This is a genomic window from Aquabacter spiritensis, assembly GCF_004346185.1.
GTDB classification, from domain to species: Bacteria; Pseudomonadota; Alphaproteobacteria; order Rhizobiales; family Xanthobacteraceae; genus Aquabacter; species Aquabacter spiritensis.
In genome coordinates this window covers 57672-115342 of sequence record NZ_SMAI01000006.1, presented here as the reverse complement: position 1 = coordinate 115342, position 57671 = coordinate 57672, and the positions used below count along the sequence as shown (strand labels likewise).

At 67.0% G+C, this 57671-nt stretch carries 48 protein-coding genes and 3 tRNA genes (2 of these 51 cut by a window edge); 34 read left to right on the top strand and 17 right to left on the bottom strand.

Annotated elements, in window-relative coordinates; genetic code table 11:
• The 4 genes from carB to EDC64_RS11395 form a co-directional block, all read left to right on the top strand.
• On the top strand, positions 1-3231 hold the 3' portion of the coding sequence (carB, locus tag EDC64_RS11410; RefSeq protein ID WP_132031427.1) for a carbamoyl-phosphate synthase large subunit. Its footprint begins 117 nt before the window's first position; 3231 of the gene's 3348 nt are visible here — the last part of the coding sequence; the start codon falls outside the window, past its left edge; the stop codon is at positions 3229-3231.
• 196 nt (positions 3232-3427) lie between these two features.
• Positions 3428-3901, top strand: a complete 474-nt coding sequence (gene greA, locus EDC64_RS11405; protein WP_132031426.1) for a transcription elongation factor GreA — start codon at positions 3428-3430, stop codon at positions 3899-3901.
• Positions 3902-4134: 233 nt separating this feature from the next.
• Positions 4135-5049, top strand: a complete 915-nt coding sequence (locus EDC64_RS11400) for an AAA family ATPase (RefSeq protein WP_132031425.1) — start codon at positions 4135-4137, stop codon at positions 5047-5049.
• A 3-nt stretch (positions 5050-5052) separates the two neighbouring features.
• Positions 5053-6270: a vWA domain-containing protein gene (locus tag EDC64_RS11395; protein ID WP_245504659.1), complete on the top strand. Its 1218-nt coding sequence runs from the start codon at positions 5053-5055 to the stop codon at positions 6268-6270.
• On the opposite strand, the gene EDC64_RS11390 is transcribed toward EDC64_RS11395, so the two are convergent.
• On the bottom strand, positions 6212-7243 hold the full coding sequence (locus EDC64_RS11390; protein ID WP_132031424.1) for a lysine-2,3-aminomutase-like protein: 1032 nt from the start codon (positions 7241-7243) through the stop codon (positions 6212-6214). The two genes, EDC64_RS11395 and EDC64_RS11390, sit on opposite strands and share 59 nt — an antisense overlap.
• A 112-nt stretch (positions 7244-7355) precedes the next feature.
• On the opposite strand from EDC64_RS11390, the gene EDC64_RS11385 reads away from it, so the two are divergent.
• The 3 genes from EDC64_RS11385 to EDC64_RS11375 are packed head-to-tail and all read left to right on the top strand — an operon-like array spanning position 7356 to position 10016.
• Positions 7356-7679 (top strand): XdhC family protein, encoded by a 324-nt coding sequence (locus EDC64_RS11385; RefSeq protein ID WP_132031423.1) that lies wholly within the window; start codon positions 7356-7358, stop codon positions 7677-7679.
• Between the two features lie 4 nt (positions 7680-7683).
• Positions 7684-8394, top strand: coding sequence for an XdhC family protein (locus EDC64_RS11380; protein WP_132031422.1), 711 nt, complete (start codon positions 7684-7686; stop codon positions 8392-8394).
• Positions 8391-10016 (top strand): NTP transferase domain-containing protein, encoded by a 1626-nt coding sequence (locus tag EDC64_RS11375; RefSeq protein ID WP_132031421.1) that lies wholly within the window; start codon positions 8391-8393, stop codon positions 10014-10016. The genes EDC64_RS11380 and EDC64_RS11375 overlap by 4 nt, the downstream gene beginning before the upstream one ends.
• Positions 10017-10050: 34 nt before the next feature.
• On the opposite strand, the gene EDC64_RS11370 is transcribed toward EDC64_RS11375, so the two are convergent.
• The 4 genes from EDC64_RS11370 to EDC64_RS11355 form a co-directional block, all read right to left on the bottom strand.
• Positions 10051-10515: a DUF488 domain-containing protein gene (locus tag EDC64_RS11370; RefSeq protein ID WP_132031420.1), complete on the bottom strand. Its 465-nt coding sequence runs from the start codon at positions 10513-10515 to the stop codon at positions 10051-10053.
• A 5-nt stretch (positions 10516-10520) separates the two neighbouring features.
• Positions 10521-11846 carry a TRAP transporter large permease gene (locus EDC64_RS11365; protein ID WP_132031419.1) on the bottom strand — a complete coding sequence of 442 codons (1326 nt, stop codon included), beginning with the start codon at positions 11844-11846 and terminating at the stop codon, positions 10521-10523.
• Positions 11846-12445, bottom strand: a complete 600-nt coding sequence (locus EDC64_RS11360) for a TRAP transporter small permease subunit (protein ID WP_132031418.1) — start codon at positions 12443-12445, stop codon at positions 11846-11848. Before EDC64_RS11360 ends, EDC64_RS11365 begins: the two co-directional genes overlap by 1 nt.
• Before the next feature lie 359 nt (positions 12446-12804).
• A complete protein-coding gene (locus EDC64_RS11355) occupies positions 12805-13923 on the bottom strand; it encodes a TRAP transporter substrate-binding protein (RefSeq protein WP_132031417.1) in 1119 nt (372 codons plus the stop codon).
• Between the two features lie 321 nt (positions 13924-14244).
• Here EDC64_RS11355 and EDC64_RS11350 point away from each other — a divergent pair, with 321 nt between their 5' ends.
• The 6 genes from EDC64_RS11350 to EDC64_RS11325 all read left to right on the top strand — a co-directional run bounded on the left by EDC64_RS11350 (position 14245) and on the right by EDC64_RS11325 (position 22101).
• Positions 14245-14955 carry a glutathione S-transferase N-terminal domain-containing protein gene (locus tag EDC64_RS11350; RefSeq protein ID WP_132031607.1) on the top strand — a complete coding sequence of 237 codons (711 nt, stop codon included), beginning with the start codon at positions 14245-14247 and terminating at the stop codon, positions 14953-14955.
• 32 nt (positions 14956-14987) lie between these two features.
• Positions 14988-17027 (top strand): tetratricopeptide repeat protein, encoded by a 2040-nt coding sequence (locus tag EDC64_RS11345; protein WP_132031416.1) that lies wholly within the window; start codon positions 14988-14990, stop codon positions 17025-17027.
• Positions 17024-17419, top strand: a complete 396-nt coding sequence (locus EDC64_RS11340; RefSeq protein ID WP_245504658.1) for a DUF6165 family protein — start codon at positions 17024-17026, stop codon at positions 17417-17419. Before EDC64_RS11345 ends, EDC64_RS11340 begins: the two co-directional genes overlap by 4 nt.
• 54 nt (positions 17420-17473) lie before the next feature.
• Positions 17474-17565 (top strand) — tRNA-Ser (locus EDC64_RS11335).
• Between the two features lie 128 nt (positions 17566-17693).
• A complete protein-coding gene (locus EDC64_RS11330) occupies positions 17694-19628 on the top strand; it encodes a DEAD/DEAH box helicase family protein (protein ID WP_132031415.1) in 1935 nt (644 codons plus the stop codon).
• Between the two features lie 235 nt (positions 19629-19863).
• Complete coding sequence (locus EDC64_RS11325; protein WP_132031414.1) at positions 19864-22101, top strand: NACHT domain-containing protein; 2238 nt, start codon at positions 19864-19866, stop codon at positions 22099-22101.
• Between the two features lie 201 nt (positions 22102-22302).
• Here EDC64_RS11325 and EDC64_RS11320 read toward each other — a convergent pair whose 3' ends face one another.
• From EDC64_RS11320 to EDC64_RS11300, 5 genes are read right to left on the bottom strand one after another with little or no spacing between them, the layout of a single operon-like run.
• The gene (locus EDC64_RS11320; protein ID WP_132031413.1) at positions 22303-23307 is read right to left on the bottom strand and encodes a Bug family tripartite tricarboxylate transporter substrate binding protein; all 1005 of its coding nucleotides are present in this window, start codon (positions 23305-23307) and stop codon (positions 22303-22305) included.
• A 25-nt stretch (positions 23308-23332) separates the two neighbouring features.
• Complete coding sequence (locus EDC64_RS11315) at positions 23333-24478, bottom strand: iron-containing alcohol dehydrogenase (RefSeq protein WP_132031412.1); 1146 nt, start codon at positions 24476-24478, stop codon at positions 23333-23335.
• Positions 24475-25356 (bottom strand): isocitrate lyase/PEP mutase family protein, encoded by an 882-nt coding sequence (locus EDC64_RS11310; RefSeq protein ID WP_132031411.1) that lies wholly within the window; start codon positions 25354-25356, stop codon positions 24475-24477. Before EDC64_RS11310 ends, EDC64_RS11315 begins: the two co-directional genes overlap by 4 nt.
• A gap of 25 nt (positions 25357-25381) precedes the next feature.
• On the bottom strand, positions 25382-25876 hold the full coding sequence (locus tag EDC64_RS11305) for a LeuD/DmdB family oxidoreductase small subunit (protein ID WP_132031410.1): 495 nt from the start codon (positions 25874-25876) through the stop codon (positions 25382-25384).
• Positions 25873-27168 carry an aconitase/3-isopropylmalate dehydratase large subunit family protein gene (locus tag EDC64_RS11300; protein WP_132031409.1) on the bottom strand — a complete coding sequence of 432 codons (1296 nt, stop codon included), beginning with the start codon at positions 27166-27168 and terminating at the stop codon, positions 25873-25875. The genes EDC64_RS11305 and EDC64_RS11300 overlap by 4 nt, the downstream gene beginning before the upstream one ends.
• 184 nt (positions 27169-27352) lie before the next feature.
• Here EDC64_RS11300 and EDC64_RS11295 point away from each other — a divergent pair, with 184 nt between their 5' ends.
• The 4 genes from EDC64_RS11295 to EDC64_RS11280 all read left to right on the top strand — a co-directional run bounded on the left by EDC64_RS11295 (position 27353) and on the right by EDC64_RS11280 (position 31067).
• Entirely contained in the window at positions 27353-28402 is a 1050-nt protein-coding gene (locus EDC64_RS11295; protein WP_132031408.1) for a LacI family DNA-binding transcriptional regulator, read from the top strand.
• A 171-nt stretch (positions 28403-28573) separates the two neighbouring features.
• Complete coding sequence (locus EDC64_RS11290) at positions 28574-28828, top strand: FitA-like ribbon-helix-helix domain-containing protein (RefSeq protein WP_132031407.1); 255 nt, start codon at positions 28574-28576, stop codon at positions 28826-28828.
• A complete protein-coding gene (locus EDC64_RS11285) occupies positions 28825-29247 on the top strand; it encodes a type II toxin-antitoxin system VapC family toxin (protein WP_132031406.1) in 423 nt (140 codons plus the stop codon). The genes EDC64_RS11290 and EDC64_RS11285 overlap by 4 nt, the downstream gene beginning before the upstream one ends.
• A gap of 263 nt (positions 29248-29510) precedes the next feature.
• Positions 29511-31067 (top strand): acetate--CoA ligase, encoded by a 1557-nt coding sequence (locus EDC64_RS11280; protein ID WP_132031405.1) that lies wholly within the window; start codon positions 29511-29513, stop codon positions 31065-31067.
• 82 nt (positions 31068-31149) lie between these two features.
• Here EDC64_RS11280 and EDC64_RS11275 read toward each other — a convergent pair whose 3' ends face one another.
• The gene (locus EDC64_RS11275) at positions 31150-31542 is read right to left on the bottom strand and encodes a RidA family protein (RefSeq protein ID WP_420808954.1); all 393 of its coding nucleotides are present in this window, start codon (positions 31540-31542) and stop codon (positions 31150-31152) included.
• A 182-nt stretch (positions 31543-31724) separates the two neighbouring features.
• Complete coding sequence (locus EDC64_RS11270; protein ID WP_132031404.1) at positions 31725-32447, bottom strand: GntR family transcriptional regulator; 723 nt, start codon at positions 32445-32447, stop codon at positions 31725-31727.
• Positions 32448-32701: 254 nt separating this feature from the next.
• Between EDC64_RS11270 and EDC64_RS11265 the strand changes: the two genes are divergently transcribed.
• From EDC64_RS11265 to EDC64_RS11220, 10 genes are all read left to right on the top strand, one after another.
• On the top strand, positions 32702-33517 hold the full coding sequence (locus tag EDC64_RS11265; protein ID WP_245504657.1) for an ABC transporter ATP-binding protein: 816 nt from the start codon (positions 32702-32704) through the stop codon (positions 33515-33517).
• Positions 33518-33525: 8 nt separating this feature from the next.
• On the top strand, positions 33526-34395 hold the full coding sequence (locus tag EDC64_RS11260) for an ABC transporter permease (RefSeq protein WP_165933727.1): 870 nt from the start codon (positions 33526-33528) through the stop codon (positions 34393-34395).
• On the top strand, positions 34392-35732 hold the full coding sequence (locus tag EDC64_RS11255; protein ID WP_132031402.1) for a heterodisulfide reductase-related iron-sulfur binding cluster: 1341 nt from the start codon (positions 34392-34394) through the stop codon (positions 35730-35732). Before EDC64_RS11260 ends, EDC64_RS11255 begins: the two co-directional genes overlap by 4 nt.
• Before the next feature lie 28 nt (positions 35733-35760).
• Positions 35761-36801, top strand: coding sequence for an ABC transporter substrate-binding protein (locus tag EDC64_RS11250; RefSeq protein ID WP_132031401.1), 1041 nt, complete (start codon positions 35761-35763; stop codon positions 36799-36801).
• A 668-nt stretch (positions 36802-37469) separates the two neighbouring features.
• Positions 37470-38951 (top strand): porin, encoded by a 1482-nt coding sequence (locus EDC64_RS11245; RefSeq protein WP_245504669.1) that lies wholly within the window; start codon positions 37470-37472, stop codon positions 38949-38951.
• Between the two features lie 332 nt (positions 38952-39283).
• A complete protein-coding gene (locus EDC64_RS11240; RefSeq protein ID WP_132031399.1) occupies positions 39284-40561 on the top strand; it encodes a porin in 1278 nt (425 codons plus the stop codon).
• Positions 40562-40994: 433 nt separating this feature from the next.
• Entirely contained in the window at positions 40995-43088 is a 2094-nt protein-coding gene (locus tag EDC64_RS11235; RefSeq protein WP_165933726.1) for a BON domain-containing protein, read from the top strand.
• Positions 43089-43384: 296 nt separating this feature from the next.
• Entirely contained in the window at positions 43385-44017 is a 633-nt protein-coding gene (locus EDC64_RS11230) for a hypothetical protein (protein ID WP_132031397.1), read from the top strand.
• 119 nt (positions 44018-44136) lie between these two features.
• On the top strand, positions 44137-45483 hold the full coding sequence (locus EDC64_RS11225; protein WP_132031396.1) for an NAD(P)/FAD-dependent oxidoreductase: 1347 nt from the start codon (positions 44137-44139) through the stop codon (positions 45481-45483).
• Between the two features lie 10 nt (positions 45484-45493).
• Positions 45494-45850, top strand: a complete 357-nt coding sequence (locus EDC64_RS11220; protein ID WP_132031395.1) for a DUF5368 domain-containing protein — start codon at positions 45494-45496, stop codon at positions 45848-45850.
• 49 nt (positions 45851-45899) lie between these two features.
• Here EDC64_RS11220 and EDC64_RS11215 read toward each other — a convergent pair.
• The 4 genes from EDC64_RS11215 to EDC64_RS11200 form a co-directional block, all read right to left on the bottom strand.
• Positions 45900-45976: transfer RNA gene (locus EDC64_RS11215), tRNA-Pro, on the bottom strand.
• A gap of 99 nt (positions 45977-46075) precedes the next feature.
• A complete protein-coding gene (locus tag EDC64_RS11210; RefSeq protein ID WP_132031394.1) occupies positions 46076-46579 on the bottom strand; it encodes a DUF192 domain-containing protein in 504 nt (167 codons plus the stop codon).
• 8 nt (positions 46580-46587) lie between these two features.
• Entirely contained in the window at positions 46588-47169 is a 582-nt protein-coding gene (locus EDC64_RS11205) for a cold-shock protein (RefSeq protein ID WP_132031393.1), read from the bottom strand.
• A 161-nt stretch (positions 47170-47330) separates the two neighbouring features.
• Positions 47331-48113 carry an SIR2 family NAD-dependent protein deacylase gene (locus EDC64_RS11200; protein ID WP_132031392.1) on the bottom strand — a complete coding sequence of 261 codons (783 nt, stop codon included), beginning with the start codon at positions 48111-48113 and terminating at the stop codon, positions 47331-47333.
• 51 nt (positions 48114-48164) lie between these two features.
• On the opposite strand from EDC64_RS11200, the gene EDC64_RS11195 reads away from it, so the two are divergent.
• Together EDC64_RS11195 and EDC64_RS11190 are read left to right on the top strand one after the other, a co-directional pair.
• The gene (locus tag EDC64_RS11195; protein WP_132031391.1) at positions 48165-48587 is read left to right on the top strand and encodes a VOC family protein; all 423 of its coding nucleotides are present in this window, start codon (positions 48165-48167) and stop codon (positions 48585-48587) included.
• A 90-nt stretch (positions 48588-48677) separates the two neighbouring features.
• Positions 48678-48752: transfer RNA gene (locus tag EDC64_RS11190), tRNA-Glu, on the top strand.
• 249 nt (positions 48753-49001) lie between these two features.
• Here EDC64_RS11190 and EDC64_RS11185 read toward each other — a convergent pair.
• Positions 49002-50180 (bottom strand): MFS transporter, encoded by a 1179-nt coding sequence (locus EDC64_RS11185; RefSeq protein ID WP_132031390.1) that lies wholly within the window; start codon positions 50178-50180, stop codon positions 49002-49004.
• Between the two features lie 159 nt (positions 50181-50339).
• Here EDC64_RS11185 and EDC64_RS11180 point away from each other — a divergent pair, with 159 nt between their 5' ends.
• The 5 genes from EDC64_RS11180 to EDC64_RS11160 form a co-directional block, all read left to right on the top strand.
• On the top strand, positions 50340-51236 hold the full coding sequence (locus tag EDC64_RS11180; protein ID WP_132031389.1) for a LysR family transcriptional regulator: 897 nt from the start codon (positions 50340-50342) through the stop codon (positions 51234-51236).
• 642 nt (positions 51237-51878) lie between these two features.
• On the top strand, positions 51879-52925 hold the full coding sequence (locus tag EDC64_RS11175; RefSeq protein ID WP_165933725.1) for a linear amide C-N hydrolase: 1047 nt from the start codon (positions 51879-51881) through the stop codon (positions 52923-52925).
• Positions 52926-52989: 64 nt separating this feature from the next.
• Positions 52990-55542: an AsmA family protein gene (locus tag EDC64_RS11170; protein ID WP_132031387.1), complete on the top strand. Its 2553-nt coding sequence runs from the start codon at positions 52990-52992 to the stop codon at positions 55540-55542.
• A 216-nt stretch (positions 55543-55758) separates the two neighbouring features.
• On the top strand, positions 55759-56913 hold the full coding sequence (locus EDC64_RS11165; protein WP_132031386.1) for an efflux RND transporter periplasmic adaptor subunit: 1155 nt from the start codon (positions 55759-55761) through the stop codon (positions 56911-56913).
• A gap of 4 nt (positions 56914-56917) precedes the next feature.
• A protein-coding gene (locus EDC64_RS11160) for an efflux RND transporter permease subunit (RefSeq protein WP_132031385.1) crosses the window boundary here: on the top strand, positions 56918-57671 show its start. The gene runs 2363 nt beyond the window's last position; the window shows 754 of its 3117 coding nt (coding positions 1-754); the start codon lies at positions 56918-56920; the stop codon falls past the right edge of the window.

Below are 57671 nucleotides of genomic sequence, written 5' to 3'. Positions count from 1 at the left end.
GAGGGCTACCGGGTCGTCCTGGTAAACTCCAACCCGGCGACCATCATGACCGATCCGGACATGGCGGACGCGACCTATATCGAACCGATCACACCGGAGATCGTCGCCAAAATCATCGAGGCCGAGCGCGGTGATCGCGCCAGGGGCTTTGCATTGCTGCCGACCATGGGCGGGCAGACCGCGCTGAATTGTGCGCTCTCGCTGAAGCATATGGGTGTGCTCGACGCGTTCGACGTCGAGATGATCGGCGCCACTGCGGAAGCCATCGACAAGGCCGAGGACCGCGAGCTGTTCCGCGAGGCGATGACCAAGATCGGCCTCTCGACCCCCACCTCGCGGCAGATCAAGACGCTGCCCCAAGCCCTCGAGGCATTGGATATCGTCGGGCTGCCGGCCATTATCCGCCCGTCCTTCACCATGGGCGGAACGGGGGGCGGCATCGCCTTCAACAAGGCCGAGTTCATCGAGATCGTCGAGCGCGGCATCGACGCCTCGCCCACCAACGAGGTGCTGATCGAGGAGAGCGTTCTCGGCTGGAAGGAGTATGAGATGGAGGTGGTCCGCGACAAGGCGGACAACTGCATCATCATCTGCTCGATCGAGAATCTGGACCCGATGGGGGTGCATACCGGCGATTCGATCACCGTCGCGCCGGCTTTGACCCTGACCGACAAAGAATACCAGATCATGCGCGACGCCTCGCTGGCGGTGCTGCGCGAGATCGGGGTGGAAACCGGCGGCTCCAACGTCCAGTTCGCGATCAACCCGGAAGACGGGCGGATGATCGTCATCGAGATGAATCCGCGCGTGTCGCGCTCGTCCGCCCTCGCCTCCAAGGCGACGGGCTTCCCGATCGCCAAGGTCGCGGCGCGGCTCGCCGTCGGCTACACGCTGGACGAGATCGAGAACGACATTACGGGCGGTGCGACCCCGGCCTCCTTCGAACCCACCATCGATTATGTGGTGACGAAGATCCCGCGCTTCGCATTCGAGAAATTCCCCGGCGCGGACCATACCCTCACCACGTCCATGAAGTCGGTGGGCGAGGCGATGGCGATCGGCCGCACCTTCCAGGAAAGCCTGCAGAAGGCGCTGCGCTCGTTGGAGACCGGCCTCACCGGGCTCGACGACATCGAGATCGGCGGGCTCGGCACCGGCGACGACAAGAATGCGGTGCGCGCAGCCCTCGGCACGCCGACCCCGGAGCGCCTGCTTTATGTCGCGCAGGCGATGCGGCTCGGCATGACCGACGAACTGATCCACGCCGCCTGCCAAATCGATCCCTGGTTCCTCTCCCAGATTCGCGGCATCGTCGAGACCGAGGACAAGGTCCGCCGGCTCGGCCTGCCGCCAACCGCGGGGGCGTTTCGCGGCTTGAAGGCGATGGGCTTTTCCGATGCCCGGCTCGCGGCGCTCGCGGGGGTCGAGGAAGGCGCGGTGCGTGCGCAGCGCCACGCTCTGGGCGTGCGCCCGGTCTATAAGCGCATCGATACCTGCGCGGCGGAGTTCGCTTCCCCCACCGCTTACATGTATTCGACCTATGAGGCGCCGTTCGCCGGCAGTCCGGCCGATGAGGCGCAGCCCTCTGACCGCCGCAAGGTGGTGATTCTCGGCGGCGGTCCGAATCGGATCGGGCAGGGCATCGAGTTCGACTATTGCTGCTGCCACGCGGCGTTCGCCCTGAAAGAGGCGGGCTACGAGGCGATCATGGTCAACTGTAATCCCGAGACCGTCTCGACCGACTACGACACCTCGGACCGGCTCTATTTCGAGCCGCTCACGGCCGAGGATGTTCTGGAACTGATCGATCGCGAGCGCAGCGCCGGCACCCTGCTCGGCGTCATCGTGCAGTTCGGCGGCCAAACGCCGCTGAAGCTCGCGCGGGCGCTCGAGGCGGCCAACGTGCCGATCCTCGGCACCTCGCCGGACGCCATCGACCTCGCCGAGGACCGCGACCGCTTCAAGACCCTGCTGGACAAGCTCGAACTTCGCCAGCCGGCGAACGGCATCGCCTATTCGGTGGATCAGGCGCGCGTCGTCGCCGATGGCCTCGGCTTTCCGCTCGTCGTTCGGCCGTCTTATGTGCTGGGCGGGCGGGCGATGCAGATCATCCGCGAAGACCACCAGCTCGGAGATTATCTCCTCGATACGTTGCCGGGCCTGGTGCCGCACGATGTCCGCGCGCGCTTCCCGAACGACAAGACGCGCCAGATCGATGCCGTGCTCGGCACCAATCCGCTGCTGTTCGACCGCTATCTCTCCGACGCCATCGAAGTCGACGTCGACGCGCTGTGCGACGGCACCGAGGTTCGGGTCGCCGGCATCATGGAGCATATCGAGGAAGCCGGAATTCATTCCGGCGACAGCGCCTGCACGCTGCCGCCGCATTCGCTCTCCGAGGACATGCTGCGGCGGCTCGGCGAAGAGACCGCCGCCTTGGCCCTGGCGCTCGGCGTGGTCGGTTTGATGAACGTGCAGTTCGCGCTGAAGGACGACGACATCTACATCCTCGAGGTCAATCCCCGCGCCTCGCGCACCGTGCCCTTCGTCGCCAAGGTGATCGGCGTGCCCATCGCCAAGATCGCGGCGCGGGTGATGGCGGGCGAGAAGCTCGCGGCCTTCGACTTCAAGTCGGGTCATTTCGACCATATCGCGGTGAAGGAAGCGGTGTTCCCGTTTGCCCGGTTCCCCGGCGTCGACACCGTGCTGGGGCCGGAGATGCGCTCGACCGGCGAGGTGATGGGGCTCGACACCGATTTCGGTGTCGCCTTCGCCAAGAGCCAGCTCGGCGGCGGAACCAAAGTTCCGAAGTCCGGAACGGTCTTCGTATCGGTCAAGGACAGCGACAAGGCCCGCATCCTGCCGTCGGTGCGGTTGCTGGAGGAGGTCGGCTTCAAGGTGGTCGCGACATCCGGCACCCAGCGCTTCCTGGAAGAGAACGGCGTTTCCGCCGGCAAGATCAACAAGGTGCTGGAAGGGCGGCCGCACGTGGTCGACGCGATCAAGAATGGCGACGTCCAATTGGTGTTCAACACCACAGAGGGCGCGCAGGCGCTTTCCGACAGCCGCTCGCTACGTCGCGCCGCCCTCTTGCACAAAGTGCCGTATTACACCACGCTATCGGGAGCGATTGCAGCGACGCAGGGGATCAAGGCCTATGTAGGCGGCGATCTCAAGGTGCGCGCGTTGCAAAGCTATTTTGAAGCCGACGCAACTTCGGCGACGGGCTGAGCGTTCGTCGCCTGATCCGTGTGTCGTGAGGTTTCGCGCACGCGGGTCCCGCGTGGCGCTTATTGGTGTGCCGCTGCGGTGCGCGCCGTATTCCGAGACGGATATCGTCCCGCGTGTGCGGTTGTCAGTTTTACCTCGGCTCGACCCTCTGCCGATGAGGGCGGGGCGAGGTTTCAGGAGGTCTCGAGACGGACCCATGGAAAAGATTCCCATGACGGGGAGCGGCTACACCGCCCTCGAGAACGAGTTGCGCCATCGCCAGCAGGTGGAGCGCCCGAGGATCATCACCGCTATCGCCGAAGCGCGCGCCCATGGCGATCTCTCCGAGAATGCGGAATATCACGCGGCCAAGGAGCTGCAGTCCCTGAACGAGGGGCGCATCGCCGAGCTCGAGGACAAATTGTCCCGCGCCGAGGTGATCGACGTCGCGAAGCTTTCAGGCGATGTCGTGAAATTCGGAGCCACCGTGACCCTCGTCGACGAGGATACGGAAGAGGAGCGTGTCTGGCAGATCGTCGGTGACAATGAGGCGGACGCCAAAGAAGGCCGCATCTCGATCTCCTCGCCCGTGGCGCGCGCCCTGATCGGCAAGCAGAAGGGCGCTTCGGTCGAAGTCGTCACGCCAAAGGGCGCCCGCTCGTTTGAAATCGTCCAGGTCCGCTGGAGCTGACCTTCCGGGGGGCGGGGCGCGAGCATCCGTTCGCCTCCCGGCCTCCTTGTCTCCCATCGATCGCCCACGCCGGCCCCATCCCCGCACCGAGCGGACCGGCGCTCAGGAGAGCGGCCTGCGGGGCGACGAGCTGCGCGCTCTGATCGACCGGAAGAATGGCTTCCCGCTCTCAGGGGCGTCTGATCCTTCAAATGTCGATGCCATCCGGGCCGAACGTGCTCTAGACTTGCTGCATGACGTCCGCCGCGCCGCCCTCCATCAATGCGACCACCGCCCTTCTGGAGGGGGCGGGCTATGTCCCCGACCGTGCGCTCGCCACGGTGGTCCATCTCGCCTTGCGCATGGGCCGGCCGCTGCTGCTGGAAGGTGAGGCCGGTGTCGGCAAGACCGAGGTGGCCCGCACCCTCGCCGCCGCTCTGGGACGCCGGCTGATTCGTCTGCAATGTTATGAAGGGCTCGACCTTTCGGCGGCCGCCTATGAATGGAACTATGCCGCCCAGATGATCGCGATCCGCCTCGCCGAGGCGGCGGGGGAGAGCGACAAGGGGACGATCGCGTCCGACGTGTTTTCTGAGCGCTATCTTCTTCGCCGACCGCTTCTCGAGGCGCTTGCCCCGGATGCTGCAGGTCCGCCGGTCCTGCTGGTGGACGAATTAGACCGCACCGACGAGGCCTTCGAGGCCTTCCTGCTCGAACTTCTCGCCGACTTCCAGATCACCATTCCCGAGCTCGGCACGATCAAGGCGGCGCAGCCGCCCATCATCATCCTCACCTCGAACCGCACCCGCGAGATTCACGACGCCCTGAAGCGCCGCTGCCTCTATCATTGGGTGGATTATCCCTCGGCGGAACGGGAACTCGCCATTCTGCGCGCGCGCCTGCCGGGCGTTCCCGAGCGGCTCTCCGCCCAGATCGTGGGCTTCGTCCAGGCGCTGCGGGCGGAGGACCTGTTCAAGGTGCCGGGCGTGGCCGAAACTCTGGACTGGGCCTCGGCCCTTGTGGAACTCGATGCCGTCGCGCTCGATCCGGCGCTCGTCGGCGACACGCTCGGGGTCCTGCTGAAATACCAGGACGACATCGCCCGGACCGACGCCCCGCGGATCGAGCGGCTGATCGAGGTCGCGCGCCGCTCGGTGCCGGCGGAATAGGCCGTGACCGCCGCCGATGCCGCCACGGCGACCGGGCGGCCACCGGGCCGGCTCGCCGACAATATCGTCTATTTCGGCCGTGGTCTGCGCGCCGCGGGTCTCGGCGTCGGTCCGGGAGACATGCTCGATGCGGTGACCGCGCTGGAAACGGCGGGGGTGGGAACGAAGGAGGATGTTTATTGGGTCCTCCATGCCGTGTTTGTGCGGCGGCGCGAGGACCATGAGGTCTTCGATCAGGCGTTTCGCCTGTTCTTCCGCCGCCGAGCGCCGATGGAAGCCCTGATCGCCATGCTCTCGCCCGCAGCCCCGGCACGTGGGGAGGGCAAAGACGAGACGGCGCTCCGGCGGGTTCAGGAGGCTCTGTTCTCCCGTGTCGGGACGCCGAGCGCTGCGCCGGCGTCGACGCTCGAGTTCGATGCGCGCCTCACCGCGTCATTGGCCGAAACGCTGCGCACACGGGATTTCGCCCAGATGAGCGCGGCCGAACTTGCGGCGGCGAGGCGGCATATTGCGCAGTTGCGTATGCCGGACGATGCCGCTCCCACGCGCCGCTTCAGGCCCGAACGGCATGGCCCGCGCTTCGATCTGCGCGCGACGATGCGCGCCGCTCTGTCGACCGGCGGGGAAGCCCTCGCTCCGCGCCTGAGGGGGCTGCGCCGCCATCCGCCGCCCGTGGTGGCGCTGCTCGACATTTCCGGCTCGATGGACGGCTATTCGCGCGTGGTGCTGCATTTTTTGCATGCTCTGTCGGAGACGCGTCGGGTCCACAGCTTCCTGTTCGGAACCCGGCTGAGCAATGTGACGCGCCTGATGCGGCGGCGCGATCCCGATTCGGCGCTGAAGGCGGTGGGCGGTGCGGTCACCGACTGGGCCGGCGGCACACGGATCGGCGCCTCGCTGCGGGCCTTCAACAAGGATTGGTCCCGCCGGGTGCTGTCGCAGGGGCCGATCGTGCTGCTGGTCACCGACGGGCTGGAGCGCGATCCCGATGCGGTGTTGGAAGCCGAGATCGCCCGACTGCAACGGTCCTGTCGCCGCCTCGTCTGGCTCAACCCGTTGTTGCGTTATGACGGTTTCGAGCCGCGCGCGCGCGGCGTCAAGGCGATCCTCCCGCATGTCGATGAATTCCGGCCGGTCCACGATCTCGCCAGCCTGGAAGCGCTCATCGAGGCGCTATCGGCTCCGGCGGATAGGCGTGGACGCCGCCGCAATAGTCGATGACATGGCCGTCTTGAACGGAGGACGGGGTCAGCGGCACCTTTCCGTAGCCGCCGGGAATGTCGAGGACATAGGTTGGCAGACACAGCCCGGAGAGGCGGCCACGCAACGCCCGCATCAAGTCCTGACCCTCGGTGATCGAGAGCCGGAAATGGGCCGTGCCGGGCGCGAAATCGGGATGGTGCAGATAATAGGGTTTCACCCGGCATTCCACCAAAGCGCGAAACAGGTCGGCGAGCGTCTCTGGCGTGTCGTTCACGCCGCGCAGCAGCACCGATTGGGAGAGGACCGGAATTCCGGCATCCACGAGCCGGGCGATCGCAATGCGCGCTTCGGGGCCGAGTTCGGCTGCATGATTGGCATGGATGACGACATAGGAGGTCAGGCCCTCCACCTTCAGCGCCTCCACCATGGCTGCATCGACCCGCTCCGGCGCAGCGATCGGGATCCGGGTGTGGAAGCGGGCGATCCGGACGTGGCCGAGTTCGGCGAGGCGCGCCAGCACGTCGCGCATACGGCGCGGCGCGAGCATCAGCGGGTCGCCTCCGGTCAGGATGACTTCCCAGATCTCCGGATGGGCCGCCAGATAGGCGAAGGCGGCCTCCAGCGCGTCCGGTGACAAAGCGGTCTCCCGTCCCGGCCCGACCATTTCTCGGCGGAAGCAGAAACGGCAATAAACGGCGCAGACGCTCACCAGCTTCAGCAAAGCGCGGTCGGGATAGCGGTGGACGATTCCCGGCACGGGCGAATGCGCGACATCGCCGATCGGGTCGGCGCTCTCCTGCGAAGTGGTCTCGAGTTCTGCCGGATCCGGCACGAACTGGCGTGCCAGCGCGTCGCCCGGTGCCATGCGTCCGGCCAGCGTCGGCGTCACGGCGATGGCATAACGCGCAGCCACCCGCGCCGCATCGCTGCGGCTGGCCTCGTCGAGGAGACCGGCGGCGATCAGATCGTCGGCCGTGCGCAGCGTGGACATTGCGGGTTCCCGGGACAAAGATGCGGACCTTCGGCAATTCCCGGCCCGGCGCGCGCTCCTATATAGAGGGTGGGACGCTGGTGCAAAGCAGGCCCCGACCAGGGAGAAGACCATGCTGTCGACCGAAGACGACGTATTGGAGGCGGCGCTGCGCTGGCGCCGCGAGGGACGGGCGGTCGCGCTCGCCACTGTGCTCGAAACCTGGGGTTCCGCGCCCCGCCCGGTCGGTAGCCATCTCGTTATTGATGCGGAGGGCAATTTCCTCGGCTCGGTTTCGGGCGGGTGCGTCGAGGGTGAGGTCGTCAGCGAGGCTGCCGACGTGATCGCGAGCGGCACCCCACGCATCCTGGAGTTCGGTGTCGCGGACGAGACCGCATGGCGTGTGGGGCTGTCATGCGGCGGAGCGATCCGCGTCTATGTGGAGCGGGTGGACTAGCGCCATGCGGCTGGATCTCCTTTCCCGCCTGATGGCGGAGCGCGCGGCCCGTCGGCCGGCCATACTCGTCACCCAGCTCGCCACCGGCGCGCAGCGCCTCGTGACGCCCGAGACCCTGGCCGCCGATCCTTTGTCGGCGGACCTGCGCAAGGCGCTGCGCACCGGAAAAAGTGGCGCGGTGGGCGAAGACGCGGACCGCGCCTTCCTCACCGTCGAGGTGCCGCCGCCCCGGCTTGCGGTGATTGGCGCCGTGCATATCTCGCAAGCTCTGGCGCCGCTGGCGCGGGTGGCCGGGTATGACATGGTCATCATCGATCCCCGCACCGCCTTCGCCACGGCCGAACGCTTTCCCGACGTGCGGGTGATCGCGGAATGGCCGGATCAGGCCTTGCCGGAGGTTGGTCTCGATCCTTTCACCGCCCTCATTGCGCTGACACACGATCCGAAGATCGACGAGCCTGCGCTGGAGGCCGGATTGAATGCAGGCTGCTTCTATGTCGGCGCGCTCGGCTCGCGCCGCACCCATGCCAAGCGGCTGGAGCGGTTGTCCGCGCGCGGGCTCGGATCCGCGGCGCTGGACCGCATCCATGCCCCGATCGGGCTCGATATCGGCGCGGTCAGCCCCGGCGAGATCGCCGTGGCCATCCTCGCCGAGGTGATCGGCGCTCTTCGCAAAGACGGGCCGGCGATGGTGCGCCCCGAGGCCGCGGCGTGAGGTTCGGCCCGGTTCCGCTCGCACAGGCGTGCGGCGCGATCGCCGCGCATTCGGTCAAGACCAACGGCGTCGTGGTCCGCAAGGGAACGCGGCTTGGGGCCGAGGAGCTGGACGCCCTTGCCGCCGCGGGCGCGCAAGACGTCACAGTCGCGCTCTTTGAGCCGGGCGACGTTGACGAGGACGCGGCCGCATTTCGGCTCGCCGCGGCCTGCTCCGGATCCGGCACGCGCGTCGCCGCCCCGTTTACCGGCCGCGCCAATCTCCATGCGACCGCGGCTGGTGTGCTGATGGTCGATGCCGGGGCGGTGGACGCGTTCAATCTGGTGGACGAGGCGATCACGCTTGCGACCCTTCCCGCCTTCAGGCCCGTCGCCGTGGGGGATCTGGTGGCGACGGTCAAGATCATTCCCTATGCGGTGCCCGAGATGCTGCTCGCCCATGCGGCCGCGCGGGCGGCGGGGCTGGTGCGGGTGCAGCCGTTTCGCCGTACGAAGATCGCGGTCGTCTCGACCCGGCTTTCCGGGCTCGCCGAGAAAGTGGTGGAGAAAACCATTCGCGTGACGGGCGAAAGGCTTGCCAGGCTCGGCGGGCACGTCGCTTCCGACGTGCGGATCCCCCATGAGGGCCGGGCGCTTGAGGCGGCGCTCCGGGCCGCGCGAGACGAAGGTGCGGACCTCATTCTCGTGTTCGGTGCATCCGCCATTGCCGACCGTCGCGACGTCATTCCCGCCGCCCTGGAAGCGGTGGGCGGGCGGGTCGAGCGGCTCGGCATGCCGGTGGATCCCGGAAATCTCCTCATGCTGGGATTTTTCGGCGATCTTCCGGTCATCGGCGCCCCCGGCTGCGCCCGCAGCCCGAAGGAAAACGGCTTCGACTTCATCCTGGCACGCCTGCTGGCCGATATTCCCGTGACCTCGGGGGATATCGCCCGGATGGGCTCCGGCGGCCTGATCGGCGAGATCGTCACCCGCCCGCAGCCGCGCGAGGAGGAACCCGCGCCGGCCAAAATCCTGCCCGAGCCGCAGATAGCCGCCGTCGTACTCGCCGCCGGTCGCGGCACGCGCATGGGGGGGCCGAACAAGCTTCTCGCCGAAATCGGGGGCCGCCCGGTGGTGCGGCGGGTCGCGGAGGCCGCTCTTGCGAGCCGCGCCGAGCCGGTCATCGTGGTGACCGGGCACGAGGGGGCCGAGGTCGTGCGTGCGCTCGGGGGGCTCGACGTCATCCCCATTGCCAATCCCAATTATGCTCAGGGGCTTGCAACCTCGCTCGCCGCCGGCATTGCGGCGGTGCCCGAGGGAGCGGCCGGTGCCCTGGTCATGCTCGGCGACATGCCGCTGCTCGAAGCGGAGACGATCGACCGGCTGATCGCCGCCTTCTCTCCGGTGGAGGGGCGCCTGATCGTGGTCCCGGTCGCAGGCGGACGGCGCGGCAATCCCGTGCTCTGGTCGCGCCGCTTCTTCGCTGCCCTGTCGGCGCTCGAAGGGGATATCGGCGCCCGCGCGCTGATCGCGGCCCATGCCGAGGCGGTCTTCGAAGTCGAGGTCGCGGGGGAGGGCACTCACCTCGACGTCGACACCCCCGCAGCGCTCGCGGCCGCACGCGCCGCCTCGGGAGAGGAATGAAGCGCCTTCGAGATGGCTCCGGAACGGCCGCGCGTCAGAACGGCTGCGGTGCCAGATGGTCCGGCGTGATTCCGAGCCGCTCGGACAGGATTTCCGCCAGTCGCAGCCGGTGGCAGCCGGTGACATCGTGCTCGTAGCACATGAGGCAGATGCGCCGACAGCGTGCCAGAGCGGTCAACTCGTCGAGCGCCTCGCGCGCGGCCGGGGTCTCAAGATGGGCGTTGTAGATCCGCATCAGCCCGGCATGGTCGCCCGAGCGCGCCGCGAGGCGCCCCTCCTTTGGTGTCCCGAGCGCCCGCAAATGGACATAAGCGAGGCCGTGTGCGGACACGCTTGCCGATAGGGCGCCCTTCGAGAAGCCCGGCCGGCGCGAGGCGGCAACCGCCCGAACGTCGACGAGAAGGTCGACTTGGGCCCGGCTGAGGTTCTCCTGGAAGACGCCGGGAGTCGTGCCCTCATAGCCGATGGTGAACAGGTCGGTCGTGCCGTGGATCGCCATGCGTCTTATCCATAGAGGGCGTTCGGCAGCCAGAGCGCGATGCCCGGGAAAAGATAGAGCAGAATCATGGACAGAATGACGATGTAGAGGAAGGGCATCACGCCCGAGAAGATCTGTTCGATGGAGACGTTCTTAGGCGCGACGCCCTTCAGGTAGAAGGGTGCCATGGCGACCGGCGGGGACAGGAAGGAGGTCTGTAGATTGAGGCCGACCAGGACCCCGAAGAAGATCGGGTCAACGCCGAAATTGTCCAGCAGCGGCAGGAAGATCGGCAGGAAAATGACGATGATCTCGGTCCATTCCAATGGCCAGCCGAGGACAAAGATGATGGCCTGGGTGAGAATCAGGAACCCGATTGGGCCCAGATTGAGCGAGAGGACGAAATTCTCCACCACCTGCTGGCCGCCGAGCAGGGCGAACACCGCCGAGAACACGGCCGAGCCGACGAACAGCCAGCACACCATGGCAGAGGCCCGCGCGGTGAGAAACACGCTCTCCTTCAATTTGGTGACGGAGAAGCTGCGATAGATCACAGCGAGGAGGATCGCGCCGGCGGCGCCGATCGCTGCCGCCTCCGACGGCGTTGCGAGGCCGAACACGATGGCGCCGAGGACGCTGGAGATCAGGATGGCCAGTGGAAAGAAGGAGGTCGCGAGCGCGAAGATGATCTCGCCGACCGAGGAGGCCCGCTCGGCCGGCGGCAATTTCGGCGCCAGAGCGGGGTTCAGCATCGCCCGCACCACCACGTAAAGGGTGTAGAGGCCCGCGAGCATCAGGCCGGGCACGAAAGCGGCGGCATAGAGCTTCACCACCGACACGCCGGCGGTGGCACCGTACAGGATCAGCATGACGCTCGGCGGAATCAGGATGCCGAGGCAGCCGCCGGCACAGACGACGCCGGCCGCGAGACGCGTGTCATAGCCGGCGCGCAGCATGGCCGGGAAGGCGAGGAGGCCCATCAAGGTCACGACCGCGCCGACGATGCCTGTCGCGGTCGCGAACATCGCGCAGGTGATCAGGGTGGCGACCGCAAGCGAACCCGGCATCCAGCCGGCAGCGAGTTGGATCGCGCGGAACAGGCGGTCGAGAATGTTCGCGCGCTCGACCACATAGCCCATGAAAAGGAAGAGCGGGATCGAGATCAGGACGTCGTTCGCCATCACGCTGTAGGTGCGCTGCACGAACAGCTGAAACACCGTGTCGCCGCGGGTGAAGTAGCCGAAGCCGACACCCAGCGCCATGAGCGTGAAGGCGATGGGAAATCCGAGCATCAGAAACGCAAGGAACATCACCAGCATGAGAATGCCGAGGGCGGGATCCGACAAGAACATCACAGGGCTCCCTTGCCGATGGCTTCGGCATCGGCCTTGTTGGCCGCTTCCTCGAGAATGAGCTTTTCCATCTCTTCGACATCGTGCAGCCGCTCGGGCCAGGTTCCGGTGCGCAGGCAGATCACGCAGCGGATCACCTCCACCACGCCCTGGAGGAACATCAGCACACCCGTCAGCGGGATCAGTCCCTTGAAGGGCCAGATCATCGGTCCATCGGGCGAGAAGGAAGAATGTTCGTTCAGAAGCCAGGACAGCCGGAAATAGCCCCATCCGGCATAAACAAGCGCGATGATGCCGGGGAAGAAGAACAGGAAATAGAGGACGAGATCGACCGCAGCCTGCCGCTTCGGCGGCCAATTGCGATAGAGGAAGTCGCCCCGCACATGGCCGTTGCGCGATAAGGTGTAGGCGCCCGCCATCATGAACAGCGTGCCGTACAGCATGTAGGACACGTCGTAGGCCCAAGACGTCGGTGCGCGCAGCACATAGCGGCAGAAGACTTCGTAGCAGATGGCCAACGTGAGGATCACGATCACCCAGGCAAACAGCTTGCCGATGAACGTATTCAGGCGGTCGATAGCGAGAAGGAATCGTTGCATGCCGGCCCCTCGGAGAGCGTGATCGAACGAGGGGGCGCACGGTCCGTCCGGCGCGCGGTCGGATACGGGTCCAGCGTTTCCCCTTCCGGGCGACGTTTGCCGGGGCCGATGCGTCGGGCCGCTTGGCCAGATCGCCCGAACCCAGGCGTCGCCGCCTCATGCCATTCGAGCCTGATCCGATCAGGTTGAATCGACCTGATCGGATTAGTCCCTAATCATTTGTTAGAGAAGGCGTTTTCCGATCGGCTTGCGATACGAGCTGATCGGCGCGTGCTCTGGGTGTGGTGGCTCTTCGCGCGCATGGCCGGGACAAGCCCGGCCATGCTGAAGGACGCCTGCATACGTGATGCGCCGGGCGCTCACGCCTTCTGGAAGAAGTGGTTGTAGGCGAACGCGCTGTCCGGCTCGTACTGCAGCCGGAACCCGACGACGCGCTTGGCCCAAGCCATCTGGCTGTCGACCACCTTCTTGAAGAAGGGGTCTGCGGACAGATTGGCGATCACCTTGTCCCAGGCAGTGAGTTGGGCCTCCAGAACCGGCTTCGGCGTCGGATAGACCTTTACGCCGCGGGCCTTTATGGCCTCGAGGTCTTTGGAATAGCGGTCTTGCGCCTTCCACATCATGTCCGAGGAGGCCGCGTCCGCCGCACCCTTGATGATCGCCTGCACGTCCTTCGGCAGACCGTCGAACTTCGTCTTGTTGAACAGGATCTCGAAGCATTCGAGGGCCTGATGGTAGCTCTGGATCATGTAGACCTTGGAAACGTCGGGGAAGCCGAGCACAAGGTCCGAGGACGGATTGTTGAACTCCGCCCCCTCCAAAAGGCCGCGATCCATGGCCGGAACGATCTCGCCTCCGGGGACGATGGTCACGGCCACGCCCATTTCCTTGAACACGTCGGCGCCGAGGCCGACCGTCCGGTATTTCATACCCTTCAGTTGGTCGGGGCTCTTGATCTCCGCCTTGAACCAACCAAGCGGCTGGCTCGGCATGGGGCCGGTGAGCATGCCGACCACGTTCAGCTTCAGGATCTGTTGGGTTAGTTCGTCATAGAGTTGCTGGCCGCCGCCATAGCGTACCCAGCCGAGCAGTTCGTCGGCGTCCCAGCCGAAAGCCGGTGCGGTACCGAACAAAGAGAAGGCCTTGTTCTTGCCGTACCAATAAGCGGAGACGCCGTGTCCGCCGTCGATAATCCCCGACGATACGGCGTCGAGCACCTGGAAAGCGGGAACCACCGCGCCCGCGGCGAGAAGTTCGACTTCCACCCGGCCGCCGGCCATGGTGTTCACATAGCGGACGAAGTCCCCGGCGAATTCGTGGAAAATGTCCTTGTTCGGCCAAGTGGACTGGAACTTCAGCTTGACCGGCGCCTGAGCGTGCACCGCGGGTGCGGCGATCGCGGTGGCTCCGGCGGCGACCGCCGCCGTCGTCATGAAGGCGCGCCGGCTCGGGCGCGCACCGTCGTGCGTGTTCGACATGGTTTTCCTCCCTTGTAGGCCGCCCTCCGCTTATCGGGAGTGACGATGGTGTTGGCGCACCAAACCCACATTGCCCGCAAAGAAGACGCTACGGGATGCCGAGAGGGCAATAGACTTTAGTAGAACGTGCGCGAAAATATTCGCAGCTCAGGGTCGCATGCCGGCAATTTGATCCCTGTGGGATGCGGCCAGGCGGCCGCGGGATCGCCGAGAGCCGGCGGGGCGGGCGATTACGCAATGACCGACTTGCCGTTCCGGGGAAGCAGGAATACCTGTATCGCCCTTCGCCGGCGCCGGACCGGCAGGACGGGAGGTGCGGACATGCCCGAAGCCCAACAGCCCATCGAGCTCTATTACTGGCCGACGCCCAACGGCTGGAAAATCAGCATCATGTTGGAGGAATGTGCTCTTCCCTACGAGGTCAAGCTGGTCAATATCGGCAAGGGCGAGCAGTTCAAGCCGGAATTTCTGGCCATTTCGCCGAACAACAAAATGCCGGCGATCGTCGATCCGGATGGGCCCGGCGGAGCCCCGATCTCGGTGTTCGAATCCGGTGCGATCCTGCAATATCTCGGGCGGAAGACCGGGCTCTTCTATCCGTCTGACGAGCGGGCTCGGGTTGCGGTCGACGAATGGCTGTTCTGGCAGATGGGCGGCCTTGGGCCGATGGCGGGGCAGGCGCACCATTTCCGCATCTATGCCCCCGAAAAGATCCCCTATGCCATCGAGCGCTATACCAACGAGGTGCATCGGCTCTACGGCGTCATGAACACCCGCCTTAAGGATCACGAATTCCTTGCCGGCGATTATTCGATCGCCGACATCGCCTGTGTCGGTTGGGCCAAGCTCTGGGAGCGGCAGGGCCAGAAAATTGAGGAATTCCCGCACTTCAAACGCTGGCTCGACACGGTCTTGGCCCGGCCCGCCGTTCAGCGCGGCCTGCAGGTGAATGCCGAAGAACGCCAGAAGCTCGACCTCTCCCAAGATAAAGACGCGCAGAAGGTCCTTTTCGGCCAGCGTGCAAGGAGCTAGACAGGCGGCCCCGATAAAGGAGCCGACTGCCCATGCCGCCCGATCCGCGTGCCCTCCTGGCCGAGGCTGCCGCCCTGCATCGCGCCGGGCAGTCGGAGGCTGCGATCGACGGGCTTCGTCGCGTCACGGCGGCGCATCCCGGTTTTGCGGATGCGCATCGCATGTTGGCGATGGCGCTGCTCCAGATCGGCCGTGGAAAGGACGCGGTACACAGCGCGCGCTCCGCTGCCACCCTCGCGCCGCAGGATCCCCACGCCGTGCTTCTGCTCGGCGTCGTCCTCCAGGCTGCCGGGCAGCCGGAGAAGGCGCTCGCCCAGTTCGACAAGGTGGCGAAGCACGCGCCGGCCTTCGCCGAGGCGCACTTCCAGGCCGGCAACGCGTTGACCGCGCTCGGTCGGTTCAAGGAGGCGGCCGCGCGCTATAGCCGCGCGCTGGACCTCGATCCGCGGTCCGTCGAAGCCCTCGCCAACCGCGCCGTCACGCTGGCGCGGCTGAAGTTGTATTCCGAGGCGCTGGCGGATTTCGACCGGCTGATCGCGCTTCAGCCCTGGATGCCGTGGCATCAGGTGAACAAAGGCAGCCTGCTGCTCGAAATGCGGGACAATGCCGGCGCGGTCGCGGCGGCGCAGAAGGCCCTCGAGGCTGCGCCGCGCGACCCGGACGCCTTGTCCCTTCTCGGCCAGGCGCGGTTTGCCGTGCTCGACCTCCCCGGCGCACGCGAGGCGTTCGCGCAGGCGGTCGATGCGGCGCCGATGCGGCCCGACATCCGTGTGCCCTACGCCCAGGTGCTGCGCCGCCTCGAAGTGTTGCCGGAGGCGATCGCTCAATGCGACGCTGCCCTGGCCCTCGATCCGCGCTTGGTCGGGGCACTCTATGAGCGGGGCGAGGCGAAGCGGGCGGCAGGCGATCCGAACGGCGCGCTGGCCGATATCGACGCCGCACTCGCGCTCGCCCCGCGCCATATCGAGGCGGCGGTGGCGCGATCATACATCCTGGCCGATCTCGGTCGCATGGGTGAGATGCGACCGGTGATCGAGCGGGCGTTGAAGTTCGACCCGATGCACGCCGATGCGGTGTTCCATCGCGGAATGGAGGATCTGGCGACCGGCCATTGGGTGCGCGGCTGGGAAGGCTATGAGGCCCGCGCGCGCATCGTACCGCCGACTTATGTCCCGCTGCCGTTCAAGCGCTGGGACGGCAGCGAGACGCCCGACCATCTCGTCGTGCTCGGAGAGCAGGGGTTCGGCGATGCGATCCAATTCGCGCGCTTGGTGCCGCTTCTGGCCGAGCGCGGCTTTTCCGTGACCTTCCAGGTCAGCGCGCCTCTGGTGCCGCTGATGGGCCGGCTGCATCCCGGTGTTTCGGTCGTTTCGGATCTCGCCGGGCTCGACCTGTCGGCGCCAGGCCTGCGCTGGGTGCCGCTCGGCAGCCTGCCGCATTTGCTCGCCGCCGACCCGGCCCTCTGGCCTTCCACCCCCTATCTCTCGGCGGATCCCGATCGTGTGCGCCAATGGCGCCATGTGCGCGAGGCGGGCGATCTGGTGATCGGCATCACCTGGCAGGGCAGCACGCGCCGCGACCTCGACGTCGGCCGCTCGGCCCCGCTCCAGGCGTTCGCGCCGCTTGCCGCCTTGCCGGGCGTAAAGCTGGTGGCGATCCAGCGCAATGCCGGCGCCGAGCAGGTCGACACTGTGTCGTTCAAAGGCAAGATCCTGCGGCTCGATGCGGATTTCGACGCCGATGGGGCGTTTCTCGACACCGCCGCCCTGCTCCAGCACCTCGACGCGGTGGTCACCACCGATACGTCGATGGCGCATCTCGCCGGCGCGCTGGCGCGGCCCGCCATCGTTGCGCTGAAGGCGGTGCCGGATTGGCGCTGGGGGCGGGAAGGGGAGGCGAGCGTGTTCTATCCTGCGCTCACTCTGGTGCGCCAGGCGAAGCCCGGCATGTGGGACGGCGTGTTCGAAACCATCGCCGAGATGGTCAGGCGCCGCGCCGCGGCGGCCGCCACCCCAGCGGACGGCGGCACCCCGCAGACGGGGACGGCCGATGAGGCGGGAGAGCGGACGTGAGTGCAGGCGGGATGGAAATCCTCGCGCCGATCTCGGCCGGTGAACTGATCGACAAGATCACCATCCTGGAGATCAAGGCCGAGCGCATCAGCGATCCGGCGAAACGCGCGAACGTGGTGCATGAACTCGACGCGCTCGCCGCCTTGCGCGAGGTCCACGGGCTCGGCACCGTCGCCGCGCTGGCCGAGGCGCTGAAGGCGGTCAATGCCGCGCTCTGGGACATCGAGGATGAGATCCGCGTGCTGGAGCGGGAGCAACGATTCGATGCGCGGTTCGTCGCGCTGGCCCGCGCGGTCTATGTCACCAACGACCGGCGTGCCGCTTTGAAGAAGGACATCAACCGTGCGGTCGGATCGGCGATCGTCGAGGAAAAGTCCTATGCCGGCAGCTGACCCTGTCCGCAGAACCTTGCCAAGCCGCCTCCGGTTCGGCATAGGAGAGGCAGTGGAGACGTGGCCGAGAGGCTGAAGGCACTCGTTTGCTAAATGAGCAGACCCCCAAAAGGGTCTCGAGGGTTCGAATCCCTCCGTCTCCGCCACTCCTCGATTGAGGCCGTCTCAAGATACCGTGCTGTCGTTCCCCGCGAAACGGTGTCGTGCACCGGACGCCTATTGCCCTCGTCGCGTGCATCGGAAATAGTTCTTATGAGCCGGGGGATCATAGGACGTGGCGCGCTCGAATTTTGCGTTTTTAGAACGGCATGGCGGGCACTTCGTGCGGCTCGGCGCGCTGGCGGAGCGCTATTTTCGAGACGACCCGGCGACGGCGCTGATCAAGCTCCGGCAGTTTGCCGAGCTGCTCGCCAAGACGGTCGCCGCAAAAAACGCGGCTTACTTGGATGCGCGGGAGCGCTTCGACGAGATGGTCCGCAGGCTCGAGGCCGAGCGGATCCTGCCGCGGGCGGCAGCGGATGTTTTTCATCATATTCGCAGGCTCGGGAATGCGGCGGCACACGAAAATGCCGGTACCCACGCCCAGGCGCTGGCGGCGCTCAAGCTGGCCGCCGAGCTCGGGGCGTGGTTCCATCGGACCTATGGCGGGGCGCCGGAATTCGATCCCGGCGCCTTCGTGCCGCCGCCCCAACCTATTGATCCAACAGAGGGATTGAAGGATGAGCTGGCGGCGCTGGCGCGGCGCCTCCAGGCGAGCGAAGACGCCGCGGCGCGGGCGCAGCGCGAGGCGGAGGCGCAATCGCAGCGGCACGAGACCCTGGCGGCGCGGCTGGCGCGCGAGGCCGAAGAGCGCGCCGTCTGGGAGGCGCTGGCGGCGGAGGCCGAGCGCAAACGCGTCGCGGCGGAGGCCGCTCTGGCGCTGCTCCAGACCGCCGCCGAGCGGCCGCATGTGGCTGCAAACGCGGAGATATATCGAACCGCCGGGGAGCGCGCCGCGACCCGCATCAAGGTCGACGAGGCCGACACCCGGGCGGTGATCGACGCGCAGTTGGCGGGGGCGGGGTGGGAGGCGGATTCGGGGTCGCTGCGCCATGGCCTCGGCGCGCGCCCCGCCGCGGACCGGAACATGGCCATCGCGGAATGGCCCACGGCCAGCGGCCCGGTGGATTATGCCTTGTTCGTCAAAGGCATATGCGTCGGCGTGGTGGAGGCGAAGCGGCAGGCTGCGGACGTGCCGGCGGCGCTCGAACAGGCCAAGCGCTATGCCCGCGACATCCGCCTATCACCGGCCGAGCGGGACCTTGATAGCCCCTATCTCCAGCACTTCTGCACGTATCACGTGCCGTTCGTTTTCGCGACCAACGGCCGGCCCTATGTCCGCCAATTGGCGACCCGCTCGGGGATCTGGTTCTGGGACGCGCGGGCCGGCACAAACATCCCGGCGGCCCTGCCCGAATGGTTCAGCCCGGCGGACCTCGAGGCCAAGCTCGCCCAGTCGCTCGTCGACAGCGTCCAGGAGCTGCGCGAGGAGCCGTTCGCCGCGTCCGGCCTGCGGCCCTACCAGCAGGACGCGATCGCGGCGGTGGAGGCGGCGATCGCCCGCGGCCAGCGGGACACTCTGGTGGCGATGGCGACCGGGACCGGCAAGACGCGCACCTGCATCGCCCTGATGTACCGGCTGCTGAAGGCGAGGCGGTTCCGCCGCATCCTGTTCCTGGTGGACCGCACCGCTTTGGGCGAACAGACCGAGGCGGCGCTGCAGACCACGGAACTCGAAGGCCTACTGACCTTCGCGCAGACCTATAATGTCGCCCCGCTGGGCAAGAAGACGCCCGATCCGGAGGACCGCGTCCAGGTGGCGACCGTGCAGGCGCTGGCGCGGCGGATTCTGGACGGCGAGGACGGGGCAGGGCGGCCCACCCCCGGCCAATACGACCTCATCATCGTCGACGAGGCCCATCGCGGCTACACGCTGGACGCCGAAATGCGCGAGGCGGACACCGCCTTCCGCGACACCGCGGACTATCTGTCCACCTACCGGCGCGTGCTGGATTTTTTCGACGCCCGAGGCGGTCGATCCAGCGGATCCCTCAAGGTGTCGACATGGCGACGTTCATCGGGGCGCCGGCGGCCGGCGTCACGGTCCAGAAGGCGGACGCTCCCCCTGACGGGGTCGGCAAGCACCTCATCCCTCTGCACTCTAGCGTGACGCGCTTGGATCACCTGAAGGCCGCGGTTCTGGTCCTGAGACTTCAGGCGGGCAAAACACCGCCATTGGGCCCTCTTCCAGGTCGCAGGGGGGCTGACCGTTGAAAACGTGTTAAAAAATGTCAAGACAACCCAGGTGATACCGGGCCAGGGACTTCACGGCACCGTCCGAATGGCTATAGGCTTGGGCATACATTTGAATATTTAGGCCCCGGTGGCGTCTGAAAGTGAATCCAATGAGCAAGAAAAAAGATTGGGCTTCGTTCGAGGATCGTGTTCGGGAAATTGCTGGATATATTTGGGGCCGGCCGTGTGTTCCCAAACGAATTGCTGGTGTGAATCTCGACGGCGTCACCGTATTAGACGGAGAGCTTTATTTTTTTGTGGAGATAACGACCGAAAGAAATCTTGCAAAAATTAGAGATGACATAACAAAGCTCGCAGCTGCAAAATCTGCAGCGTTTAACAAGGGTATTCTAGCTCGCTGCTTTTGCATCCTTGAGAACACACCAACACAAGCTATGTTCGAGCTTGCTGAGCAACATAACATAAGAGTCATGTGTTTGGATGATTTCAGGAAGCAATTCTTTGATTTTGAAACTTATTTTTTCACAAGAAGCTTAGCTCCATTTGGCAGTGCTATAAATCCCGTAACAGGCGAAACAGACAAAACTGATTATGTGCCCGTAAGATACCTGGTCGAGGGTAAGCATTCTGATATTTCCTCGAAGGAGATAGCCAATTTCTTGCGGCAAGGAAAGAATGTTATACTTCTAGGTGAATACGGAAGTGGAAAAAGTCGGTGTATCCGTGAAGTTTTTAGAGATTTAGGTCAGTCCGCAATCATGGATTTCTGCCATCCAATTGCTATTGATTTAAGGAAATCATGGGGGCTTCGCGAGCGTGGTGAAATGATTCGTCGACATTTCCATGATCTTGGTCTTGATCAAATGGAGGCCGGCGCAATAAGGGCGTTGCGGGCTAATTCTCTTGTATTTCTACTTGATGGTTTCGACGAAATTGGCTCTCAAGCTTGGAGTAATGACGGAGATAAGCTGCGATTAATTCGATCAAAGTCGCTAGAAGGTGTAAAGGATATCGTTCGACATAACGGTGGTGGAACATTGGTTGCCGGTCGTGAGCATTATTTTTCTGACGTTTCCGAGCTATTTAACGCCTTGGGCATGGACCCTAAAAGCGTTGTAGTCGTTCGTTCTAAGTCGGAATTTAGTGACACAGAGCTTCTTGAGTATTTTCACAAAAGAAACATTAGTGTTGATGTTCCTCCTTGGCTCCCTAGGAGACCTCTCATTTGCCAGACGATCAGTGACCTTGCAGATGATCAAATGGCAGAAATGTTTGGTGAAGAGGGGAATGAAATTTCATTTTGGAATCATTTTATTGATATTCTTTGCAAGAGAGACGCAAATATAAATATTTCATTCGATCCAGAAACAATAATGCGGATTTTTGTGCGCTTGGCCCGGCTTACGCGGATCAAAGGCGCTAACGTTGGTCCTATCTCTTTGGCTGAACTACAATCTGCTTTCGAGTTTGCAACCGGGGCGGCGCCTATCGAGGAAGCGTCGATAATGTTGCAAAGGCTTCCAAGCCTAGGACGGGTTGGAGTTGAATCGAATGATCGCCAGTTTGTCGATCTCTATATCTTAGATGGCTTAAGAGCAAAGGACATTTCACGTATCAATTTGCACAATGATGCTGACGTTATGGCGGCTGGAATATCTAATTGGCTCAATCCATTGGAGGACCTAGGCCAGAGAGTCCTAGCAAACGATATGACGCTTTCAGAGGCGGGTAAATTGTATCTTTCTAAAGAAGCTTTGAAATTTGGAAACACCATTCTCGCAAGCGACCTTGTGGGAGCTCTATTAAGAGAAAATGAAAGAAGTTTCGATTTCGAAGGCATTGAGATCGAAGGTGGGTACTTCTCCCTTCTTCCGCTCGATGAAAGAGGTATTTCAAATTTGAAGATCACGCACTCGATTTTTAACGAAATTGCGCTCCCAGTTAAATCGGCTACTAACATCCAAATCGAAGATAGCTCTGCGGACAGAGTAACCGGCGTATCTGCTGCTACGGCACTACCTCCTTGGATACGTCGAATGAAAGCTGCTAATTACGATTCAGTCGCTAACGTCTCTCGAATTAAAAAAATTGGTCTGAAGCCTTCCCAGGAGATTTTCACTACGATAGTTCGTAAAACCTTTTTCCAAAAGGGAGCCGGTAGAAAAGAGGAGGCTCTCCTCAGAGGTTTGGGCAAAATTGCTGCCAAGAGCTTATCTAATAAGATACTAAATATGATGGAGCGTGAAGGGCTTCTCAGTACTCATGCGGGTGATGAAGGTAAGATTTACAGCCCAGATAGGTCGCAAACCGCCAGGATGCAAAAGGTTCTCGATGAACTTACGTCAAGCGCCGATCCGATTTGGGAGCAGATATCTGATCTTAAATAGGGCGGATCAGGATGAATATGGTAGGCCCTGGACCCGTAAATGACTGGCATTATCGGATCGGCGTGATACTTCCGCATCCTTCCCTTCAGCCTCGCCCCGTTCCGCCTGATCCGTCCGCGCCCCCGCGCGGACGGATCAGGTCGCCGCCGCATCGGGCGCCGGCATCGCCCCCCGCGTGCCGGCGCCTGCGGGGGCTCGGGATCACTCGACGCGGATGCCGCCGCCGCGGATCACCGGGGTCCAGCGGTCATATTCGCGCTTGATGAAGGCGGCGAATTGCTGGCGCGAGCCGCCGACCACGACGCCGCCCTGCACGTCCTCCACCATCTTGCGGATCTCCGGCAGCGCGGCGATCTTGTTGAAGACCGCATTGACGCGGTCCGCCAGCGCGCCGTCCATGCCGGCGGGGGCGGCGACGCCGTACCAGATCGCCACCTCGAAGCCGGGCAGGATGTCGCGCATCAGCGGCACGCCGGGCAGGATCGGCGAGGGGCCGGCCCCCAAGGCCACCGGCCGCACGCCGCCGGTCTTGATCATCGGCAAGGCCGAGGACAAGGTCGGGAAGCAGAATTGCGCCTCGTTGCGCACCACCGCCAGCACCGTCTCGGCGCCGCTGCGATAGGGCACATGGACCATGCGGATGCCCGCGTCGCGCTCCAGCAGCGCCATGAACAGGTGGCTGCCATTGCCGACGCCCGCCGAGGAATAGGTGAAGCCGTTCGGGTCCTTCTTCGCGGTGGCGATGATCTCCTGCACGGTCTTCTGCGCGACGTTCGGATTCTCCACCAGGACCGCATTGAGGTTGGCGAGCTGGATGATCGGCGTGAACGCCGTCATCGGGTCGTAATTGGCCTTGGGATTCAGCTCCTTGCCGATCGCATTGGCGCCGATGTCGGCGGCGAGCAGGGTGTAGCCGTCCGGCGCCTGGCCGGCGACGAACGAGCCCGCGACGAGGCCGCCGGCGCCCGAGCGGTTCTCGATCACCAGCGGCTGGCCGTTGGCGAATTCCGCAAAGCGCTGCCCGAAGGCCCGGCACAACGTGTCCACCGCGCCGCCGGGGCCGAACGGCACCACTAGGCGCACCGGGCGCGTCGGCCAGGCGGTGGCGTCCTCGGCGGCGAACGCCGCTTTGGCCGCGAAGGTGGGGCCGGCGGCGAGGCCGGCGAGAAGCGCACCGAAGGTGCGGCGGTCGATTTTGTGTTCCATGGCGTGTGTCCTCCTCCGTTTTTGATCAATAGGCGTCTTGGTACAGGCGCAGCGCGTCCGCCTCGGTGAGGGGGACGGGATTGTTGATGAGCAGCCGCTGCTGCTGCATCGCGTCCCGCGCCAGCTGCGGCAGGCTCTCGCGGGGGACCTGGAGTTCGTGCAGGCGCTTGGGCATGGCGCAGCCGGCCACCAGCTTTTCGATGGCGGTGAGGAAGGCGCCGGCCTCCGCGCGCGGCGCGCCCACGCAGGGCGCCAGCTCGGCATAAAGCGGCGCCGCGGCGGCGAGGTTGAAGCGCAGGACCGGCAGCAGCATCAGCGCGTTCGAGAGGCCGTGCGGGATGTGGTGGCGCCCGCCCAGCGGATAAGCGAGGGCGTGCACCGCCGCCACCGGCGCATTGGCGAACGCCATGCCCGCGAGGCAGGAGCCGAGCAGCATGTCGCCCCGCGCCGCAACGTTCCCGCCATCGGCCAGCACCTTCGGCAGATTGGCGGACAACAGCGCCAGCGCCTGCTTGGCCAGGACGTCCGACACCGGGTTCTTGAGCCGCGCGCTGGTGAAGGCCTCGATGGCGTGCACCATGGCGTCGATGCCGGTCGCCGCCGTCACCGCCGGCGGCAGGCCGAGGGTCAGCAGCGGGTCGAGGACCGCGACGTCCGGCAGCAGGCGGGCGGAGACCACGCCCTTCTTCTCGTCGCCGGGCGTGGTGACGATGGCGATCGGCGTCACCTCCGATCCCGTGCCGGCGGTGGTCGGCGCGAGGAGGAGCGGCAGGCGCGGACCCTGCGCGCGGCCGATGCCGTACAGCTCCGCCAGCGGGGCGGGGCTGCGCAGGAGATAGGCGACGAGCTTGGCCGTATCCATCGCGCTGCCGCCGCCGAGACCGAGCACCGCATCCACCTCGGCCGCGCGCAGCCGCGCGACCGCTTCCAGGACGACCTGCTCCGGCGGATCGGCGACCACCGCGTCATGCACCGTCACCGCCAGGCCCGCCGCGCGCAGCTGCGCCACGACCGGCGCCACCAGCCCGGCCCGCACCAGGCCGGCATCGGTCACCACGGCCACATGGCGCGCGCCGGCCTGCCGGAACAGATCGGGCAGGGCCTCGGTCGCGCCTTCGCGCAGGATGAGGCGCGGCGTGGTGCTGAAATCGAGGGCGGTCACGGGGCTCATTCCGCCGCGTCGGGGCGCGCCCAGCGCCGGTCGAACTCCCACACCTCCGGAAAGCCCATCAGGGTGTTCATGGCGCCGAAATCGGCGAGCGCGCCGTCGGGCAGCCCCGCGCTGTCGCCATGGGCGCGCAGATGGGCATAGGCCGTCTCCAGCGCGGCGGTCATGGCGAGGAAGCCGAGCGCCGGATAGATGGCGATGGAATAGCCGAACGAAGCGAGCTTTTCGGCCGACAGGATGGGCGTGCGTCCGCCGCCGTCCACATTGTTCGCGAGCAGCGGCGCGTCGATCTCGCCGCCGATGCGCTTCATCTCCTCCTCGCTCTCGGGGCTCTCGATGAAGACGATGTCGGCGCCGGCCTTGCGGTAGAGCTGGCCGCGCGCGATCGCCTCGTCGAGGCCGAGGGCGGTGCGGGCGTCGGTGCGGGCGATGATGAGGAAGTCGTCGCTCTTGCGGGCCTCGGCCGCCACCTCGATCTTCAGCGCCATGTCGCGGGCGGGAATGACGCGCCGGCCCGGCGTGTGGCCGCACTTTTTGGGCACTTCCTGGTCTTCGAGCTGGATGGCGGTGACGCCGCCGGCCTCATAGCCCATCACCGTGTGGCGCACATTGAGCAGGCCGCCATAGCCGGTGTCGGCATCGGCGATCACCGGCGTGGTGCTGCCCTGGGCGAAGCGGCTCATGCGGCCGACCATGTCGCTATAAGTGGCGATGCCGGCGTCCGGGACGCCGAGATGGGAGGCGACGGTGCCGTAGCCGGTGGCATAGAGCGCCTTGAATCCCATGCGGTCGGCGATCCGCGCCGAGATCATGTCGAAAATGCCCGGAGCGACGATGAAGTCTTTCGCCGCGAGGGCGGCCCGGATGCTCGGATTGGCCATGGATGGCTCCTTTCTTGATGATGGGTCAGGCGCCGAGCGCCTGGCGCACGCGCGGCACGAGGCCGCCGGCGGTGAGAATGGCGCGGACCTCCGCGCCGAGCGGCTGGACCGGCCACAGGCGGGCGCCCTGTGAAATCGCCATGCGGTCGAGGTCGATCCGCGCCGGCTCGCCCGCCGCCAGCGCGCGCGCGGCGTCCGGGCAGACGAGGACCGGCAAACCGAGATTGACCGCGTTGCGGAAGAAGATCCGCGCCGCGCTCTCGACCACGATGGCCGCGACGCCCACCGCCTTCAGCGCGATGACCGCATGCTCGCGGGAGGAGCCGCAGCCGAAATTGCGCCCGGCGGCGATGATGTCGCCGGGGGCCACGCGGTCCACGAAGCCGGGATCGAGCCCTTCCAGGCAGTGGCGTCCCAACTCCTCCGGGGTGCGCAGGGTGAGATAGCGGCCGGGCAGGATGACGTCGGTGTTCACCTCGTCGCCGAAGCGATGGATGCGGCCTTCGATGTGCAGGCTCATGCCGCATCCTCCGTCGCGACGCGGGCCGCGATCTCGCCGGGCGGGACGATCTCGCCCGCCACCGCCGCCGCCGCGGCGACCCAGGCATTGGCGAGGAAGACCTGGCTGTCGGGATGCCCCATGCGGCCGCGATAATTGCGGTTGGTGGTGGCGATGGCGGTCTCGCCGGCGGCGAGGATGCCCATATGCCCGCCGAAGCAGGCGCCGCAGGTCGGGGTGGAGATGGCCGCGCCGGCCTCGGCGAGGATGTCCAGCAATCCCTCGGCCAGCGCGGCGCGCCAGATCTTCTGCGTGGCGGGAACCACCAACATGCGCACGCCGGGAGCGACGCGCCGGCCGCGCAGGATGTCGGCCACCTGCCGCAGGTCGGTCAGCGTGCCGTTGGAGCAATTGCCGACATAGACCTGGTCCACCTTCTGGCCGCGCAACTGCTCCACGGGGACGCCGGCGGCGGGGGAGGGCGGACAGGCGACGATCGGGCTCAGCCGGTCGAGATCCACCTCGATGACCGCGCGATAGACGGCGTCCGCGTCCGGCACGACGGCGGCGACCGGCGCCATGCCCCGGCGCACCATGTCGGCGGCGGACAGGTCGTCGCCCGCGAACACGCAGGTATCGGCGCCGGCCTCCACCGCCATGTTGGCGATCGCCATGCGGGCGTCGACCGGCAGGTGCCGCAGCCCCGGCCCGCCGAATTCCAGCGAGGCGTCGGCGGCCCCGTCCGAGCCCATGCGGCGGATGAGGTCGAGGATGATGTCCTTGCCGGTCACATAGGGACCGGGCGTGCCGCTGAGAACGACGCGGATGCTGTCGGGGACCCGCAGCCACAATTGCCCCAGAGCGAGGGCGGCGGCGAGATCGGTGGAGCCGAAGCCGATGCCGAGCGCATTGAAGGCGCCGGCGGTGCAGGTGTGGCTGTCGGCGCCGAACACGATGCCGCCATGGCCGATCATGCCGAGCTCCGCCAGCAGCGTATGCTCGATACCGCCGCGCCCCGGCTCGTAGAAATGGGGAATGGCGTGGCGCTTTGCGAAGTCGCGCGTCAGCGCGATGGCGCCGGCCGCCACGATGTCGGGCGCGGGCGCGAAATGGTCGGCGACCAGCACGATGCGCGCGGGATCGAACGGGCGGGTCGCGCCCATGGCGTCGAACTGGGTGAAGGCGAGCGGTCCCGACACGTCGTTGAGCAGGACCACGTCCGGCCGCGCGGTGACGATGGCACCGGCGCGCACGCCGTCGGGCTCCGCGCAATGGGCGGCGATGATCTTCTCGGTGATGGTGCGGCCCGTCATCCCGGCCGGTCCTCCCATTTTCTCGTCCGGGGCCGGCATCCGAGTGCCGGCGCGACCGTCCGCCATTTGTTGTGCAATCGTTAGCATAAAATTGCGCTAGGTAAAGTCGATCTTGTTTTGCAATGCAGCGTGCCATCGATTGCGCAATCTTGTCGTGGCGGGCGGGGGGCGCTATGGATCTGCCATGAGCCAGCCTCCCCCCAGCGCTCCTCCCAAAAGCGAGCGTTGGACGGTGGCGAGCCTTGCCCGTGCGGCAGGGGTCGCCGCCTCCACCGTCTCCCGAGCCTTGCGCAACGACCCGCGCATCTCGCCCGACGTGCGCGACCGCATCGTCGCCCTGGCGCAGGAGGTCGGATACACGCCAAATATTCTGGCGCGCTCGCTGGTGGGCGGAAGCAGCGGCCTGATCGGGCTGGTGCTGGGCCCGGTGGACAATCCCTTTTACGCCGAACTCATGCAGCGGGCGGTGACGCAGGCGGCGGCGCGCGGCTGGCGGCTGCTGCTGGTTCATGCCGGCCCCGGTCCCATCGAGCAGGCGACCGCGGACGCGCTGCTGCAATATCGCGTGGACGGCTGCCTCATCACCTCGGCCGAACTCTCGTCCCGCGCCGCGCGCATCTGCCGGGACAATCAGGTGCCGCTGGTCATGGTGAACCGGGTGGCGTGGGAGCACGGCAGCGCCGTCTCCTGCGACAATGACGCGGCCGGCGCCCTGCTGGCGGACCTGCTCATCGAGGCGGGTCACCGCCGGCTCGCGGTGGTGAGCGGAAATCCCACCACCTCCACCAGCATCGAGCGGGCGGACGGCTTCATCCGGCGGGTGCGGGCGGCGGGGCTGCCCGAGCCGCTGCGGTTCGGCGGCGTCAATTCCCATGCCAAGGGCTTCGAGGCGGGGCAGGTCATCGCCGCTTTGCCGGCGCCGGACCGGCCGGACGCGGTGCTCGGGGTCAGCGACCTGATCGCCATGGGCATTATGGACGCCCTGCGGGAGGCGGGCATTGCCGTGCCCGGCGAGATTTCCGTGGTGGGCATTGACGGCGTCGCGGCGGCCCGGCGCCCGCCCTATCGCATGACCACGGTGGCCCAGCCGCTGGAGGACATGATGGAGCGCGCGCTGGACCTGCTGAACGCCCGGATGAACGGGGTGCACCGTGCCGACGAGGTGGTGACGCTGCGCGGCGACCTGGTGATCGGCCAATCCGCCCGCCTGCCCGCGCGCCTTACGGCGGGCTGATGTCTCCGGCATTGGGCCGGGCGCATCGCCGACAAGGCCTGCAAAACGGGCATCCCGGTCGATCGGTTCGGAACGGGCGGCGCATAATCGCCACTCGACCCGCCATCTTGAAGATGATGGCAAATTCCCTATTTTGATATCAACGCAATCAGCCTTACTGGAGGTGCCATCATGCCCGCAGTGACGATCCGCAACCTCTCCGAGGCGACGCACCGCGCCTTGAAGGTGCGCGCGGCCCAGCATGGCCGCAGCACCGAAGCGGAGATGCGCGACATCCTGGAGAGCGCCGTCCGCCCCGAAACGCGTCTTCGGCTCGGCACGGCGCTCGCGGAGCGCAGCCGCCGCCTCGGCCTGACGAATGAGGATATCGACGCCCTCAACCCGGCGCGCGACAGGACTCCCGCCGAGCCCATGAGCTTCGAATGATCCTTCTCGACACCAGCGTCATCTCGGAGGCGATGAAGCCCGCGCCTGACGAGGCCGTGCGGGCGTGGCTCGACGAGCAGGCGGCCGAGACGCTCTGTCTCTCGAGCGTCACCATCGCCGAACTGTCGTTCGGAATCGGTGCGCTGCCCGCAGGCAAGCGCAAAGACCGGCTTACCGAGGCCCTGGACGGGGTGATGGACCTGTTCGCCGACCGCGTCCTGCCGTTCGATATCGCTGCCGCACGACGCTATGCCGACCTCGCCGTGAAAGCGCGCGCGGCCGGGAAGGGCTTTCCGACGCCCGACGGCTATATCGCCGCGATCGCAGCCGCCCGGGGCTTCACTGTGGCGACGCGCGACACCAGCGCGTTCGACGCCGCAGGTGTGGCGGTCATCAATCCGTGGAACGTGGGCCGCTGACGACCCGCCACGGGCGGCAGGTGTCGGACCCGGCAATCCTATAGGATCGGTGATCGACACACCCCGACACAGCGGTCGCCCGACCGAACGACGATCCCCGCCGGTCTCGACTCTGTCGCGTGGACGTTCGCGCCCGGGCAGCCTGGACACAGTCCGATCGGCGTCAGTCCGGACGGCGGCCGCCGATTCGAGCGGGCCGTTGCGCATGATCTTTTCGCGCGCCGCGCTATTGTGGCGGCACCGCCGCGCTGCCAGAGACCGCCGTGCCTGCTCCCGACCCTGTCCCGCCCCCGGCCCCCGCAGACCGCTTCAATCTCGCGGCGCATTGCCTCGCCGCGCAGGCCCGCGCGCACGGCGACAAGGTCGCCCTCCTTCTGGTGGGGGAGGGGGATGAGGTCGAGCGCTGGACCTATGGGCAGATGGACGCGGCGGTGCGGCGCCTCGCGGCCGGGCTGCTGACCCTCGGTTTGCCGCCCGGCGCGCGCGTGCTCATCCGCTCCGGCAATGATGCGGGCTTCGTCATCGCCTTTCTGGCGACCATCGCCGCCGGCCTCGTGGCGCAGCCCGCCTCTTCGCAGCTGACGGTGGAGGAGGTGCTGAGCCTGGTGGAGGATTCGGGCGCCGTCGCGGTGATCCTGGGGGCGGATCATCTCCATGAGCGACCGGCGCTGTCCCATCTGACGGTGCTGGCGCCGGACGATGTGCGCCGCCTGTGCGAAACGCCTCCGCTCGCCGCCTATGCCGCCACGGCGCCGGACGATCCCGCCTATCTGGTCTACACGTCGGGCACCACCAGCCGGCCGAAGGGTGTGCTGCACGCGCAGCGCGCGCTGCTCGGACGCCGGCCCATGTATGCGGACTGGCTGGGCCTCGGCGCGGAGGACGTTCTGCTTCATGCCGGCGCGGTGAACTGGACCTACACGCTCGGCGTCGGCCTGCTGGACCCCTGGGCCTGCGGGGCGACCTCCATCCTCTATAACGGCCCGCGCGATCCGGCGGTGTGGCCGCGCTTGATCGCGCGGTGGCGGGCGACGCTTTTCGCCGCGGTCCCTTCCGTCTACCGCCAGATGCTGAAGGCGTGCGACCTGACGACGTTCGACCTCTCCAGCCTGCGCCATGGGGTGGCGGCGGGGGAGGCGCTGCCGTTCCGGCTGGTGGAGGACTGGCACGCGGCCACCGGCACCTGGATCTACGAATCCCTCGGCATGAGCGAAATCTCCACCTTCATCTCCTGCCGGCCGGGGGAACCGATCCGCCCCGGCTCGCCCGGCCGGCCGCAGCGTGGGCGACGCGTGGCGGTGCTGCCGGTGGAGGCCGGCGAAACGCCGTTGCCGGTCGGCGAGACCGGCCTGCTCGCGGTCCACCGCTCCGATCCGGCCCTGATGCTCGGCTATTGGAACCGGCCGGAGGAAGAGGCGGCGGTGATGCGGGGCGACTGGTTCGTGGGCGGCGACCTCGCCGCCTGCGATGCGGACGGCTGGCTCTGGTTTCACGGCCGCAACGACGACGTGATGAATGCGCTGGGCTATCGCGTCTCGCCGTTGGAAGTGGAAAAGGCGCTGGCCGACTGCCCCGGCATCGCCGAGGTGGCGGTGGCGGAAACGCGGGTGCGGGAAGATGTCAGCGTGATCACCGCCTTCGTCGTCCGCGCGCCGGATTCGGACCTCACCGATGATCGGGTGCTCGCCCATTGCAGCGGGCATCTCGCCGCCTACAAGGCGCCGCGCCGCGTGCTGTTCGTGGACCGTGTGGAGCGCACGGCCAATGGCAAAGTGGCCCGCAAAGCCACCGCCCGGCGCAACGCGCCGTTTCCGGCCTGAGAGGTGCCCATCTGCGCGGCGCCCCGCGTCGTCCGCTGCGCCGCGCGATCTTCCGGCGATGCGGCAGCCCGCCGGTCCGGCTTTACCGGCGGGCGATGAAATCGATCTCGACCAGCGCGTCGCGGGCGAGGCCGGTCACGCCGATGCAGGTGCGGGCGGGGCGGCGGTCGGGCGGGAAATAGCCGGCATAGACCGCATTCATCTCGGGATAGTCCGCCTTGAAACGGGTGAGATAGATGCGCGCCTGGACGACGTGGGACAGATCGAGCCCGACCCCGGCCAGAACGATGATGAGATTGTCCATCACCCGCGCGGTCTGCGCCGCGACGCCCTCGGGCAAAGGGCGGGCGTCATCCTCGGGCCAGGTCGGCATCTGGCCTGTGACGAAGATCCATCCGTCGGCCTCGACAAGGTGGGAGAAGGGGGCGACCGGCGTCGGTGCGCCCGGCACCATGAGGAAGGCTGGATTTGACATGAGGGTCCTGTGCGCTGGAAACACGTGGCCGCTGCAAGAAGCCTCGCCGCGGCCGACGGGCTGGTGGGGCCGGCCTCGTCCGGCCGCCTCAAGCAAACGCGGTGCCACGAACCCCGCCGGGCTGATCCGCCCGCCCGGGGCGACGGCGGAAGACCGACCACGGGTCCGGTCGAAAAGGTCCATCAGACGACGGGGTCGCGCGGCTCGACCGCGGCGCCGGGACTGAGCAGATCCGCCTCCACGATGTTGGCGCGCAGCATGGCGGAGGTGTCGGCGATGTGGCGGCGCAGAATGGCCAAAGCGCGCCCGACATCGCGCGCGCACGCCGCCTCGACCAGCTCGGCATGGTCGTCGGCGACCCCGGCCAGGAAGGCACGGCGCGGGATGGCGAGCAGCCGGTAGCGGTCATAGCGGTCGTAGAGGATGCGGCAGAATTCCATCATGACGCTCGGCGCGCTGCCGGCGAGCAAGGCGAAATGGAAGCGGCGATGGTTCGCTTCCCAGGCCCGGTCGAGCGGGCGCGCGTCGCCGACCTTCTGCAGGCTCGGCAGCAGATCGGCGAACGCGTCGCGGACCCGCTCGTCCCATGTGGCATCGGCCTGCGCGAGCGAACGCTCGAGCAAAGCGAGCTCCACGGTGAGGCGGGCGGCGATGACGTCGTCGAGGTCCGCCAGGGACATCGGTCCGACGCGAAACCCCCGCCGGCTCTCGCGCACCACCAGGCCTTCCCCGGCGAGCAGCGACAGGGCCTCGCGCACCGGGCTCTGGCCGGCGCCGTAGCGCGCGACCAGAAGCTCGGCGGACAGTTTCTGGCCCGGTGCGAGGGAAAGGGTGCGGATATCCTCCCGGAGACCCGACAGAACCCGGTCGCCGGTGGAAAGGGGATCGGCCTGTGCGCGCGGCATGCACCAGTATCGCCGCCGGCTGCGGTCAAGATCAAGCGATGCCCGGCTTCTGGCAGGACGCGCCGAAAGACTGGGCAGAAGCGGCAAATTCTCGGGAAAAACCGCGATCTGCCCCAGGGATATGCCTCGGGCCGAAGGGTTGAGCGGGGGGCGGGGCGGGCGCCCGGCGAAATCGAACGATTTCAGTCTGCGTCCGGAATGGCACACGACTTGCGACGGCACAGCATCTGCCACGATTGGATCCAGGCCTCCGGATGCATGCTGCGCTCGCCGAACGACCCGCCCCGCGCCCCGGCGGCACCCCGCCGCTGATGCGGTTCGACGCCATCCGCCACGATTTCGATACCGCCGGGGGCAGCCTTCGGGCGCTGGACCGCATTTCGCTCGACATCGACCGCTCCGAATTCGTCGCCGTCGTCGGTTCGTCGGGCTGCGGAAAGAGCACGCTTCTGCGGATCGCCGCCGGGCTTCTGGCGCCGAGCGAGGGCCGGGCGGTGTTTTCGGGAACGCCGGTCAGTGCGCCGCGCCCCGAGATCGGGATGATTTTCCAGGACGCGGTCATGCTGCCCTGGTTCAGCGTGATCGAGAATGTCGTCCTGCCGGTGCGGATCGCCGGGGGCGACATGGCGGCCGCGCGCCGCGAGGCGGCGGAGCGGCTGGACCTTGTCGGGCTCGCCGGCTTCCACGACGCGGCGCCGGGTGCGCTCTCCGGCGGCATGCGCCAGCGCGCCTCCATCGTGCGGGCGCTGATGATGAAGCCGCGCCTGCTGCTGATGGACGAGCCGTTCGGCGCGCTCGACGCGCTCACCCGCGAGCGGATGAACATCGAACTCGCGCGGATCGCGGAAGAGAGCGGCATCGCCGTCCTGCTCATCACCCATTCGATTTCCGAGGCGGTGTTCCTCGCCGACCGCGTCGTGGTGATGACGCCGCGGCCGGGCCGGATCGCCGAGGAGATCGCCGTGCCGCTGGCGCGTCCGCGCAGCGAGCGCACGCTCCTGGAGCCGGACTTCGCCGCCATCTGCCACCGCGTGCGGCGGCATTTCCAATCCGAAACCGGAATCGAATGAGGTCGGAAATGACCGAAACCCTCGCGTCCCTCCCGGCGCCGGACGGCAAGGCCGCCACGCGCACACCGACCATCACGCCGGCGGCCAAAGCGGCGCGGCGGCGTGCGCGCACGAAATGGTCGGATCGGATGCTGATGGCCGCCATTTTCCTCGCCTTTCTGGGCGCATGGGAAGGGCTGGTGCGGCTGTTCGACGTCTCGCCGCTGATGTTCGCCCCACCCTCCGAAGTCTATTCGGCCTTCGTGCGCGGGGCGACGCGCGGGCTGTATTGGGAGCATCTCGGGGTCACCGTGTTCCAGATGGTCTGCGGGCTGATGATCGGCGCCAGTCTGGGCTTCGGCTTCGGCGTCGCGGTCAGCGAGTTCGGCCGGCTCGGCCGGCTGATCTTTCCCTATCTGGTCGCGATCCAGTCGCTGCCGAAGGTTGCCGTGGCGCCGCTGGTGATCCTCTGGCTCGGCTTCGGGATCGAATCCAAGGTCGTCCTGGTGGCGCTGATCACCTTCTTCCCGGTTCTGGTGAACACGCTGAGCGGTCTTGCGATCGTCGATGCCCAGCGGATGGATCTGATGCGGATCTTCCGCGCCAGCCGCTGGCAGCAATTCCGCTTCGTGCGCCTGCCCTCGGCGGCGCCGGCCATCTTCGCCGGGCTGAACGTGGCGGTGATCCTCGCGCTCACCGGCGCGATCGTCGCCGAATTCGTCGGCGCCCAGCGCGGGCTCGGCGTGCTGTTGCTCCAGGCCCAGACCAATCTCGACACCGCCGGCATGCTGGTCATTCTCGTCATGCTGGCGGTAATCGGCATGTGCGCCAATACGGCGGTGCGGGTCATCGAGCGGCGGGCCACCTATTGGGTGGTGCGGCGCGAGGATACGCCATGAGCGCCGCCGGTTTCGCCGACGCGCTGTCGGCGCGCACCGCGGACATTCTCGACCGCTGCACGCGCTGCGCCCGCTGCTTCGAAATCTGCCCGATGACCGGGCCGGCGGGCCTTGCCGCCGCCGATCCGGAGGCCACCGTCACCGGGGTTCTCGGGCTCATTTCCGGCGGATCCAGCACGCCGGAGGCGGAGCGCTGGGCCACCGCCTGCTCGGGCAGCGGCACCTGCATCCCGGCCTGCAATGACGGCGTCAATCCGCGCTTCATGCTGGCGCTGGGGAAGCTGGCGCTGGCCCGGCGGGCCGAGGATGCGGTGCGCCGCGCCAAAGGGAACGCGTCGTTCCGCACCATGAGCCGGGGCGTGAAGATCCTCTCGCGCATCCAGATGGCGCCCGACACGCTCGCCCGCTTCGAGCGCGAGGAGCCGGCGCCGGAGGCCGTCGAGGTGGTCTTCTATACCGGGTGCAATCTCCTGAAGACGCCGCATATCGCGCTTCTGTGCTTCGACATCCTCGACCGGATCGGCGTCTCCTATGCGGTGATGGGCGGACCGGGCGATTGCTGCGGCGTGCTCCAGTTCCGCACCGGCGACATCGAGGGGTCCGGGCGGATCGCCTATCGCACCACCGACCGGTTCGGCCGCTTCAAGGCCTCGACCGTGCTGTCCTGGTGCCCGACCTGTCAGGTGCAGATCGCCGAGAATGTGCTGCCGGGCCGCTGGACCCAGAGCATCGGCGGGCTCGGCTACGAGCTGGAAGCCTTCGTCGTGTTCCTCGACCGGCATCTCGACCGGCTGCGGCCGCATCTGAGCAAGGTCGTGAACAAGCGCGTCGGGCTGCACGAGCATCCCGGCGTCGCGGGCGTGGCCGCGGCGGCCGAGCGGATCCTGAAGGCGGTGCCGGGGCTCGACTTCGTCGACCTCGCCCAGCCGAGCGTCGGCTGGATGTGCAACACGCTGCAGCCGCTGCCCGCCTACAAACGCAGCCTGCATTCCGATCTGCTGGAGGCGGCGGCGGCGGCCGGCGTGACGACGCTCGCGGGCGTCTACCATGCCTGCCATCGCGAATTGTGCACCCACCAGCGCGACTGGCCGTTCGAGATCGTCAATTTCCTCGAACTGGTCGGCGAGAGCATGGGCATCGCCCACGAAGACCATTTCAAGCGGCTGAAGATGATGCAGGACGTGGAGGCGGTGCTCGCCGACGTCGCCGACCTCGCCGCGCTCCATGGCCTGCGCACCGAGGAGGTGCGGGAGGTGATTCTCGACGCGCTGCTGTCCGAGCAGCCTCTGCCGCTGCGTGCGCCGGCCGGCGATCCCGGCCTGCACCGCCCCGATTGACCCTTATTCCCGTCCCTGGAGGCTCCCGATGAAACGCTTTGCCGCCCTGTCCCTTCTCGCCGGCGCCGTCGCGCTGGCGAGCCTCCCCGCCGCCGCGCAGGGCAAGCTGAAGACCGTCACGCTGCTTCAGCCGGTGCCCCAGATCGACATCCGCAACGCCCCCTGGGCGGTCGCCGAGGAAAAGGGCTGGCTCGCGGAAGAAGGCCTCAAGGTCGAGATCCAGACGGTGAAGGGGGCGACCGTCGTGATCCAGCAGATCCTCAACGGCAGCGCGCAATACGGCATGCCCCCGCCGGAAAATGCGGTGGTCGCCTATCAGAAGGGCGCGCCGCTGAAATTCTTCTTCGCCTTCACCTCCCGCAGCCCGTTCCCGATGGCGGTGATCGCCGACGGGCCGATCAAGAGCATCGCCGACCTGAAGGACAAGACGATCGGCCTGCACTCGCTCACCGCCGTGCAATTCTACACCACGCAGGCAATCATGAATTCGGCCGGGCTGAAGCTCGACCGCGACTTCAAGATGGTCGATGTCGGCGCCGGCCCCGCCGCCCTGAAGGCGCTTCAGAACGGCCAGATCGCGGCCCTGTCGACCAATGTCCTGAACTATGCCGGGTTCGAGAATCGCGGGGCCAAGTTCCGCTACCTCATCTCGCCCCAGGTCGAGCCGATCTTCGGCTGGAGCCTGATGACCAGCGCCGCTTATCTCGAGGCGAATCGCGCCGAGGCGGTGGGGATCGCCCGCGCCTTCAACCGGGCCCAATTGTTCTGCCGGGAAAACGGCGAGGCCTGCGTGAAGGCCTATTACAAGCGCTTCCCCGAGACCCTGCCGCCCGGCGTGTCGGAAGAGCAGGCGGTGAAGGACCAGATGCGGATCCTCCAGGTGTTCCTCGATTATGCGCCGAAGGCGGAGGGCAAGCCTTGGGGCTATTATGATCCGAAGGCGTGGACCGACGTCGTCGATTATATGGTCGCGACCGGCCAGATGGAGAAGCCCGTCGATCCGACCGGCCTCTACACCAACGATCTCCTCACCAGCATCAACGAGACGCCCAAGTCGCGGACGCAGTGAGGCGGACCGCGCCTCACCCGGCCTCGCGCGCGTAGGCGCACACAAGCGCACACAGGCGCGCGGCGCCGCGCGCTTTCCAAATCATCGCTCTCCACCGACGGGCCGCGCCATGCGCGGCCCGTCTTCGTTTTGGCAGAGGCGGGCAGGGGATAGTCGGGGTTTTCCGGAATGGGCTTCGCCCGCGGACCGCATCCGCACGCGATTCGCGACGGCGATTTTTGTTCCCTGCGCCCGGCAGATTGCGATTCGCGGTACCCCGGGACGCCGATGCGGAGAAACCAGCTTCACCTTCGCCATAGGGCAATGGTGCTGACCCGTTCACGAACTTGGGAGCCGGGAAACTGTATCAGCTCTAGGTTTGTGCAATCGCGATGGTAAAAAAGTGGGTGAAATGCGCCGTGTTGTTCCTGCAACACCTACGGGGAATCAAGCGCTGAAAGGGGTTTGGCGGCGTCTTGAGCGTTGATCGGGGCTCGGCCTTTTGTATGGTGACTTTGCGACGAAGGGGGGCAGACCCCGGTCGCCCTTCCGTATTCGGGTGCAGCGCGGTGAGCGGGGCGCAGGAGCGCGGGGGGTAATCGGGGCAAGATCCTCTCGGGGTGCGGTGGCACCCGTCGATGCGGCGCTCGCTCCCTCGGAACGAAAACTTTTTGGAGGTCACGATGAAGATGGTGAAGAGCCTTCTCCTCGGTAGCGCTGCGGGTCTTGTTGCGGTGGCCGGGGCTCAGGCTGCCGACCTTCCGGTCAAGGCGAAGGCTGTGGAATACGTGAAGGTGTGCTCCGCTTACGGCGCGGGCTACTATTACGTCCCCGGTTCGGACACCTGCCTGAAGATCGGCGGCTATGTCCGCTTGGACACCTATATCAACGCGGTCGGCACGTTTAACCCGGCGATCTCGTCGGCGACGGGCAACGCGTTCAACTCTCCTGGCGTCGGTGTGGCGGGCTTCCCCTACCAGACCAATGACCGCGCCGACTATCTGACCCGCGCCCGCGGCGTGTTCGACATGGACGCCCGCACCGCGACCGATTACGGCGTGCTCCGCTCTTATGTCCGCTTCGGCGGCCAGTGGGATTCGCAGGCTTCGGCCGGCAGCCCGACCGGTGGCTCGCTTTATTTCGAGCGCGCCTTCATCCAGTTCGCCGGGTTCACCTTCGGTTACACCCAGTCGTTCTTCGACTTCGGCCGGAACTACATGCTGACGACCCCGTATGCGGGTTCGAGCGCCTGGTCGACCGTGATCGCCTATACCGCCCAGTTCGGCAACGGCTTCTCGGCCACCCTGTCGTTGGAAGACGCCGCCATGCGCACCACCGGCGTGCAGGCCACCTCGACCGGCTATGCCCCGACCGCCTGGAGCGCGACGGGTGGCGGTCTCCCGGCGGGTTCGTCCACGACCGGCTTGTCCTATACCAACTATCAGGAAGGCCAGCAGGTTCCTGACATCGTCGCCAATCTCCGCCTCGACCAGGCCTGGGGTTCGGTGCTGCTCTCGGGTGCGTTGCACCAGGTGGCTGGCGTCACCCCGGTCGCGGCCGGCGCCACCTATCTCGGTGGTTCGGGTTCGGACAGCTGGGGCTGGGCGATCGGCGGCGGCTTGGAGTTCAAGCTCCCGATGCTCGCTCCGGGCGACAGCCTGTTCATCCAGGCCAGCTATGCCGACGGCGCGATCAACTATGCGGGTCTCTCCGGCAGCAGTCAGGCCCGCGCGACGGCTCTCGGCGCGCTCGACATCAGCTCGGGCGGCGTGATCTCGGGTGCCTACTACCCGATCGCGGACGCCGTGTGGAACGGCACCGGCTACAGCAAGGAATCGGCCTGGTCCATCCAGGGTCAGTTCCGCCACTACTGGGTCCCGAACATCCGTTCGGCGGTCTACGGTGGTTACGTCTCGGTCGACGTTCCCCCGAACACCGTGTTCGCCACCAGCGTGAACATGTGGCAGGTCGGTCTGAACACGATCTGGTCGCCGGTGAAGAACCTCGATCTCGGCCTCGAAGTGCTCTACAGCAAGGTGGACGGCGACGCTCCCCTCGCCAACTACACCACTTCGCCGACCGGCGTCTGCTCGGCGGCCACCACCTGCACCACCGTCGGCGGTTCGACGGACGTGTGGTCGGGCGGCTTCCGCGCTCAGCGCAACTTCTGATCGGACTTTCCGATCTGAAAGAGACCCCGGCAGGCAACTGCCGGGGTTTTTCTTTGTCTGAAGTCCAGACAAGACCTGCTTTTGGTGCAGTGCCGAATTTAATTGATCTATTCTGGCCGCTCCCCGCTTTTCATTCCCGCCGCCGAGGGGGCATAATACCTTCTGTTGCTGATCCGCCGGTCTTTCCCTCCACGAAGACACAGCGTCTTTTGCAGAGGCGGCTTTTCTGAAGGATCTGATCCGACCGGGGCGAGGGACGGATCTCCGGATCGGGGCGACGCGCTGATGGGGGCCAATGCGGCTGTGCCGCGTGGAGCAGGCTGGGGGATCAGATGAGATATTCGGGGCTTGTGCCGGCGATCGTGCTGGCCGCATCGTCCGGCGGCGCGTTCGCCGCGGACCTCCCGGTGAAGGCGGCGCAGGCCGCTTACGTGAAGCAGTGCACCGCCATCGGCGCCGGCTTCTATTATGTTCCCGGAACGGATACCTGCCTGCGGATCGGCGGCTATGTCCGGGCCGAGGCCTATTTCAACACCTATACCGACTACCCGATCGAGAACGACAAGACCTATTCGATCGGCCTGTACGGCCTCATCGTGGATGCGCGCACCAATACCGAATATGGCGTGCTGCGCTCCTATATGGATATGCGCTTCCTGTGGCGCACCGCGAACCCCTGGTCCGACGGCCCGAACCGCTCGCAGGTCGTGCCCTGGAACATCTATATCCAGTTCGCCGGTTTCACCTTCGGCTACGCCCAGTCCTTCTTCGATTTCTACGCCAATGCCAATGTGCTCGGCACCGATCCGGGGACCATTGGCGACGACACGCGGCTGCCCTTGCTCGCCTATACCTGGGAGTTCGCCAACGGCTGGGCCGCCACCGTCTCGTTCGAGGACGCCAATATCCGCAATTCCGGCATCTATGCCGCCGATCCGACCCTGCCGGACATTTCCGACGATTATCAATCCGGCGCGCGCCTGCCCGATTTCGTCGCCAATTTCGGCCAGACCGGCGATTGGGGGCAGGCCCAGCTGTCGGGCGCGCTGCATCAGGTCGTGGGCATGACCCCGTTGACGGCGGGCGCCCCCTATATCGGCGCGACGACGACGGACGAATGGGGCTATGCGGTCCAGGCGGGCCTCATGTTCAATCTGCCCTTCATCGCGGAAGGGGATTCGCTCTACCTCCAGAGCGCCTATGTGAACGGCGCGGTCGCCTATCTCGGCCTCATCAATGCGAGCGGCGCCTTCGCCCCGCCGGACGCCTTCATCGGCGCGAACGGCAGCCTCTCGAAGGTGACGGGCTGGAACTTCACCAGCCAGTTCCTGCACAATTGGAACGACAAATGGCAGTCGGCCTTTTTCGGCGGCTATGCCAAATTCGACCTCGACGATCCGATCGCACAGGCCGGCTACGGGGCATCGGCGGGCGTCAATTACAATCTCGGCGGCAACCTGACCTGGACGCCGGTGAACAATCTCGCGATCACGCTGCAGTACGATTACAACATGTACAAGGCGAACAATTACGTCGATACCGGGCTCGGCCTGCCGACGGCGTCGCAGGCGGCACACCAGGTCCTCTTCATGGTCGAACGCGACTTCTGAGGCCGCACGCCGACAGACGGAGACGGTCGGCTCGAACCGCTCCGATTCGCGCCGCATCCTGATGTCTTCTCCCTTTGATGCCGGACCTTCACCGAGGCTCCGGCGTTTTCGGCTCCGTCAAGCGGGGAAGGCGCCGGCTGAGCGCACCGCGGGCGTGTCGGCAGCAGACCGGCGTGCCGACGGGCGCCAAATGTCGTGCGGGTCGGCTTGACCCATTCCTGGAATGTGTCCAATTCTGCCGCCCGAGGGATTGGCGGGGTCCAACGTGGCTTTGACGGTCTGAAGCTGCGCCGGCCCCGCAAGACGGGCGCCGGAGAGGGTGCCGGTCGGGTCCGGCGTGCGCGGCTGCGCGCAGGTCGGCGTTGGGAGGGGCAGGGATGTGAGGGCGGATCCCGGTGAGAAGGCCCCGAGGCCGGCCCGCTGGCGCCGGTCCGTGCTGGCGATCGGTGCGCTCTGCCTGATTGTGATCGCGGCACTGGCGGTCGCCCAGCGCGGGGCCATCGAAGCGGATCTGGGACGGCGCGCCCAGGCGCTGTTGCTCTGGTCCGGCGAAGGCTGGGCCTCCGCATCCTTCGTCGGACGCGATGCGGTGGTGACCGGCGAGGCGCTGGCCGAGGAGGCGCGCGCCAAGGTGCGGGCCGGCCTCGGCAGCATCGACGGCGTGCGGCGCGTCATCGACGCCACGACCCTTCTGCCGGAACGGCGACCCTTCACCTTCAGCGCGGCGCGCGACGGCGGCGTGCTCCAGCTCTCCGGCTATGTCCCGAGCGAGGCCGCGCGCACACGGATCGGCGAAGCGGCGCGGGCGGTCCCCGGGATCACCGCGGTCAAGGGGCTGGATCGGCTGGTGCGGGCGCGTGGTGCGCCGGCGGGCGATTTCGCTTCCGTCGTGGCGTTCGGCCTCGACCAGCTGGCGCGGCTCCCGACCGGGCGGATCATCCTGTCCGACGACGCCCTTTCCATCGAGGGGCGCAGCCCGGACCTGGCGACCTATGACCGGCTTTCGCGCACCCTGCACGGTCCCTTGCCGCAAGGCTTTCGGCTGGCGCGCTTCGCCGTGCGTCCGCCGGTCGTTTCCCCCTTCCTCTGGTCGGCGCTGCGCGAGGGCCAACAGGTGCGCGCGCTCGGCCACGTTCCCTCGGCGGAAGCGCGCGCGGCCGTCCTGTCGGCCTTGGCCGCGGCGGTGCCGGGGGCGGAGGTGATCGACGAAATGCGGCTCGGCGACGGCGCGCCATCCGGTGCGCTCTGGGTGAAGGCCGTGACCTATGCCGTCATGCAATTGGCGCTGCTGCCCAAGGGGCGGGTCACCTTGTCCGACACGGCGATCGCCATCGAAGGCCAGGCGCCGAGCTTCGATATCTACGACGCCCTCCAATCGGCGCGCCGGGCCCCCCCGGAAGGCTTCTCGGTCATGCGCTTCGCGGTCGAGCCGCCGGTGGCGACGCCTTTCACGTGGCGCGTGCACCGGACGGCGGAGCGTCTCGTCCTGTCGGGCTATGTGGTCTCGGAGGAAGCCAAGCGCGGCATTGCCGATGCGGTGCGCGGTCTGTTTCCGGGCGTTCCCGTCAGCGACGAAACGCGGATCGCCGGGGGCGGCCCGCCGGCGGAGCAGTTCGCCGCGATGTCGCGCTTCGCCCTGGCGCTTCTGGCGCGGATGGGGCGGGGCGAAGCGGACCTCTCCGGTGGCCGTCTCTCGCTCGCCGGGGAGGCGCTCGACGCCGAGGCCTTCGCCGCGGCGACAAAAATGGCCCGCCAGCCGCCGCCGGGCGTCGAACTCGACCGCTTCACCGTCCGCCCGCCGCTCATCTCCCCCTTCGTCTTCGTGATGCGCCGAGATGCCAAGGGCATCACCCTGTCGGGCTTCCTGCCGGACGCGGCGGCGCAGGCCGCGGTCGGTGCCCTGCTCGCGGATCTGTATCCCGGGGAGACGGTGCAGGACGTGACGGGGCTCGGCAGCGGCGCGCCGGAGGGCTTCGCCGCCGCGGTGAAAGCGGGGCTCCTCCAATCGGTTCGCCTCGAGCCGGCCGAATTGCGTCTCACCGATCGCGATCTGCTGCTCGCGGGCGACGTGCCGCACGCCGCGGCGGCCGGACAGGTCCTGCGCGACGTGACCGCCGCTCTGCCGGAGGGCTTCCGCGCCGCGACGGAGATCGCGCCGGCCGAGCCGGGCGCGCCTTTGACCGCGGCGGAATGCGTGCCGCTCGCCGCGAGTCTGGCCAGTCCGCGGCAGCCGACCTTCGAAGCCGGCCTGTCGCGCCCCGACAGCCGCGGCGCCGCCTTTCTCGACCGCCTGGCGCGGATCGCTCTGCGGTGTCCGGAGGCGGTGGTGGAGGTCGCACCGGAACCCGTCTCCGGCGCCCCGGCCGCCGGCGCGACGGCCAATGCGCGGGCGATGGCGGTGATCGCCCATCTCGCCGAAGCCGGGATCGAGCCGAGCCGGATCCGCGTCGTGCCCCTGGCGTCCGGCGCTCCGGGCGAGGAGGGCGTCGCGGTGCATCTGCGCCCGGCCGCGGCCGGCGCGAACTGACCGGCTTGAAGCCTCCGGCGGAAGAGGACATGCTAGCCGGCGTTTGACACGTGCGGGCCTGCACAGGAGGCAGGCGGCGCGCGCGTGACGGATCGGCCGGCGGCCATGCGGCTGCGACAGGGGCTTCCGGCCGACGCCCGGCTTGCCCCGCCGGCGCGAACAGAAGCGGCGGCCTTTTCCGCGGACCGGAGGACTTGCGCGTGGTCTATCTCGCTTTGGCTTTGTGGCCCTATCTTCTCGCGGCGCTTCTGGCTGGCCTCGCGACCGGCTATTTCGCGCCGGCGGGGTCCTAGTCCATGGCTCTCGCGCTGGAAACCATCCTGCTCGTCGTCGCCGTGTTCGCGATCGGGGCCGTGCTCGGATATGTGCTGCGCAAACGGGGGCGGTCCCGCTCGGCTCCTCCCGTCCGCACGCCCGAGCAACCGGCCCGGCGCGCCGAGACCGCTCCGACACCGGTGCCGGCGGAAACCCCTGTCGCGGCGGAACAAAGCGCGCCCGATCCGCGGTCGCCGTCCGGACCGCCGAGCACGCCGGCCGTCGCGGTCGCGGCGCCGTCTCCGCCAGCCGATGGCGCGGAGGGGGCGGGGCTCGCCAAAGCCTCCGCGTCTGCGCGGCGCACGGCGGCGGAGCGGCCTGCCGGCCGCCGGCCGCCGGCCGAGGCCGCCCCCTCGACACCGGACGATCTGAAGAAACTGAAGGGCATCGGCCCCCAGAACGAGCGCAAGCTGAACGCGCTCGGCATCTATCGCTACGCGCAGATCGCCGGCTGGACGCCGGAGGAGGCGCAATGGGTCGGCGCCGCGCTGGGCTTTCCCGGCCGGGTGGAGCGGGAGAATTGGACGGCCCAGGCCCGCGCCCTGCTCGGAGAGCCCGCCGCCGCGCCCCAGCTTCCCGGTCTCGGGCCCGAAGGCGGCAAGACCGAAGGGTAGGGCGGGCCGAGCGACGCCCGCATCCCTGCGTAGTCTTACGGATTCATCGACGGGCAGTGGCATGCTTTGCTGCGGCCAAAGAGGGGCGTGGCACCGCCCCCTGAAAGTCGAGGAACGCCATGACCGACACGGAAACGACCCGCCTCGACCGACGGCGCGTGCTTCTGGGCGGTTTGTCCGCGCTCGGTGCCGCGGGCCTGTCTCTCGCCGTCCCGTCGGCGCCGAGCCGCGCCGAGGATCGCAGTGACCGCGTCGCGACCAAGGCCCGGATCGTGGTGGCCGGGGCCGGTGCCGCGGGCCTCGCCAGCGCCGCACGCCTCGCCCAGCGGCTGGACGGGGCGGAGATCATCCTCATCGACAAGCGGCGGGCGCATTATTATCAGCCCGGCTTCACCCTGATCGCGGCAGGGCTTCAGCCTCCCTCTTATGCGGTGTCCCAGACCCGCGACTATATCCCCGGCGGCGCCTCCCTGATCGAGGAGGCGGTCGCCGAGATCGACCCGGTCGGCAAGACCGTCGTGACCGAATCCGGCCGGGCGGTGCCTTACGATTTTCTCGTCGTGGCGACCGGGCTCGACCTCGATTACGGCGCGATCCCGGGGATGGACGTCACGCGCATCGGCACCAACGGGCTCGGCTCGGTCTATGCCGGCCCGGACGCCGCCGCCGCGACTTATGCCGCGATGTCCCGCTTCGCCGAGACCGGCGGAGCCGGTCTGTTCCTGCGGCCTGCGACCGAGATGAAATGCGCCGGGGCGCCGCTCAAATACACCTTCATCACGGACGACGTGCTGCGCCGGCGCGGCAATCGCGGCAAGGCGGAACTGACCTACAACGCGCAGAATGCCACGCTGTTTTCCGTGCCCATCGTGTCGGAAAAGGTGCGCATGCTGTTTCAGGACCGCGGCGTGAAGGTCAATTACAGCCATGTCCTCAGCGCCATCGATCTGCAGCGCCGCATCGCGACCTTCGCGTCCCCGGGCGGGCAGGTCCAGATGCCGTACGATTTCATCAATGTGATCCCGCCGATGCGCGCGCCGGCGGTGGTGCGCGCGAGCGCGCTCGCCTGGCAGTCCGGGCCGTTTGCGGCCGACGGCTGGATGGAGGTCGAACGCGACACGCTGCGCCACCGCCGCTTTCCCGACGTGTTCGGCGTCGGCGACGTCGCCGGGGTTCCGAAAGGCAAGACCGCCGCGAGCGTGAAGTGGCAGGTGCCGGTCGCGATCGACCATCTCGTCGCCGGCATCACCGGGCGGCCGTCAGCGGCCCGCTATAACGGCTACACGTCCTGCCCGCTCATCACCCGCATCGGTCAGGCCATGCTGGTCGAGTTCGACTACGACAACAATCTCACGCCGTCCTTCCCCGGCATCATCGCGCCGCTGGAGGAATTGTGGATCTCGTGGGTCATGAAGGAAATCGCCCTCAAGCCCACCTATCTCGCAATGCTGCGCGGCAAGGCCTGAGGAGGCGCGCATGAAGGACCTCGATCCCGCCATCCTTTTCTCGGTGTTGCAGGAGATTCTCGGCGGTCTGTTCTGGCCTCTGGTAGCCGGGGCGCTCCTTGCCGGTCTTGCTTTCCTCGTTGTGCTGGTCCGCGATCGGCGGCTGGTCAGCGACCGGTTCCTGATGTCCGAACTCATCGGGCTCGCGGGCGGGGTGTTTGCGATCTGGCTCGCCTTCGTCGTCACCGATTCCAATTTTGCGGATATCGGCGGCCCGATCGATTGGGTGCTGCTGATCGTCCTGTTCGCGCTGGGCGGGGTCGGCGGCACGCTGTGCGCGTATCTGCTTCTCGCCCTGGTGCGCCCCCAGCGCGTCGGCGGCGCGTAACCATACCGGTCGCGCCGACCTCGGCGCAGGCGCGATGCGGCGGAAAAAATGGTCGGAGCAGCAGGATTCGAACCTGCGACCCTCTGCTCCCAAAGCAGATGCGCTACCGGGCTGCGCTATGCTCCGACGGGACGCGATGCGTGCGCGCCCTTGTTAGGTTTTCGGCGTGCGCGGCGCAAGGGCCTCGACGGTCGGGGCGATGCGGCGGCTCCCGATCCGAATGGCTCATTTGCCGAACAGGGTCGTCGACATCCGGTCGCCCGGCGCGATGCCGAGACGCTTCGCCCCGCCGCCGGCGATCTCCAGCACGCCGCGCACCGGTTCGCCGGAGGAGATGGTGCGCTCGGATTTCGGCGTGGTCATCGCCTCGATCCGCACGATCGTCCCGTCGGCGCGAACGAATAGCATGTCGAGCGGGATATAGGTGTTCTTCATCCACATATAGACGGTCTGATCGACCCCGAAATCGAACAGCATGCCCTGTCGTTCCGGCATCAGGGTGCGGAACATCAGGCCGATCTCGCGCTGCTTGGGGGTCCGGGCAACCTCGACCTCCAGAACCACGACCCCGCTTCGGGTGGCGATTTCCAGCGCCTCGTGCGGCAGGCTGGGCTGGGCCTCGTTGGGCTGGGCGGCGGCGGGGGCGGCCAGAGCCGTGAAAAGGGCGAGAAGCGCAAAGGCGCAAGCGCGCCCGGCCCAATGCGATACGGGCGCTGCCGTCCTGGTCATGTCGATCCTCAATGCTTGCCGGAGGGCGCGTCCTCAGCCTTGACGTCCGTCGCCATGCGGCCTTTCGGTCCGTCGCCGAAGCGCACCAAGACCTGCTGGCCGGGCCGCAATTCCGTGAGGCCGTGGCGACGCAGGGTCTCCATATGCACGAAAATGTCGGGCGTTGCATCGCCCTGCGTGAGAAAGCCGAAGCCACGCAGCCGGTTGAACCATTTCACCAGTGCCGGTTCGAATCCGCCGGTGGGCTCGATCGTCGCCCGGGTGCGGGTGGCGGGCACGCTGGGTTGCGCGGCGGCGCAGGACAGATCGACCGAGAGCACGCGGAAGGCCTGGAGCCCTTTCGCCCGCTTCGCCGCCTCGCAGACCACCCGGGCGCCTTCGAGCGCCGTCTGGAAACCGTCCCGGCGCAGGCAGGTGACGTGCAGCAGAACGTCGGGACCGCCGCCGTCCGGCACGATAAAGCCGTAGCCTTTGGAGACGTCGAACCATTTGATGATCCCGGAGACCTCGACGAGGCCGACGGGCGCCTCGGCAAGCTCGTCGGCGGGGACGATGACGTGCGGTTCGATCTCTGGTCCCCGAGACCCCATATCTACAGACCCTACGCTGAACCGTCGGACCCCGAACCCGATCTGCATTCGGGAAGGGTCAGGATAGCAAGGAAGGCGGCGGACGCACACCCTTTCGATGGCCCTTGGACGGGTTTTCACCGCCTGATTGTTGTGCACGGCGCCCACATCCTGCTGCGCCGTCAGGCCGGCGCCGCATCGGCAGCGGCAAAGGGGGCGAGCACATCGCCGATCTCCGCCCGCACCACGAGGTCGGCAACCGCGTCGAGGTCGGTTGGTTCGCGATTGAGGATGACCAGCCGGGCCCCCTGGCGTTTGGCCCGGAGCGGGAAGCCGGCTGCGGGATAGACCACCAGGGAGGAGCCGATCACGATGAAGAGGTCGCAGGCCTGTGTCAGCGCGGCGGCGCGGGCCATTTCGCGCTCCGGCATCGCCTGGCCGAACGAGACGGTCGCGGTCTTCACCGCCCCCCCGCAGGCGGTGCAGTCGGGGGCATGGCCGCCGGCCGCCTCGAACCGCGTCCGCACCCAGTCGAGCTCGTAGCGCTGCGCGCAGTCCAGGCAGGTGGCATAGGTCGTGTTGCCGTGCAGCTCGACGAGGGCGTCGTCCGGGACGCCCGAGGCTTGGTGCAGGCCGTCGATATTCTGGGTGATGATGCCGTGCAGCCGGCCTTGGGCGAGCAGCCAAGCGAGGGCGCGGTGGCCGCGGCCCGGCACCGCGCCGCCGAAGGCCGCGTCCATCGCGAATTTGCGCCGCCAGGCTTCGTTCCGGGCCGCGCGATGGGCGAGGAACAGATCGAACGGGATCGGCTTGTTCTGCGTCCAAAGGCCGCCGGGCGAGCGGAAGTCAGGAATTCCGCATTCGGTCGAGATGCCGGCGCCGGTAAAGGCGACGGCATGGCGCGCGGCGGCGAGAAATTCCGCGAGCTTGTCCTGGGCGGCCTTGAGATCGGCGGGCGAGCTCATACCTTCCCCCCGCACACCCACGGGCTCGCGCCCCAGACATCGGAACCCGCCATGCGCTTCCTCCACACCATGGTCCGCGTGACCGACATCGAGCAATCGCTCGATTTCTATTGCAACAAGCTGGGGCTGCGGGAGATCCGCCGCAAGGACGTGCCGCAGGGCCGCTACACTTTGGTGTTTCTCGCCGCGCCGGGACAGGAAGGCGTCGCGGAAATCGAACTGACCTACAATTGGGACAAGGAGCCCTACGGCGAGGGCCGCAATTTCGGCCATCTCGCCTTCGCCGTCGACGACATCTACGCCACCTGCGAGCGCCTGATGGCGGGCGGTGTGACCATCAACCGCCCGCCGCGCGACGGTTATATGGCCTTCGTGCGCTCGCCCGACAATGTCTCGGTCGAACTTCTCCAGAAGGGCGAGGCGAAGCCACCGCAGGAGCCCTGGGCCTCGATGCCGAACACCGGCAAATGGTGAGCAAGCGGCGGGCCTGTGGATCGCCGCCGCTTTGGCGGGCGCAGGCCACTTGCCTGCCGGCGATCCCCCGCCTATAAGGCCTGCGCCTCAGCGCCCTTCGTCTATCGGTTAGGACGCCACCCTTTCACGGTGGAGAGAGGGGTTCGACTCCCCTAGGGCGCGCCACTTCCTTTTTATTCTCAGAGGGATGTCGAGCAGCGATTCGCCGAGAATCGCCTGACTGACATTTAAAATGTTCGGCTATTCCGCACTCAGGTCCGGGAATCGCTTCGAAATTTGCACGGAGAGCGCCTGAAGCTCTCCGGCCGGCCCTGGTCTGCTTCGGGCTCATCGGGAACATGAGAAGCGTCCGCATGCGGCGAATCTGCGGGCGCACAAAGCGCATCCTGCCGCAACGTCGCCGAGAGACGACGATCAGGTATGACTTTGCAATGGCGGGGCAGGGCATTTCGGCGACCAGCGGATCATCATCAGAAGAATGACCAGGCCGATCGCCGACGCCCCGGCGCCCGCCAGGGCCACGGCCGGGAGACCCAGCCCCGCCCCGATCACCGCGCCACCGAGCGCCGCGCCGATGGCGTTGCCGAGGTTGAAGGCGCCGATATTGACCGCCGAGGCAAGGTTGGGCGCATCCGCGGCGGCGTCCATCACCCGCATCTGCAGCGGCGGCACCAGGGCGAAGCTGGCCACGCCCCAGAAGAAGATCAGCACCGCGCTGATCCCTGCGAACGGCATGGCGAAGGCGAAGGCGACCAGAAGGGCGGCCAGAGAGCCCAGCGTGACGACAAGAGTCCCGTCCAGCGACCGGTCGGCGAACTTGCCGCCGAGCCAGTTGCCCACCGTCAGGCCGACGCCATAGGTCACCAGCATGGCGGTGACGAAACCGATCGACGCCCCGGTCTCCTCCTGCAGGATCGGCGTGATGTAGGTGAAGACCGTGAACATGGCGCTGGAGCCGATCACCGTCAGGGCCAGCGCCGCCAGCACGGGGCCACGACCCAGCACCTTCAGCTCGGCCATCGCATTTCCGCCCGTCGGCGCGGCGACCCTGGGCAGGGTCAGGCGCAAGGCGATCATGGCGAGAACCCCGAGGGCGGCGATGCCCCAGAAGGAGGTCCGCCAGCCGATCTGGTCGCCGGCCCAGGTGGCCAGCGGCACGCCGACGACATTGGCCAGGGTCAGGCCCATGAACATGGCGGCCACCGCGCCGGCCTGCTTGTTCTTCGCAACCAGTCCCGCGGCGACGATGGCCCCGACTCCGAAGAAGGCGCCATGATTCAGCGAGGTGATCAAACGCGCCGCCAGCAGCATGCCGTAGCTGGGTGAAACGGCGGCCAGCAGGTTGCCGAAGGTGAAGATGGCCATCAGGCCGATCAGCAAGGTCCGCCTCGGCATGCGGCCGGTCGTCAGGGTAAGGAGCGGCGCCCCCAACATGACGCCGAAGGCGTAGGCGCTGATCAACAGACCGGCGACCGGGATCGAGACGCCCAGGTCTCCGGCGATGACGGGCAGCATGCCCATGGGGGCGAACTCGGTGACGCCGATGCCGAAGGCGCCGACGGCCAGGGCCAGGATGGGGAGGTTCGGTTTCATCGGCTCTCTCAGACGAGGACCGGGACGCGTAGTCCCGAACAGCCGAGTTGACGATCGTCCATGCGAATCTCCCACGTGATGCCAGATGCACAGATGGACAGTGGACAGGTGGGGCGTTAGGCAGAGTCTGCACCAAGCACTTTTGATCCGGACGCACAGATGCAGATCGGCAGCACCGACCGGGCTCGGGAACTCGAGGTCTTCGCCGCCATCGTCCGGTGCGGGAGTTTCTCGGCCGCTGGCCGCGACCTGGGCCTGACCCCTTCGGCGGTGAGCCGCACGATCGACCGGATAGAGGCGCGGCTCGGCGTACGGCTGATGCTGCGCACCACCCGGGCCCTGACGATGACGGCGGAAGGCCAGGCCTATCTCGGCGCGGCGCGACGCATTCTCGCCGACCTTGACGACGCCGAGCGTGAAATCGCCGACCAAGGCGCGCCGCGCGGGCGCCTGCGGGTCAGTGCGGCCCTCGCCCATGGTCGCCAATGCATCGTGCCGCTGCTGGGGGAGTTCGCGGCCCTGTATCCGCATATCCTGGTCGACATCAGCCTGACGGACGCCATCGCCGATATCCACGGCGGCCAGGCGGACGTCGCGATCCGCTTCGGCGTCCTGGCCGACAGTCCCTTGACCGCGCGGCGGGTGGGGCAGACGGGGCGGACCATCGTCGCCTCGCCCGAATATCTCGCCCGACGCGGGACGCCGCAGGTCCCGGAGGATCTGCATGACCACAACTGTCTCAACTTTAATTTCCGCCGCGCGGAGCCGGTCTGGCCGTTCCGCAAGGAGGGGCGCGACTATGCCCTGACCGTGCATGGAAACATCGAGGCCAACAACGGCGAGACTTTGGGCCAGTTGGCCATTGCAGGGGTCGGGATCACCCGCGTCGGCAATTTCAGCGTGGCCGAAGATCTGGCAGCCGGTCGGCTGGTCCCGGTGCTGGAGGCCTTCAACCCCGGAGACGTCGAGCACATCCACGCCGTCTTCGTCGGCGGGGCGAACATGCCGGCACGGGTGAGGGTCTTCGTCGACTTCATCGCCAGCAAGCTTCGCTGACATGTTCCGATCGTCGGCGCCGGTTCGATGACTGGAAGGGGCGCGGGAGCAGACAGGGTGCGAGGGTCGTCTCGCGCCCGGCAGGCTTGAAGGGCCGCAGAAGCCGTGCGGCCTCGGTTGTTGCAGCCACTCGCGAGTAAGACGTCGAATGCACACGGCTTTTGCCCAGACTACGAATCTGGGGGGTCAGGAGTTCGAATCTCTCCGGCGCATCAGTCCATCGCAGGCAGGTGATGCCGCGTCGGCATTCGGGCGCCGTCCGGCCGTCTTCCCGTCGGCGCGGCCGCCGGCAAGACGGCAGGCTCTCCACCGGTCTCGATTGCCGCCGTCGCGTCTGCCTGTGCCGCTCGACGCAGACCGTCGTTTGCGACAGGTGCGCGACCGCCGGTTCGCATATGCTTTCCGCGAAGCTGAATAGGGCCGCGGCCTGGAGCATATGCCGGAGATAAATTAGCTTGAAGCTGTGCTTGAGGGTACGGGCGCACCGGCGGGGGGCTCGACGACCACCGCAGCTCGGGGTGCACGTCGCCAGGACAAGGACGCCAAATGTACCGATGCGTCGTGGCGCGCCAGCGAGCCTTTCGCAAGCTGGGCGGCTCGATTCGCGGACATTCTCACAGGCGAGTGAAGCGGAACGTGCGCATGAATTGCTATCTCACCGGGATCGGTCTTGCCGCCATGGTGTCGGCCACTCTGGCGGGCGGTGCGATCGCCCCCGCCTGTAGCCTCATTCTCTGGAATGCCAATGATCAGGCGGTGGTCGCCGCCCGCACCATGGATCTCTACATCGACGACCAGCCCCGCCTCGTCTTCCTGCCTCGCGGCATCGCTCGGCGCGGGCTCTCCGAAGGCGACGCCGCGGAATGGACGTCGAAATACGCCAGCACAGTCCTTACCGCCCTGGATTTTGCGACCAGCGACGGGATGAATGAGGCTGGCCTCAGCGCGCACCTGCTCTATCTCCATGACGCCGAGCATGAGCCGGCCGACCAGCGTCCGGGCCTGTCCAATCTGCTCTGGCCGCAATTTGTGCTCGACAACTTCTCCACCGTCGCCGAGGCCCTGGAAGGCCTGAAGAAGGTCCGCATCGTTTCTGTGGCGGCGCATGGACGTGAATGGCCGTTGCATCTGTCGATTGCGGATGCGGGCGGAGACAGTGCGGTCATCGAGTTCGTAAAGGGCAAGACCGTGATCCATCACGGCAAGGACGTGACCGTGATGACCAACGAGCCTCCGTTGGAGGAGCAACTCACCAATCTGAAGCGCTACAAAATGTTCGGCGGCACGCTTCCAATGCCCGGCGATATCGATCCGATGAGCCGCTTTGTGCGCGCCTCCTCCTATCTGAAGACGCTGCCGAAGCCCGCTGACACCGCGGAGGCGATCGGTCATCTGGCGGGTGTGGTGCGCAATGTGGCGGTGCCTTTCGGAGCGGTCGACACGTCGGGGGGAGATTCGGCCGATGCCTGGCCCACACGCTGGACCTCAGTGTCCGACCACAGCCACAAAGTCTATTATGTGATGCCGGTGAACAGCCCGAACGTGTTCTGGGTCGACTTCGCCAAGCTGAAGCCGGAGGGGACGGACATTCTGGCCTTGATGCCTTCCGAAGCCGGGCTGAGCGGAGAGGTCTCGGCTAAGTTCAAGCCCCTGGGACCGGTCTCCAAGGCTTTTCCGCCCACCCTGTGAGGGGAGGCGGCGAGGAGCCGCTACGGTCGGATCGGGCCGCTTGCGAGACCGAAAGGGGAAGGGGATGGCACGCTTCCCGGGACGTTGGATCGTGCGCGGCGCGGTGCTGGGCGGCGTGTGCGCCATCCTGGTCGTGATCGGCCTTTTCGCCGTCACCCTCTTGCCTCAGGGAGAGGGGCTGCGCCGTCTGGTCGCCGAGCGGGCGCTGACCCAGCTCTGGGGCGAGCCGGTGACGGTGAGCGGTGCGGTCACCGTCGACCTATGGCCGCGTCCAATCCTTTTCGTCGCCGGGATCCAATCGCGCGGTAGGGACGGCGCCGGGGCGTGGGTGGAACGGGTGGTCCTCGGGCTGCCGGCCTATGGTGACCTGTTGTCCGGCCACAACGCCTATAGCCTCGCGGTGGACGGCGCGCGGCTCGACGTGCCGATGGACGGGGCGGACGACGCCAGGCCGGGTTCGCTCCTCGAATCTCCCATCCACGTCTTGTCCCTTCTGCCGCACCTGGCGATCCAGCACACCGTCATCCGCCTCTTCGATTCCAATGGCTGGCTCTTCGAATTGCGGGTTGAGGAGCTGCGCAGCCGGCAGGATGGCACACGCACGGCCCTCGTCGCTGACGCCGCCTTGAACGGAGCGCCTGTCAAACTGGGCTTCGCCTTCGACCTGGATGCGCGGCCGGAAGAGGGGCTGCGTCCCTATGGGGCGGAGATTCGGCTTTTGGTGCCGGGGCCGATCCAAGACTTCATCTGCCGTTTGGACGTGCGCGCGCCCACGGCGCGCTTCGATCGGGGCTTGGCCATCGAGCTGGCCGCCGATGCCGGCAGCTTGGCGCAAGTGTTGGTTCTGAGCGGGCTCGCGCCGGTGATCGACGGATCCGGCACGCTGCGCGCGTGGCTTTTCGCGGAACCCGACACTATGGCAGTCCGGGACCTGCAACTGGACCTTCGGCTGACCGGTGGCGAACATGTCCATTTGGACGGCGCCGTCGGGGACCTTCCCACCCTACAGGGGGTGGATGTGAAGGCGGTGGCGACGCTGAATGCCGATGTCGCGTCCTCCGTGTCGCTCCGCGACATCGTCGTCACCCGTCTGTCCGGAGCGTTCCGAAGCGGCGCGGACGGCCTGATGCTGGAGGACAGCGTGGTCGAGACCAATGCGTTCGATCAAAGCTTCCGGCAGATCGGCCCCATCGCGGTGCGATCGGTGGAGCGGGACGGGGACGGCCGCGTGGCGCTCAAAGACGTTTCGGTGCTGGCGGGTCCGCGCACGCGTCCTGTCCTGCAGCTCACCGGCGATGTCAGAGACGTGCTGCGCTTCGTGGGCGTCAATCTCGCCGGGACCGTCGATCTGCCCGTGGCGAGCATGCTGGCGATGCAAGCCGGCGGCGCGGCGCGGCTCGGACGGCTGGTGGGGCGTATGGCGGTGTCCGATGCCGGGGGCGAGCTCGCCGTCGACGCCTTCGCCGCGCGCATAGAAGGCGGCGAACTGGTGCAGGCGAGCATCGATCTGGCGCCGCCCGATCTCGCCCCCACGGGCGCCGGCCCGGCCGCCCGCGTGGAGGCGCGCCTCGACATTCCCAACTATTCCGAATTCGCTGCCGCCCTCGGCCGGGAGGTCGCTTTCCAGGGCCCCATCCGCTTTGACGGTCGAGTCAGCGGGACGTCGGAGGCCGTGACCCTAGACGGGCGCGCCGATATCGGCCGCACCCAAATCCTGGGCAACCTGACCAGCCGGGCGAAGCCCAACGGCCGGGTCTTCGTGGGCGGCACCATCACCGCGCCGAAGGTCTTCGGGGACGAACTCATCAGCCTCGTCCGCACCGAAAACCGCGCTGGGCGGCGGCCCGTCGCTGTTCTCGGTGCGGCGCCGCTGGCGGGCGGAAGCCAGATCGACCTCATGGCCACCACCGACATGGACATCGCCATCTCCGCCGAGCGGCTTGAAGGGGGCGGGGACGGAGCCAAGGGCATCCAGGCCCGCCTTGCGGTGAATGAAGGCGCGCTGCGCATTGATCCCTTGCGCATCGGCTATCAGGGGGGCTTCGTCTCGGCGGTGGTGGCGAGCGAAGGGCGTACGTCCGTGCGCATCAAGGGGGCGGGGGAGCAACTGTCGCTCGCCGGCTTGGTGGGGCGGGGCGCGCCTATCTCGGTGTCCGGCACGTTGCGCCTCGCCTTCGACCTGACCGCCCGGACTGATGCCGACGACATGCTGAGCACGCTTGCCGGCACCCTGACCGCCCGCGTGGGGCGCGGGCGGATCGGGACGGGGCTTCTCGATCTGGCGGGGATGGGGATCGTCGGCGGCCTGTTCACCTCGTCCGTCTATCGCGGCGACAGCGAACTGCGTTGCGCGAAGGTGCCTTTCGTCTTCGAGAAGGGGGTGGCGCGGACCAATCCGATTCTGGTGGTCATCACGGAGAATATCCAGGCGTTGGGGCGCGGCACCATCGACCTGCCGCGCAACCGCATCGATCTCCTGGTGGTGCCGCGCCCGCTGAATGCCCTGTTCGGGGAATCCGGACACAGCTTCACGGTCAAGGGTCCCCTCGGCGGACCCTCGATCGCGCTGGCCGCCGGAGGCGGCGACCTGCGCGGCCGCTTCGGGTGCGACAATTGAGGTGCCGGCTGAATAGATCGGGCGGCAGAAATGAAGACTATTCGTGACCGCGTTCCGGGGGGATTGCCTCCAGAAACGTTTTGAGAACAGTCGTGGAGCGGCCCTGGCGCGTGGTGGAGGGTAGATGGCGCCGCATCGCTTGCGCCGCATCGAGTATTGTGGTTAGCCTCGAAAGGACAAGCTGAGGCTTTCGCCTTGCGCTATCCGGACAAATTCATGCCCAGCCTGATCCGCCTCGCCCGTCGCTACGGACCCCCGCTCGTGCTCGCTTTGCTGGTGGCAGGGTGCGAGGAGAACCCGGGGGGCGCCGGCACCGCCGGTCCCGCGGTCGCTCCCGTGGTGATGGTGGTCAAGGCGCAGATGCGCCCGATCAGCGAAGGTGCGGAGTTCGTCGGCCGGGTGGAGGCCATGGAGCGGGTCGACATCCGAGCCCGCGTGACCGGCTTCCTCACCGAGCGGGTGTTCACCGAAGGCCAGAAGGTGGCGGCGGGGGATCTCCTCTTCCGGATCGAGCCGGAGCCGTTCGAGGCCGCCGTGGCGGCGCGCCAGGCCCAGCTCGAGGGCGCCCAGGCCTCGCTCAACAATTCCGACCTCCAGGTGGCGCGCGGGCAGGAGCTGTTCCGCACCAACAACCTGCCCCGGGCGACTCTCGACCAGCGCATCGCCGACCAACAGATCGCGGCGGCGCAGGTCTCCGCCGCCAAGGCTGCCCTGGATCAGGCCAACATCCAGCTGGGCTATACCCGCATCACCAGCCCGATCACCGGCCGCGTCGGCCGCTCCGCCGTCACGGTGGGCAATGTGGTCGGACCCGACAGCGGGATCCTCACCACGGTGGTGAAGGACGACGTCGTCAAGATCCTCTTCCCCGTCTCCCAGCGTCTCCTCATCGACCTGAAGCGCGACACCGCCAAGAATGGCGAACGTCCGCTCCAGATCCGCATCCGCCTGCCCGACGGCACACTCTACGACCAGCCCGGCCGTCTTTCCTTCATCAATGTCACGGCGGACGCCAGCACCGATTCCACGCTCGTGCAGGCCGAGGTCCCGAATGCCGACGGCCTGCTCACCGCCGGGCAGGTGGTGGGCGTGCGGGTGGAGGAGGAGAAGGGCAAGGACGTCCTGGTCATTCCGCAATCGGCGCTGCAACTGGATCAGGCCGGCACGTTCGTGCTGGTGGTGGGCGCCGACAACAAGGTGGAGCAGACCTTCGTGAAGGTGGGCACCGCCCGAGGCGGGCAGGCGGTCATTACCGAAGGCCTCTCCCCCGGCGCCCTGGTGATCACGGAGGGGGCCCAGCGGGTGCGCCCAGGTCTGCCGGTTACGCCCAAGCCCGCACCGGCGCCCCTCGACGGTCCGGTCAAGGGCTGAGACCATGATCTCCAAGATCTTCGTCGACCGCCCCCGCCTGGCGATGGTCATCGCCATCGTCATGGTCATTGCGGGCTTGGTCTCGCTCACGCGCATTCCGGTGGCGCAGTTCCCGGACATCGTGCCGCCCCAGGTCCAGGTCACCGCGCGCTTTCCGGGCGCCTCCGCCGAAGTGGTGGAGGCCACGGTCGCCCAGCCGATCGAGGGCCAGGTCAACGGCGTGGACAACATGATCTACATGAAGTCCACCAGCGGCGACGACGGGTCCTATACCCTGACCGTCTCGTTCCAGGTCGGTACCGACCCCGACCAGAACGCCACCAACGTCAACAATCGCGTCCAGCTCGCCATCGCCATGCTGCCGGAGGAGGTCCAGCGCCAGGGCTTGAGCGTGCGCAAGCAATCGTCCGCTTTGCTCCAGGTGGTGGGGCTGTGGTCGGACAAGGCGGAGCACGACACCCTCTTCCTCTCCAATTATGCCACCATCAACATTCTCGACGCGCTGCGGCGGATTCCCGGTGTCGGACAGGCGAACCTGTTCGGCCCGCAGGACTATGCCATGCGCATCTGGTTCCGAACCGACCGGCTGGCGGCCCTGCAACTGACGCCCAGCGACGTCGTGGCGGCGATCCAGAGCCAGAACCGCATCGCGCCGCTGGGCCGCATCGGCGCCCAGCCGGCCAGCACCGACACCTCCTACCAGCTCAACATCCGCACCACCGGGCGCCTCACCACACCGGCGGAATTCGCCAATATCG

What these genes read in the sequence shown, in the direction of transcription:
- greA (WP_132031426.1), top strand. Translation starts at nt 3,428, where the DNA reads ATGGAAAAGATTCCCATGACGGGGAGCGGCTACACCGCCCTCGAGAAC.
- EDC64_RS11400 (WP_132031425.1), top strand. Translation starts at nt 4,135, where the DNA reads ATGACGTCCGCCGCGCCGCCCTCCATCAATGCGACCACCGCCCTTCTG.
- EDC64_RS11390 (WP_132031424.1), bottom strand. Translation starts at nt 7,243, where the DNA reads ATGTCCACGCTGCGCACGGCCGACGATCTGATCGCCGCCGGTCTCCTC.
- EDC64_RS11385 (WP_132031423.1), top strand. Translation starts at nt 7,356, where the DNA reads ATGCTGTCGACCGAAGACGACGTATTGGAGGCGGCGCTGCGCTGGCGC.
- EDC64_RS11380 (WP_132031422.1), top strand. Translation starts at nt 7,684, where the DNA reads ATGCGGCTGGATCTCCTTTCCCGCCTGATGGCGGAGCGCGCGGCCCGT.
- EDC64_RS11370 (WP_132031420.1), bottom strand. Translation starts at nt 10,515, where the DNA reads ATGGCGATCCACGGCACGACCGACCTGTTCACCATCGGCTATGAGGGC.
- EDC64_RS11365 (WP_132031419.1), bottom strand. Translation starts at nt 11,846, where the DNA reads ATGTTCTTGTCGGATCCCGCCCTCGGCATTCTCATGCTGGTGATGTTC.
- EDC64_RS11360 (WP_132031418.1), bottom strand. Translation starts at nt 12,445, where the DNA reads ATGCAACGATTCCTTCTCGCTATCGACCGCCTGAATACGTTCATCGGC.
- EDC64_RS11355 (WP_132031417.1), bottom strand. Translation starts at nt 13,923, where the DNA reads ATGTCGAACACGCACGACGGTGCGCGCCCGAGCCGGCGCGCCTTCATG.
- EDC64_RS11350 (WP_132031607.1), top strand. Translation starts at nt 14,245, where the DNA reads ATGCCCGAAGCCCAACAGCCCATCGAGCTCTATTACTGGCCGACGCCC.
- EDC64_RS11345 (WP_132031416.1), top strand. Translation starts at nt 14,988, where the DNA reads ATGCCGCCCGATCCGCGTGCCCTCCTGGCCGAGGCTGCCGCCCTGCAT.
- EDC64_RS11325 (WP_132031414.1), top strand. Translation starts at nt 19,864, where the DNA reads ATGAGCAAGAAAAAAGATTGGGCTTCGTTCGAGGATCGTGTTCGGGAA.
- EDC64_RS11320 (WP_132031413.1), bottom strand. Translation starts at nt 23,307, where the DNA reads ATGGAACACAAAATCGACCGCCGCACCTTCGGTGCGCTTCTCGCCGGC.
- EDC64_RS11315 (WP_132031412.1), bottom strand. Translation starts at nt 24,478, where the DNA reads ATGAGCCCCGTGACCGCCCTCGATTTCAGCACCACGCCGCGCCTCATC.
- EDC64_RS11310 (WP_132031411.1), bottom strand. Translation starts at nt 25,356, where the DNA reads ATGGCCAATCCGAGCATCCGGGCCGCCCTCGCGGCGAAAGACTTCATC.
- EDC64_RS11305 (WP_132031410.1), bottom strand. Translation starts at nt 25,876, where the DNA reads ATGAGCCTGCACATCGAAGGCCGCATCCATCGCTTCGGCGACGAGGTG.
- EDC64_RS11300 (WP_132031409.1), bottom strand. Translation starts at nt 27,168, where the DNA reads ATGACGGGCCGCACCATCACCGAGAAGATCATCGCCGCCCATTGCGCG.
- EDC64_RS11295 (WP_132031408.1), top strand. Translation starts at nt 27,353, where the DNA reads ATGAGCCAGCCTCCCCCCAGCGCTCCTCCCAAAAGCGAGCGTTGGACG.
- EDC64_RS11290 (WP_132031407.1), top strand. Translation starts at nt 28,574, where the DNA reads ATGCCCGCAGTGACGATCCGCAACCTCTCCGAGGCGACGCACCGCGCC.
- EDC64_RS11285 (WP_132031406.1), top strand. Translation starts at nt 28,825, where the DNA reads ATGATCCTTCTCGACACCAGCGTCATCTCGGAGGCGATGAAGCCCGCG.
- EDC64_RS11275 (WP_420808954.1), bottom strand. Translation starts at nt 31,542, where the DNA reads ATGTCAAATCCAGCCTTCCTCATGGTGCCGGGCGCACCGACGCCGGTC.
- EDC64_RS11270 (WP_132031404.1), bottom strand. Translation starts at nt 32,447, where the DNA reads ATGCCGCGCGCACAGGCCGATCCCCTTTCCACCGGCGACCGGGTTCTG.
- EDC64_RS11265 (WP_245504657.1), top strand. Translation starts at nt 32,702, where the DNA reads ATGCATGCTGCGCTCGCCGAACGACCCGCCCCGCGCCCCGGCGGCACC.
- EDC64_RS11260 (WP_165933727.1), top strand. Translation starts at nt 33,526, where the DNA reads ATGACCGAAACCCTCGCGTCCCTCCCGGCGCCGGACGGCAAGGCCGCC.
- EDC64_RS11255 (WP_132031402.1), top strand. Translation starts at nt 34,392, where the DNA reads ATGAGCGCCGCCGGTTTCGCCGACGCGCTGTCGGCGCGCACCGCGGAC.
- EDC64_RS11250 (WP_132031401.1), top strand. Translation starts at nt 35,761, where the DNA reads ATGAAACGCTTTGCCGCCCTGTCCCTTCTCGCCGGCGCCGTCGCGCTG.
- EDC64_RS11245 (WP_245504669.1), top strand. Translation starts at nt 37,470, where the DNA reads ATGGTGAAGAGCCTTCTCCTCGGTAGCGCTGCGGGTCTTGTTGCGGTG.
- EDC64_RS11240 (WP_132031399.1), top strand. Translation starts at nt 39,284, where the DNA reads ATGAGATATTCGGGGCTTGTGCCGGCGATCGTGCTGGCCGCATCGTCC.
- EDC64_RS11230 (WP_132031397.1), top strand. Translation starts at nt 43,385, where the DNA reads ATGGCTCTCGCGCTGGAAACCATCCTGCTCGTCGTCGCCGTGTTCGCG.
- EDC64_RS11225 (WP_132031396.1), top strand. Translation starts at nt 44,137, where the DNA reads ATGACCGACACGGAAACGACCCGCCTCGACCGACGGCGCGTGCTTCTG.
- EDC64_RS11220 (WP_132031395.1), top strand. Translation starts at nt 45,494, where the DNA reads ATGAAGGACCTCGATCCCGCCATCCTTTTCTCGGTGTTGCAGGAGATT.
- EDC64_RS11210 (WP_132031394.1), bottom strand. Translation starts at nt 46,579, where the DNA reads ATGACCAGGACGGCAGCGCCCGTATCGCATTGGGCCGGGCGCGCTTGC.
- EDC64_RS11205 (WP_132031393.1), bottom strand. Translation starts at nt 47,169, where the DNA reads ATGGGGTCTCGGGGACCAGAGATCGAACCGCACGTCATCGTCCCCGCC.
- EDC64_RS11200 (WP_132031392.1), bottom strand. Translation starts at nt 48,113, where the DNA reads ATGAGCTCGCCCGCCGATCTCAAGGCCGCCCAGGACAAGCTCGCGGAA.
- EDC64_RS11195 (WP_132031391.1), top strand. Translation starts at nt 48,165, where the DNA reads ATGCGCTTCCTCCACACCATGGTCCGCGTGACCGACATCGAGCAATCG.
- EDC64_RS11185 (WP_132031390.1), bottom strand. Translation starts at nt 50,180, where the DNA reads ATGAAACCGAACCTCCCCATCCTGGCCCTGGCCGTCGGCGCCTTCGGC.
- EDC64_RS11180 (WP_132031389.1), top strand. Translation starts at nt 50,340, where the DNA reads ATGCAGATCGGCAGCACCGACCGGGCTCGGGAACTCGAGGTCTTCGCC.
- EDC64_RS11175 (WP_165933725.1), top strand. Translation starts at nt 51,879, where the DNA reads ATGAATTGCTATCTCACCGGGATCGGTCTTGCCGCCATGGTGTCGGCC.
- EDC64_RS11170 (WP_132031387.1), top strand. Translation starts at nt 52,990, where the DNA reads ATGGCACGCTTCCCGGGACGTTGGATCGTGCGCGGCGCGGTGCTGGGC.
- EDC64_RS11165 (WP_132031386.1), top strand. Translation starts at nt 55,759, where the DNA reads ATGCCCAGCCTGATCCGCCTCGCCCGTCGCTACGGACCCCCGCTCGTG.